The 57,671-nt window shown below is 36.3% G+C and carries 56 protein-coding genes and 7 pseudogenes (1 of these 63 running past the window's edge); 14 read left to right on the forward strand and 49 right to left on the reverse strand.

The window, feature by feature from the left end; translation table 11 throughout:
• The first annotated feature begins 145 nt into the window (after positions 1 to 145).
• The 3 genes from istA to ACSU6B_RS22360 are packed head-to-tail and all read left to right on the forward strand — an operon-like array spanning position 146 to position 2,422.
• Complete coding sequence (gene istA, locus ACSU6B_RS22350) at positions 146 to 1,666, forward strand: IS21 family transposase (RefSeq protein WP_410888490.1); 1,521 nt, start codon at positions 146 to 148, stop codon at positions 1,664 to 1,666.
• Complete coding sequence (locus ACSU6B_RS22355; protein ID WP_410888491.1) at positions 1,663 to 2,151, forward strand: ATP-binding protein; 489 nt, start codon at positions 1,663 to 1,665, stop codon at positions 2,149 to 2,151. Before istA ends, ACSU6B_RS22355 begins: the two co-directional genes overlap by 4 nt.
• The gene (locus tag ACSU6B_RS22360) at positions 2,120 to 2,422 is read left to right on the forward strand and encodes an ATP-binding protein (RefSeq protein WP_410888492.1); all 303 of its coding nucleotides are present in this window, start codon (positions 2,120 to 2,122) and stop codon (positions 2,420 to 2,422) included. The genes ACSU6B_RS22355 and ACSU6B_RS22360 overlap by 32 nt, the downstream gene beginning before the upstream one ends.
• 522 nt (positions 2,423 to 2,944) lie before the next feature.
• On the opposite strand, the gene pnuC is transcribed toward ACSU6B_RS22360, so the two are convergent.
• Positions 2,945 to 3,565, reverse strand: a complete 621-nt coding sequence (gene pnuC, locus ACSU6B_RS22365; protein WP_410888493.1) for a nicotinamide riboside transporter PnuC — start codon at positions 3,563 to 3,565, stop codon at positions 2,945 to 2,947.
• A 706-nt stretch (positions 3,566 to 4,271) separates the two neighbouring features.
• Between pnuC and ACSU6B_RS22370 the strand changes: the two genes are divergently transcribed.
• Positions 4,272 to 5,165, forward strand: a complete 894-nt coding sequence (locus ACSU6B_RS22370) for a LysR family transcriptional regulator (RefSeq protein WP_410888494.1) — start codon at positions 4,272 to 4,274, stop codon at positions 5,163 to 5,165.
• A gap of 71 nt (positions 5,166 to 5,236) precedes the next feature.
• Here ACSU6B_RS22370 and ACSU6B_RS22375 read toward each other — a convergent pair whose 3' ends face one another.
• The 8 genes and pseudogenes from ACSU6B_RS22375 to ACSU6B_RS22410 all read right to left on the reverse strand — a co-directional run bounded on the left by ACSU6B_RS22375 (position 5,237) and on the right by ACSU6B_RS22410 (position 11,159).
• On the reverse strand, positions 5,237 to 5,758 hold the full coding sequence (locus ACSU6B_RS22375) for an amidohydrolase family protein (RefSeq protein ID WP_410888495.1): 522 nt from the start codon (positions 5,756 to 5,758) through the stop codon (positions 5,237 to 5,239).
• 242 nt (positions 5,759 to 6,000) lie between these two features.
• Positions 6,001 to 6,234 (reverse strand): DUF2798 domain-containing protein, encoded by a 234-nt coding sequence (locus ACSU6B_RS22380; protein ID WP_269320627.1) that lies wholly within the window; start codon positions 6,232 to 6,234, stop codon positions 6,001 to 6,003.
• 217 nt (positions 6,235 to 6,451) lie between these two features.
• Complete coding sequence (locus tag ACSU6B_RS22385) at positions 6,452 to 7,486, reverse strand: amidohydrolase family protein (protein WP_410888496.1); 1,035 nt, start codon at positions 7,484 to 7,486, stop codon at positions 6,452 to 6,454.
• 34 nt (positions 7,487 to 7,520) lie between these two features.
• Entirely contained in the window at positions 7,521 to 8,435 is a 915-nt protein-coding gene (locus ACSU6B_RS22390) for a VOC family protein (RefSeq protein WP_168243911.1), read from the reverse strand.
• Positions 8,436 to 8,534: 99 nt separating this feature from the next.
• Positions 8,535 to 9,014, reverse strand: a complete 480-nt coding sequence (locus ACSU6B_RS22395; protein ID WP_410888497.1) for an aromatic-ring-hydroxylating dioxygenase subunit beta — start codon at positions 9,012 to 9,014, stop codon at positions 8,535 to 8,537.
• Positions 9,011 to 10,294 (reverse strand): aromatic ring-hydroxylating oxygenase subunit alpha, encoded by a 1,284-nt coding sequence (locus ACSU6B_RS22400; protein ID WP_410888498.1) that lies wholly within the window; start codon positions 10,292 to 10,294, stop codon positions 9,011 to 9,013. The genes ACSU6B_RS22395 and ACSU6B_RS22400 overlap by 4 nt, the downstream gene beginning before the upstream one ends.
• A gap of 68 nt (positions 10,295 to 10,362) precedes the next feature.
• Positions 10,363 to 11,043: pseudogene (locus ACSU6B_RS22405) on the reverse strand (SDR family NAD(P)-dependent oxidoreductase).
• Positions 11,013 to 11,159, reverse strand: coding sequence for a hypothetical protein (locus tag ACSU6B_RS22410; protein ID WP_335712199.1), 147 nt, complete (start codon positions 11,157 to 11,159; stop codon positions 11,013 to 11,015). The pseudogene ACSU6B_RS22405 and the gene ACSU6B_RS22410 overlap by 31 nt, the downstream one beginning before the upstream one ends.
• Before the next feature lie 593 nt (positions 11,160 to 11,752).
• On the opposite strand from ACSU6B_RS22410, the gene ACSU6B_RS22415 reads away from it, so the two are divergent.
• Positions 11,753 to 11,860 carry a sigma factor-like helix-turn-helix DNA-binding protein gene (locus ACSU6B_RS22415; protein ID WP_348982665.1) on the forward strand — a complete coding sequence of 36 codons (108 nt, stop codon included), beginning with the start codon at positions 11,753 to 11,755 and terminating at the stop codon, positions 11,858 to 11,860.
• A 273-nt stretch (positions 11,861 to 12,133) separates the two neighbouring features.
• Here ACSU6B_RS22415 and ACSU6B_RS22420 read toward each other — a convergent pair whose 3' ends face one another.
• From ACSU6B_RS22420 to ACSU6B_RS22450, 7 genes are all read right to left on the reverse strand, one after another.
• Positions 12,134 to 12,307 (reverse strand): hypothetical protein, encoded by a 174-nt coding sequence (locus ACSU6B_RS22420; RefSeq protein ID WP_168243908.1) that lies wholly within the window; start codon positions 12,305 to 12,307, stop codon positions 12,134 to 12,136.
• Positions 12,308 to 13,358: 1,051 nt separating this feature from the next.
• On the reverse strand, positions 13,359 to 13,547 hold the full coding sequence (locus ACSU6B_RS22425) for a 4-oxalocrotonate tautomerase (RefSeq protein ID WP_168243907.1): 189 nt from the start codon (positions 13,545 to 13,547) through the stop codon (positions 13,359 to 13,361).
• A 59-nt stretch (positions 13,548 to 13,606) separates the two neighbouring features.
• Positions 13,607 to 14,395, reverse strand: a complete 789-nt coding sequence (locus ACSU6B_RS22430) for a 2-keto-4-pentenoate hydratase (protein WP_410888499.1) — start codon at positions 14,393 to 14,395, stop codon at positions 13,607 to 13,609.
• A 44-nt stretch (positions 14,396 to 14,439) separates the two neighbouring features.
• Positions 14,440 to 15,219, reverse strand: a complete 780-nt coding sequence (locus ACSU6B_RS22435) for a 2-keto-4-pentenoate hydratase (protein WP_410888500.1) — start codon at positions 15,217 to 15,219, stop codon at positions 14,440 to 14,442.
• Between the two features lie 125 nt (positions 15,220 to 15,344).
• Positions 15,345 to 16,832 (reverse strand): aldehyde dehydrogenase, encoded by a 1,488-nt coding sequence (locus ACSU6B_RS22440; RefSeq protein WP_410888501.1) that lies wholly within the window; start codon positions 16,830 to 16,832, stop codon positions 15,345 to 15,347.
• 298 nt (positions 16,833 to 17,130) lie between these two features.
• Positions 17,131 to 17,280: a hypothetical protein gene (locus ACSU6B_RS22445; protein WP_410888502.1), complete on the reverse strand. Its 150-nt coding sequence runs from the start codon at positions 17,278 to 17,280 to the stop codon at positions 17,131 to 17,133.
• Positions 17,277 to 17,399: a hypothetical protein gene (locus ACSU6B_RS22450; RefSeq protein ID WP_410888503.1), complete on the reverse strand. Its 123-nt coding sequence runs from the start codon at positions 17,397 to 17,399 to the stop codon at positions 17,277 to 17,279. The genes ACSU6B_RS22445 and ACSU6B_RS22450 overlap by 4 nt, the downstream gene beginning before the upstream one ends.
• 599 nt (positions 17,400 to 17,998) lie before the next feature.
• Here ACSU6B_RS22450 and ACSU6B_RS22455 point away from each other — a divergent pair.
• Both ACSU6B_RS22455 and ACSU6B_RS22460 read left to right on the forward strand, forming a co-directional pair.
• On the forward strand, positions 17,999 to 18,217 hold the full coding sequence (locus ACSU6B_RS22455) for a hypothetical protein (RefSeq protein ID WP_410888504.1): 219 nt from the start codon (positions 17,999 to 18,001) through the stop codon (positions 18,215 to 18,217).
• A 203-nt stretch (positions 18,218 to 18,420) separates the two neighbouring features.
• The gene (locus tag ACSU6B_RS22460; RefSeq protein ID WP_410888505.1) at positions 18,421 to 18,669 is read left to right on the forward strand and encodes a hypothetical protein; all 249 of its coding nucleotides are present in this window, start codon (positions 18,421 to 18,423) and stop codon (positions 18,667 to 18,669) included.
• A gap of 583 nt (positions 18,670 to 19,252) precedes the next feature.
• Here ACSU6B_RS22460 and ACSU6B_RS22465 read toward each other — a convergent pair.
• From ACSU6B_RS22465 to ACSU6B_RS22475, 3 genes and pseudogenes are all read right to left on the reverse strand, one after another.
• Positions 19,253 to 19,516: pseudogene (locus tag ACSU6B_RS22465) on the reverse strand (transposase); the annotation flags it as partial.
• An 855-nt stretch (positions 19,517 to 20,371) separates the two neighbouring features.
• Positions 20,372 to 20,716, reverse strand: a complete 345-nt coding sequence (locus tag ACSU6B_RS22470) for an SDR family NAD(P)-dependent oxidoreductase (protein ID WP_410888506.1) — start codon at positions 20,714 to 20,716, stop codon at positions 20,372 to 20,374.
• Positions 20,717 to 20,853: 137 nt separating this feature from the next.
• Positions 20,854 to 21,090: an SDR family NAD(P)-dependent oxidoreductase gene (locus ACSU6B_RS22475; protein WP_410888507.1), complete on the reverse strand. Its 237-nt coding sequence runs from the start codon at positions 21,088 to 21,090 to the stop codon at positions 20,854 to 20,856.
• 613 nt (positions 21,091 to 21,703) lie between these two features.
• On the opposite strand from ACSU6B_RS22475, the pseudogene ACSU6B_RS22480 reads away from it, so the two are divergent.
• The 3 genes and pseudogenes from ACSU6B_RS22480 to ACSU6B_RS22490 form a co-directional block, all read left to right on the forward strand.
• Positions 21,704 to 21,856, forward strand: a pseudogene (locus tag ACSU6B_RS22480) (IS3 family transposase); the annotation flags it as partial.
• A 316-nt stretch (positions 21,857 to 22,172) separates the two neighbouring features.
• A pseudogene (locus ACSU6B_RS22485) lies at positions 22,173 to 23,424 on the forward strand (GntT/GntP/DsdX family permease).
• A 164-nt stretch (positions 23,425 to 23,588) separates the two neighbouring features.
• A complete protein-coding gene (locus ACSU6B_RS22490; protein ID WP_410888508.1) occupies positions 23,589 to 24,554 on the forward strand; it encodes a 3-hydroxyacyl-CoA dehydrogenase family protein in 966 nt (321 codons plus the stop codon).
• A gap of 793 nt (positions 24,555 to 25,347) precedes the next feature.
• Here ACSU6B_RS22490 and ACSU6B_RS22495 read toward each other — a convergent pair.
• Entirely contained in the window at positions 25,348 to 26,019 is a 672-nt protein-coding gene (locus ACSU6B_RS22495; RefSeq protein WP_410888509.1) for a nitrilase-related carbon-nitrogen hydrolase, read from the reverse strand.
• A gap of 516 nt (positions 26,020 to 26,535) precedes the next feature.
• Here ACSU6B_RS22495 and ACSU6B_RS22500 point away from each other — a divergent pair.
• The gene (locus tag ACSU6B_RS22500) at positions 26,536 to 26,685 is read left to right on the forward strand and encodes a hypothetical protein (RefSeq protein ID WP_410888510.1); all 150 of its coding nucleotides are present in this window, start codon (positions 26,536 to 26,538) and stop codon (positions 26,683 to 26,685) included.
• Positions 26,686 to 27,436: 751 nt separating this feature from the next.
• Here the strand turns inward: ACSU6B_RS22500 and ACSU6B_RS22505 are convergent.
• The 13 genes and pseudogenes from ACSU6B_RS22505 to ACSU6B_RS22565 form a co-directional block, all read right to left on the reverse strand.
• Positions 27,437 to 28,627: an MFS transporter gene (locus ACSU6B_RS22505; RefSeq protein ID WP_410888511.1), complete on the reverse strand. Its 1,191-nt coding sequence runs from the start codon at positions 28,625 to 28,627 to the stop codon at positions 27,437 to 27,439.
• 127 nt (positions 28,628 to 28,754) lie between these two features.
• Entirely contained in the window at positions 28,755 to 29,849 is a 1,095-nt protein-coding gene (locus ACSU6B_RS22510) for an alkene reductase (RefSeq protein WP_410888512.1), read from the reverse strand.
• Between the two features lie 80 nt (positions 29,850 to 29,929).
• Complete coding sequence (locus ACSU6B_RS22515; RefSeq protein ID WP_168243889.1) at positions 29,930 to 30,193, reverse strand: ArsR/SmtB family transcription factor; 264 nt, start codon at positions 30,191 to 30,193, stop codon at positions 29,930 to 29,932.
• An 830-nt stretch (positions 30,194 to 31,023) separates the two neighbouring features.
• A pseudogene (locus tag ACSU6B_RS22520) lies at positions 31,024 to 31,218 on the reverse strand (IS3 family transposase); the annotation flags it as partial.
• Positions 31,205 to 32,121 (reverse strand): annotated as a pseudogene (mnmA, locus tag ACSU6B_RS22525) (tRNA 2-thiouridine(34) synthase MnmA); the annotation flags it as partial. The pseudogenes ACSU6B_RS22520 and mnmA, both read right to left, overlap by 14 nt.
• A gap of 107 nt (positions 32,122 to 32,228) precedes the next feature.
• Positions 32,229 to 33,107: an Hsp33 family molecular chaperone HslO gene (hslO, locus tag ACSU6B_RS22530; protein ID WP_410888513.1), complete on the reverse strand. Its 879-nt coding sequence runs from the start codon at positions 33,105 to 33,107 to the stop codon at positions 32,229 to 32,231.
• A gap of 28 nt (positions 33,108 to 33,135) precedes the next feature.
• Positions 33,136 to 33,354 (reverse strand): DUF896 domain-containing protein, encoded by a 219-nt coding sequence (locus tag ACSU6B_RS22535; RefSeq protein ID WP_410888514.1) that lies wholly within the window; start codon positions 33,352 to 33,354, stop codon positions 33,136 to 33,138.
• 27 nt (positions 33,355 to 33,381) lie between these two features.
• On the reverse strand, positions 33,382 to 33,924 hold the full coding sequence (locus tag ACSU6B_RS22540; RefSeq protein ID WP_410888515.1) for a cysteine hydrolase family protein: 543 nt from the start codon (positions 33,922 to 33,924) through the stop codon (positions 33,382 to 33,384).
• A gap of 50 nt (positions 33,925 to 33,974) precedes the next feature.
• Complete coding sequence (locus ACSU6B_RS22545) at positions 33,975 to 34,154, reverse strand: aspartyl-phosphate phosphatase Spo0E family protein (protein WP_410888516.1); 180 nt, start codon at positions 34,152 to 34,154, stop codon at positions 33,975 to 33,977.
• Between the two features lie 156 nt (positions 34,155 to 34,310).
• On the reverse strand, positions 34,311 to 35,777 hold the full coding sequence (locus ACSU6B_RS22550; protein ID WP_410888517.1) for a nicotinate phosphoribosyltransferase: 1,467 nt from the start codon (positions 35,775 to 35,777) through the stop codon (positions 34,311 to 34,313).
• 50 nt (positions 35,778 to 35,827) lie between these two features.
• Positions 35,828 to 36,415, reverse strand: a complete 588-nt coding sequence (locus ACSU6B_RS22555) for an HD domain-containing protein (protein WP_410888518.1) — start codon at positions 36,413 to 36,415, stop codon at positions 35,828 to 35,830.
• 26 nt (positions 36,416 to 36,441) lie between these two features.
• On the reverse strand, positions 36,442 to 37,302 hold the full coding sequence (locus ACSU6B_RS22560; RefSeq protein ID WP_410888519.1) for a hypothetical protein: 861 nt from the start codon (positions 37,300 to 37,302) through the stop codon (positions 36,442 to 36,444).
• Positions 37,303 to 37,387: 85 nt separating this feature from the next.
• Positions 37,388 to 38,257, reverse strand: a complete 870-nt coding sequence (locus ACSU6B_RS22565; protein WP_410888520.1) for an NAD-dependent protein deacetylase — start codon at positions 38,255 to 38,257, stop codon at positions 37,388 to 37,390.
• 179 nt (positions 38,258 to 38,436) lie between these two features.
• Between ACSU6B_RS22565 and ACSU6B_RS22570 the strand changes: the two genes are divergently transcribed.
• The gene (locus tag ACSU6B_RS22570; RefSeq protein ID WP_410888521.1) at positions 38,437 to 38,796 is read left to right on the forward strand and encodes a winged helix-turn-helix transcriptional regulator; all 360 of its coding nucleotides are present in this window, start codon (positions 38,437 to 38,439) and stop codon (positions 38,794 to 38,796) included.
• Positions 38,797 to 38,914: 118 nt separating this feature from the next.
• Here ACSU6B_RS22570 and ACSU6B_RS22575 read toward each other — a convergent pair whose 3' ends face one another.
• The 5 genes from ACSU6B_RS22575 to licT all read right to left on the reverse strand — a co-directional run bounded on the left by ACSU6B_RS22575 (position 38,915) and on the right by licT (position 45,346).
• Entirely contained in the window at positions 38,915 to 39,307 is a 393-nt protein-coding gene (locus tag ACSU6B_RS22575) for a YidH family protein (RefSeq protein ID WP_410888522.1), read from the reverse strand.
• Positions 39,308 to 39,466: 159 nt separating this feature from the next.
• Positions 39,467 to 40,837: an MFS transporter gene (locus tag ACSU6B_RS22580; RefSeq protein ID WP_410888523.1), complete on the reverse strand. Its 1,371-nt coding sequence runs from the start codon at positions 40,835 to 40,837 to the stop codon at positions 39,467 to 39,469.
• A 72-nt stretch (positions 40,838 to 40,909) separates the two neighbouring features.
• Complete coding sequence (locus ACSU6B_RS22585) at positions 40,910 to 42,307, reverse strand: glycoside hydrolase family 1 protein (protein WP_410888524.1); 1,398 nt, start codon at positions 42,305 to 42,307, stop codon at positions 40,910 to 40,912.
• A 67-nt stretch (positions 42,308 to 42,374) separates the two neighbouring features.
• Entirely contained in the window at positions 42,375 to 44,240 is a 1,866-nt protein-coding gene (locus tag ACSU6B_RS22590) for a beta-glucoside-specific PTS transporter subunit IIABC (protein WP_410888525.1), read from the reverse strand.
• 266 nt (positions 44,241 to 44,506) lie between these two features.
• Positions 44,507 to 45,346, reverse strand: a complete 840-nt coding sequence (gene licT / locus ACSU6B_RS22595; RefSeq protein ID WP_410888526.1) for a BglG family transcription antiterminator LicT — start codon at positions 45,344 to 45,346, stop codon at positions 44,507 to 44,509.
• Between the two features lie 276 nt (positions 45,347 to 45,622).
• Between licT and ACSU6B_RS22600 the strand changes: the two genes are divergently transcribed.
• Positions 45,623 to 45,979, forward strand: coding sequence for an isochorismatase family protein (locus ACSU6B_RS22600; protein ID WP_410888527.1), 357 nt, complete (start codon positions 45,623 to 45,625; stop codon positions 45,977 to 45,979).
• Here ACSU6B_RS22600 and ACSU6B_RS22605 read toward each other — a convergent pair.
• The 3 genes from ACSU6B_RS22605 to ACSU6B_RS22615 all read right to left on the reverse strand — a co-directional run bounded on the left by ACSU6B_RS22605 (position 45,903) and on the right by ACSU6B_RS22615 (position 50,120).
• Positions 45,903 to 47,138 carry an MFS transporter gene (locus ACSU6B_RS22605; protein ID WP_410888528.1) on the reverse strand — a complete coding sequence of 412 codons (1,236 nt, stop codon included), beginning with the start codon at positions 47,136 to 47,138 and terminating at the stop codon, positions 45,903 to 45,905. The genes ACSU6B_RS22600 and ACSU6B_RS22605 overlap by 77 nt on opposite strands.
• A 446-nt stretch (positions 47,139 to 47,584) precedes the next feature.
• A complete protein-coding gene (locus tag ACSU6B_RS22610) occupies positions 47,585 to 48,898 on the reverse strand; it encodes an MFS transporter (RefSeq protein WP_410888529.1) in 1,314 nt (437 codons plus the stop codon).
• 460 nt (positions 48,899 to 49,358) lie between these two features.
• Complete coding sequence (locus tag ACSU6B_RS22615) at positions 49,359 to 50,120, reverse strand: MBL fold metallo-hydrolase (RefSeq protein ID WP_410888530.1); 762 nt, start codon at positions 50,118 to 50,120, stop codon at positions 49,359 to 49,361.
• Positions 50,121 to 50,254: 134 nt separating this feature from the next.
• On the opposite strand from ACSU6B_RS22615, the pseudogene ACSU6B_RS22620 reads away from it, so the two are divergent.
• A pseudogene (locus ACSU6B_RS22620) lies at positions 50,255 to 50,720 on the forward strand (NADH:flavin oxidoreductase); the annotation flags it as partial.
• A 121-nt stretch (positions 50,721 to 50,841) separates the two neighbouring features.
• Here the strand turns inward: ACSU6B_RS22620 and ACSU6B_RS22625 are convergent.
• From ACSU6B_RS22625 to ACSU6B_RS22660, 8 genes are all read right to left on the reverse strand, one after another.
• On the reverse strand, positions 50,842 to 52,053 hold the full coding sequence (locus ACSU6B_RS22625; RefSeq protein ID WP_410888531.1) for a translocation protein TolB: 1,212 nt from the start codon (positions 52,051 to 52,053) through the stop codon (positions 50,842 to 50,844).
• Between the two features lie 73 nt (positions 52,054 to 52,126).
• The gene (locus ACSU6B_RS22630; protein WP_410888532.1) at positions 52,127 to 52,981 is read right to left on the reverse strand and encodes a hypothetical protein; all 855 of its coding nucleotides are present in this window, start codon (positions 52,979 to 52,981) and stop codon (positions 52,127 to 52,129) included.
• Between the two features lie 366 nt (positions 52,982 to 53,347).
• A complete protein-coding gene (locus ACSU6B_RS22635; protein ID WP_410888533.1) occupies positions 53,348 to 54,127 on the reverse strand; it encodes a PhzF family phenazine biosynthesis protein in 780 nt (259 codons plus the stop codon).
• Between the two features lie 40 nt (positions 54,128 to 54,167).
• Positions 54,168 to 54,791: a LysE family translocator gene (locus tag ACSU6B_RS22640; RefSeq protein WP_410888534.1), complete on the reverse strand. Its 624-nt coding sequence runs from the start codon at positions 54,789 to 54,791 to the stop codon at positions 54,168 to 54,170.
• A gap of 12 nt (positions 54,792 to 54,803) precedes the next feature.
• Complete coding sequence (locus ACSU6B_RS22645) at positions 54,804 to 55,613, reverse strand: TrmB family transcriptional regulator (RefSeq protein WP_410888535.1); 810 nt, start codon at positions 55,611 to 55,613, stop codon at positions 54,804 to 54,806.
• Positions 55,614 to 55,913: 300 nt separating this feature from the next.
• Positions 55,914 to 56,243 (reverse strand): hypothetical protein, encoded by a 330-nt coding sequence (locus ACSU6B_RS22650; RefSeq protein WP_410888536.1) that lies wholly within the window; start codon positions 56,241 to 56,243, stop codon positions 55,914 to 55,916.
• A gap of 480 nt (positions 56,244 to 56,723) precedes the next feature.
• Entirely contained in the window at positions 56,724 to 57,329 is a 606-nt protein-coding gene (locus ACSU6B_RS22655) for a hypothetical protein (protein ID WP_410888537.1), read from the reverse strand.
• A 171-nt stretch (positions 57,330 to 57,500) separates the two neighbouring features.
• On the reverse strand, positions 57,501 to 57,671 hold the 3' portion of the coding sequence (locus ACSU6B_RS22660) for a DUF3916 domain-containing protein (protein WP_410888538.1). 378 nt of this gene lie beyond the right edge of the window; only the last 171 of its 549 coding nucleotides appear in the window; its start codon lies off the right edge, out of view; it ends in the stop codon at positions 57,501 to 57,503.

A 57,671-nucleotide genomic window follows, 5' to 3' on the forward strand; every position in this document is an offset into this window, starting at 1 on the left:
TTTTTGATAATCTAGATTTGAGCCACTTTTAAACGTTTTGATCACATAAAAAATGAGCCACATGATTTCCAATTATATTAACCTCTCTTATGATAGGAAGTGACCAAACTTACTTCATTGAGAGAGGACGAAAAGGATGATCGAAATGGCTCAATTACATAATATCAAATTCTTAAAAGGGGTTGAAGGATTATCGCAAAGGCAAATTGCGACAAAACTTGGAATTTCCCGTAACACCGTGAGTAAATACCTAAAAAATAATACAGCACCAACAACAGTTTTACGAAAATACGTGTATGGAACAAAGGAATATTCTCCAGAAACAAAACGGGTAATTCCAATCATTGATCAATGGTTAGAAGATGACCTAAAGAGCTGGAAAAAGCAAAAGCATACAGCTATCAAAATTTTTAAGAGATTACAAGATGAATATGATTTTAAAGGCTCTGCCTCAAACATTCGCAAAATCGTAGCCAAACGCAGGCAACAAATTCAGGAAGTATTTATACCACTTGATTTTCAACTCGGCCACCAATTCCAATTCGACTGGGGAGAGGCGGATATTATTCTACAGGGTCGAACACAACGGGTTTACCTCTTCTGCGTCCAACTTTCCGCAAGTCGTATGCGGTTTGTGAGAGCATATCTTCATGCAAAACAGGAAGCATTCCTGGATGGCTTCGTTCATGCGTTTGAGTTCTTAGGAGGAGTTCCGACAGAAGGTCTACTTGATAATCTAAAAACGGCTGTAATAAAAATTCTTCAAGGCAGAGATCGGCTAGAACAAGAGGCTTTTATTGGTCTCCAGGCTCATTATGTATTTAAAGCTGAGTTCTGTAATCCTGCAAGTGGAAACGAAAAAGGTCGTATCGAAGGCACTGTTGGATATGTAAGAAGGAATGCTTTGGTGCCTCTACCTGAGGTTCAATCTATTAATGAACTGAACGAGTATCTCCAAGATTGGTGTTTAAAGGAAGCTGGAAGGACTCACGTCCCTAATAAATCAAAGACTGTCCTAGAAATGTGGGAGAAAGAAAAAGAGAGTCTCCATCCTCTTCCTACTAATAGTTTTGAAGCTTGTAAACTTCTATCGTGCAAAGTTAATAAAACTTCCCTTATTACAGTGGAAACCAATCGTTATTCTGTACCCTGTAGCTATGCTGGTCAAGCTGTATGGGCAAAAATTTTTGTCGATCGAGTAATCGTAGTGGCTCAAAACCGTGTGATCGCAGAACACCCTCGTTCCTATGAACGCAATCAGGTGATTACGGTTCTTGATCATTATCTGGAAGTCTTGCTTAAAAAACCCCGAGCAATCCGAGACGCTCACGCATTCCAATCCACTGAAATCCCTGATGTATTCAATCGATTCCATTTGAAAATGCGTGAGCAGGAAGGATCTGAAGGTGATAGGAAGTTCATTCGACTTCTCCTCCTCCATCGTGACATTGGTATGGAAAATTTAACAAAAGCCTTATTGGAAGCAGAGAAAACGCAAGTTTTCCGATATGAGAAAGTCCATGAAATTATACAAAGGCTTACACACCAAAACATACCAATCAGTACTCTTCCAACTGATAAAACACCAGTCAATCTTCTAGATTACAAAGTGAATAAATCCAGTATAGAACAGTACGGTCAATTAACAGGAGGCACTAGGAAATGACAACCGAACTACTTTTAGATCACCTTACTAAACAACTACGGATTCCGACTATTTCAGCACAGTACCGTTCTCTCGCAAGAGAGGCTGAGAATCGTAACTTGAGTTATGAGGAGTTTCTTTTGGCCTTATTAGAAGCAGAATCAGAGTCTAGAGAAGAAAATCAAAGACAAAGAAGGCTTAAACAAGCTGCTTTTCCTGTCCAAAAAACACTAGATAGCTATGATTTTAGTTTGATGCCAAGTCTGAACCGAAATCGTTTTCTGACTCTATCAAAGGGAGATTTTGTGGAGAAGAAGGAAAACATAATATTCTTAGGAAATAGTGGGACTGGAAAGTCACATTTGGCTACGGGGATCGGAATTGAAATGATTAAAAATGGCTATAAGGTTAAGTTTATCTCGGCTGCAGAACTAGTAGAAGAACTCCTTTTGGCTAATGAAGAACACAAGCTAGGTGCATTGGAAAAGAGGTGGTTCAAAATTTGATTTGATCATTATTGATGAGCTGGGCTACGTGCCGTTCACGAAAATTGGGTCAGAGCTCTTGTTCCAATTCTTTGCCGGTCGCTACGAACGAGCTAGCGTGATGATTACTACGAATCTAGAATTTACGGAATGGACCTCCATTTTTGGAGATGAAAAAATGACCGCAGCTCTACTAGACCGACTAACCCATAAGGCTCATATCCTCCTCCTTAATGGAGAATCGTATCGATTTAGACAAAGTATGAAACAAAGGGATGAGAGCGACAAATAGGCCAGGCTCGCGAGGAGTTTAGGGTATCTTGACCCTCGGGGCAAGATACCCTAAACTCCAAGTCCTCCCCCAAATATGGAAATAACTCAGAATGAAGTGGCTCACTTTTGAAGTGATCACACTGGCTCAAATTAATATTGACAAATACATCCATAAGGCACCTCCATTTCAATCCTAATAAAAACCAATATTTTATTATTTAAATTCTATATCCTTGTTGAACTAACCTGCTTACGTTAGCTCAATAAGAAAAGGGCTACATCAGCAAGCCCTCTTTATTGTAGTAAAGCACCCGTTAGCCATCCATGCAGCATAAAATCAGTGCAGCACACAGAGAATGAAAATGGTTAGGAAGTGTCAATACTGATACTGACCTTAATCCAGTCAACCCTAATCCATAGACTTATTAATTAACGCTCTCCTCTTTTTTTTAAACGATTGGGCAGGGTCTTTTTTAAATATTGTCATTTTTCTTTTCTTGAAGAAACTTATTTTCATAGTAGTTGAATAAGGATAAAGCCTTTAGTTATATTGTTTCTTCCATTCAAATACACCTAAGATACAAATAATTAAAAATACAAAATATGTAAAACTAATCGTATAAAGACCTTTGTATGCATACAAACTAACCGATAAAATATCCACTAATATCCATAAGTACCAATTTTCAAATTTTTTAGTAGAAAACAGAACTTGGGCAACCACGCTGGTAGTCGCAATAAATGCATCTAGAAAAGGTACACTCGCATCGGTAAATTTATTTAATAGATAACCCGAACCGTAAGATAAAATGGGTGTTATAAAAATTATTAAAACCCAACCGTCTAATGTGAGTTTTGTTGTTTGACAAATTGGCTTCTCTCTGCGATTTCGTAACCAAAACACCCAGCCATATAAACTAAACACGAAAAAAATTCCTTGAAGAATCATATCTGCATATAGTTTTGCATGGTAGAAAATCAGTGATAATAAAATAATGTTTACAATACCAGTTGGAAAGTTCCATATACTTTCTTTTGCTGCTAGGTAAACACATAATAGTCCGAAAAAACTTGCTAATACTTCAATAAAAGTTGAATCTTTATAATATCCTACTGCTAAAAATAACACCAATATAACATAATTTATCCATTTGGTTTTCAACCTCTTCCCTCATTCCCAATCAAAAAAGTAGAAATGATTCCTCTAAATATACATTATTAAATACAAATTTAAATAATTCCTTCTTCAACTCCCTCAGTTTAATACGATTTTCTCTCGAATGCTCGCTTATTCGCAGGATTTCACACCCCTTTAATTAGGGTTAAAGGTTACTCGAAATGAGTTCAGATCATTTTGGCTTCGTGAAGGCATAGTGAAATAAAGGAGTGAATTCATACTCCATATTTTACCATATGATGTACATTCTCCACGCCGCCCCTGGAGGCTTTCCCTCCCATGTCTCAACGGGTCAATCGCCCTATCATTCCTTCGTCATGCCTATCCAAGGGGTGGAGGCCAGTTTTGCTAAACTGATGGGTCTGTGCCCTTATGTTGAAGAAATCTGGTACTCCGTACATATTTGAAATCCTACGAATAAGCCAACATTCGGTTTATACAAGTCTGCTAATGAATGATTATGCACAATTTATTGAACCTCGGTATTATAAAAAAAATTTTGAATTTTAGCCGTAAAAAGAAGATTTTATTGATTAGAATTTAACATTATTAAAATATATAATTAGTTTAAATTATTGGTAAGTTGTAATTTTTACATAAAAATGAAAGCGCATTAATTCAGCCACACGGAATGTTTTTATTGATATCATAATATAAAAGGAGCTCATTTTTTTTATAAGGAAGTGATGTTTTGGATGATGAACAACTTTTAACCTTCATTACTGTTTTTGAGTTAAATAATTATTCGCGTACCGCAGACCACTTGAATTTAACACAGCCCGCGGTAACGGCAAGAATTCAAAAATTAGAAAATGAACTGGACTGTAAATTATTTTACCGCGACGGAAAAAAAATCCTATTGACTAAGGAAGGAACTGCCCTGCTTCCATATGCACGTAAAATATTAAACAATGTAAAAGAAGTAAGACAGGTGATTAAAGGTATTAAAACTCCAACGATTACCATTGGATTATCACCTGCCATCGCTGTTTCGATTGTCTTAGAGGTTTTATCACTACTGCGCAAAACAAGTGAGTTTTCGTTTGAATTAGTGGAAGCAGCGGACTCTGTAGAAGTTTCTAAAATGATTGAAGATGGGTCAATCGATATAGGGCTGGTAAGAGATGTAATCCCATTTATAAATCTGCAATCTGAATATATTTTTCATGAAAAGCTTGTTTTTATTGTTGGAAAAGACCATCCATTAGGTGAAAAAGCTGAAATTTTCAAAGAAGATCTTATTGACCATACGATGATTTGCTATCGTAGGGAAACAGCCTTATGGAGAAAAATTGATGAAAAATTAATCGGAATAAGAAATCTAAAACGAATTGAAGTTGGCGGATTCGAAATGGTAATATCGATGATTAAAAATAACTGGGGTTTTAGTGTCGTACCAGAACTAATTCTAGCTAATCACACAAATACACACAATAAAGATTTATGTACCGTCCCTTTTGCTGAATTTAAAGATCTCACTTATAATGTTGCTGGAATATATAAAAAGGAATCTCCAAAGTTAGAAAGGCTTCTTCTGTTTCTTCATACTTTTGAAACTACTTTAAAAAATTTAAAATCTATTTAAATATGTATACACTATGGATCAGCAATAACAAAGGACATTCCATTTAAACAGAAATGTCCTTTGTTATAAATCTATACCGTTTCTTTAATAAAACTTGCTTTATTTAACCCTAGAAACTCGATAGCATTTTCTCCAAGCATTTTTATCTTTTCCTCATCCAACACGTTTTCTAGCATTTCGACTACATTTCCTGACGGTGCTTCTCGCAGCAGAAATGGATAGTCAGTACCCATGATTATGATGTGATCAGCCCCAAATTTTTCAAGCATAAATTGAAGGTTGTGTTGGTCATAGACTAGTGTACCGTAATAAATTTTCTTCGCATAATTGCTTGGCGGCTGGTCCGTTGTACGGATATGCGGACATACTTCCCAAGCTTGATCGATCCTTGGTAATAAATAGGGCAGGGTTCCTCCGCCATGGGCAAAACAGATTTTTATATCTGGATACTTATCAAAAATGCCTCTGAAGATTAAGCTCCCTGCAGCAAGCGCTGTCTCCGAAGGCATCCCTATTGAGTACATAAAATTATGTTTAGGCATTCTCTCTTCGCCAACTGTCGCCCAAGGATGGACTAAAATCGGAAAATCCATTTTCGCCGCTGCTGATTTCTAATCGAAATAATCTTTGTTTTTGCGCCTTAATTCAAGATTTTAGTTATATTCATAAGATTATTAAATGTTACACAAACTTATAAAAAATCAAAAGACCGTCAGATATATCTCGACGGTCTTAACATTTAAATTATTTGTTTGAGTTAGTTCGTTTTCAATCTTCTTTGTTATGCTTTTTCCATAATGACTTTGGACTCTGTACTTTGCTTTAAATTATATTATTAATCGTTTTGTTCTCTCACTAAAATATCATTCTCAATTATTAATGGTTTTTCTACAAAATTAATCTTTTTCATTATTTTTTGTATTACTTTCGGAAAAAAGTAAGCTCCAAAAAAAGCGCAAATAAAAGCCTGTGACCAAGTTTTTAACCATGCATGTAAAAATGTTCCATCGTAACCCCTATTTATTAAGATTAATATTAATGAAATAAAAAAGGACATACTAAAAGCCATTAAAAATGCAAAAATGATATTTTTATATTTAATATTAATATTTATTATTACTCATCTCCTCATCATTTAATTTAACTACATTTTTATCTTACGAATACCTTCATACATATTGTTTCAAGTAAGAACAGAACAAATAACAGATATTTCCTGATCTATAGATCCTATAGGTCAAGATAAAAGAACATTCCTATCAAAATGGAATGTTCTTTTATTTGGCCTATTCTGATTCTTTAATAAAACTCTCTTTATTTAATCCCAGGAACTTAATCGCATTTTCTCCAAGCATTTGTTTCTTTTCCACATCCGAAACATTTTCCAACATTTCAACTATTTTCCCCGGCGGTGCTTCCCGCAACATGAATGGATAATCTGTACCCATGATAATATGATCAGCACCAAATTTTTCAAGCATAAATTGGAGATTACACGGATCGTAAACGAGCGTATCGTAATAGAGTTTCTTCGCATAAAAGCTCGGCGGCCGTTCAGTTGTGCGGATATGCGGCCATACTTCCCAGGCTTGGTCGATTCGCGGTAATAAATACGGCAGGGAACCTCCGCCATGGGCAAAGCAGATTTTTAATTTTGGAAATTTATCAAGAATACCGCTAAAGATTAGGCTTCCTGCCGCAAGAGCTGTTTCGGACGGCATTCCGATTGAATACATAAAGTTATGGTTTGGCATTCTCTCCACTCCGACCGTGGCCCATGGATGAACTAAAATGGGTACATCCATTTTTGCCGCTGCTTCAAGAAATCTTTGAATCTCCGGATCATCGAGGGTTTTTCCATTTGCGTTGCTACCGATTTCAATCCCGATCAGCCCCAGCTCGTTAACTGCTCTTTCCATTTCTGCAATCGCTAAATCCGAATTCTGCAATGGTACCGTTCCAAGGCCGACAAAACGATCAGGATATTGGGCTACTACCGAAGCTATAAAATCATTTTGTGCTTTCGACAGCTCTAAACACTTTTCTACATCTGCCCAATATGTAAACGTAACCGGAATCGGAGATAAAACTTGGACATTGACACCTTCTGCATCCATTTCAGCGATGCGTTTTGCAGGATTCCAGGCATTCTCGTCAACTTTTCGGAATGACTTTCCATCCTTGTAAATTTCAGCTCCACAGCTGCACGTATGCTTTAAAATCGGAAAACGATCATCCGCATATTTTTCCGCAAAATCAGGAAAATTCTCAGGAATAATATGGGTGTGAAAGTCAACACGGAAATTCTCACCTTTTGACACGATGCTGCCTCCTTAAATGATAATTGTTGATTGATTATTGATTAACTTTTTCCAGGTCTTCCTTTATCAATTTACCAACTTTTCCCCATCCAGGTTTAGGTCTTCCTCCCCATTCATCAAGTGTATGCATGGTTGGTTCTAGACGGCGAGGCTCTCTTGGATTTTCCTCCGGAAATTCTTCCATTCCTTGACTATACTCAATCGTTAAGCCGTCAGGATCCGCAAAATATAGGAAAATGCTGCCCGATGGGTGATGTTTTCCTGGCCCAAATAGAATCGGAACATTGTTATCCTTTAATCTATTAACTTGAATCCCCACATCATCTACACGTTGAGCTTGATATGCAAGGTGATTCAATTTATTTTCTTTTCCTTTTGTCAGGGCAAAATTATGGTGAAATGGAGTTCCAGCTGCCCTTAACCAGGCCCATCCCGTTTCCCTTCCTTGGATATCTGAAATGTTGAAGTTCAAAACTTTCGTAAAGAAATCAAATAATTCGTCAAATTTATTAGTTTCATAAACGACATGAAGAAGTCTCGTAATTCTGGCCTTCTTAGGAACAAATGGTGTACCCATTTGCATAATTTGCACATAGAATTCATACGTTACCCCTAAATATGGATCTTTAAAACGTAATGTTCTACCTTGGGCCAAATTTTGGCACTCCTCTGCGCTTAATTCGACAGGATTTACACCTTGTTTCGTTAAATGGTCAAACACTGCTTGAAATTGGTCTGCCTTTTCAAGCTCAAATGCTACTCTTTTTAACCCAGGTTCTTCTCCTTGTTCAAGGATTAAATTGTGATGGTCCCCGCTGCATCGAAGGTATGCCGCATCAAGAACCCGTTCAACAAATTCCATACCAACAATATTTTCATAAAAATCTACCGATTTATTAAGATCAGTCACGCTTAACACAACATATCCCAACTTTTTATAACGAATCATTCAAAAACCTCCTATATTATACTAGAGGGTCTGACCCTCATAGCTTAACCGCGTTAATGTGTTAATTCGTATGAACCCCAATCAAAATCTGACTTCATATTATAAAATGATACTTACTTTTCCGTGCGGGCGGAGACTGTCCAATTTGAGAATGACTTTCTTGGATTGAATCTTTAATTCTCCATTTTCTTTTACCAAGATGTATTCGTTGACCCCGACATAATTGTCCAGTACTTCACGTTTCGTACGGTAGGTAGAGAAATTGCATCTGACTTTTACGGCATCCTCTTCATTATTAACGATTCTTACATTCGTCACATTGTGAAGAGTAGTGGAGTGGGGGTATTCTACATGGGCTTCTCTTTTCAGTAATCGTAACGCCCGCTGTTCTAAACGGGCACGATCATCATGAACAAAGAAAAGCGATTTTTTAAAATCCGCATCAGGATTTCCGATGGGTGGAATCACATACGTTCCATTGCTTGCGAATAATGCTGCCCACTCCTTTAACTTAAACTCATCAAGAAGCTCCGCCTCATGGAATAAAAAATCTTCAATTTCCTGACGTGTTATGTTCATACTTCCACCTTCCCAGCTTCTTCTTTTTTGCTTTCCGCTGCTGTCATCCGTTTATCCCATTCACGCCAAAAGGCACGCATTTGTTCTTCATCCGTCGCTTGGGGAATTTCCCTGTTCATTCCTTTGGAAATATCATTCCATCCGACTTCTTTAGTATTTAAAAAGCCTTCCTGGCATAGTTCAAGTGCTTCATTATCATCCGGAGTCGCAAAACCGCCTGGCCCTAAAAACTCTAAGTAGCTGTCATTCCGTACCTCTCTGAAACCGTCTGTTTCATTTATAGGAGATAAAGCATAGGCGGATACTTGCATATAACCCGTTTCAATCGGATAAAAGGTCCTGATTGCAATCGCCATGATATCATTGATGACCAGGTTAGGGAAAATTAAAATATTACGGTTCTTTTTCGAAATGCGGTGGGCTCTTTCTTCGCCAAATTTTTCTACTAAGCGGGCATTGATTTTATCGATAATTTCTTTCGCTTCTTCACCGTAACCTTCAATCCATTTTCCGATTGGTCTTGGCCACGGGGCATAATATTCCATTACGGCATGTCCATTCCCTAGAGCGCGCGCTTCCCCTGCAAGACTGTCTTTTTCCATTATTCCGCCGCGGGTCGCAACAATATCAAAATAGGTTTTATGGGTTGGTACCCCGTGGTATAAATCAAAACTATTTTCACAAAGTAATTTCCAGTTCGCTCGTACGCTATATTCTTGGGGATCCTGCAAAACTTCCATTCCAACTTCTGTTTGATCTGCTACCAAGTCGAGATACTCTTTGGCACCTGCCAGGTATTCCTCTAATGATATGGCGTTGTCATCAAAGTTAACGAATACGAAACCGCGGTAACTTTCAAGTCGTTTGACAGCCAGCATATTTTTGGAGCCATCGCAGTTATGGTCTTCCAAGAAACCAAATTTATCAGGTAATCCGACTAATTCCCCTTGCGTATTAAAGCTCCACGCATGATAGAAGCAGCGGAATACTTTTGAGTTTCCTTTTCCTTCACGGCATACGAGCGCTCCCCGGTGTGGACAGGAGTTATATAATGCCCTTATTACCCCATCACTACCGCGGGTAAATAAAAGGTTTCGTCCACCAACTTTTCTTCTATGAAAATCGCCTTTATTCGGTACTTCTGATTCATGCCCGATATATAACCAGCTTTTATCAAATATTTCATTGCGTTCGCTTTCTAAAATTTCCGGATTAATAAAAACTTCACGATTTACTTTGAATAAACACTTCTGTTGATCATCCTTAAGATAATTGCTCATTGGCTCTCCCCCTAAATAAGTTTTTTTAGTAAACCTGCTCATGATCTGTGTCAGTTCTGAAAGAGGTTTTAGAAAACCTTAAAATCATTTTTATTGCATCGTGCTTCCGCATTTACACTTATCACTTGGACCGTAATAAAAGTCGCCTTATCGGAAGCAAGGAATACGACGGCATCCGCCACCTCTTCCGGATACGCCCCTCTTCCTTTTGGAATGATGTTAATATAGCAATCTACCAACCCCGTATCTCTCTTTCTGATCTCATCCAGCAGTTCCCCCTCTACTGCCGGGGGAGCGATGACATTCGCGGTAATATTATTTTTGGCGAATTCTCTTCCTGATCCGGAAACAATGGCATGGCCCCCGCCCTTTGCAGCATTATAGGCTGCATGGTCCCATAAACCATTGCGGACAGAATCTGCTCCTATGTTAATAATCCGTCCGTAATTTTGTTTCACCATATGCGGCAACACGCTGTAACATGACCACAGCATGGTCCAGGGGTTACGGTCGATTGTTGTTTTTAAGGTTTACGGTGTTTGTTCAAGGAACGGGAGAATCACGCCTCCGCCGGCATTATTGACAAGAATGTCGATTTTGTCCCATTTATGTATGGCTTTTTCAACCATCTGGATAACGTTTTCATCTTTTGATAGATCAACATTAAAGTAGTCTGTTTCCCGCCCTGTTAATTGGTCCACTTCCTCGGAGACTTTCTTCAAACGTTCGGGATTGGTTCCTGTAACCAATACAGTCGCACCTGCTTGTGATAAACCAATTGCAACCGCTTTCTAAATTCCTGTGAAGAACCTGTTACAACGGCTACTCTCCCTTCCAATAGATAGGCTTGTGATTGAATCGACAAGCTAAAATCTCCTCCTTTCCTTGTAAAAATGGTCTGTTTCCTTTTTGTCGTGCAACTGTCCATTGCACAAAAACTAACATCGATCCGGATACCTCAGCTAAATGTAATCGCATCCAAAACTTAACACAGTGTGCTTAGGTAAACAGCGTTTAATGCATTTTTCCAGATAATATCTGAACATATTGACATTTAAAATATCAGAATATTATCTTAATTGATTTAATTTTAAATCTTTTTTTTGTGAAAATCTAATCGAAATATTCTTACTTTTAGCGCCTAAATTCAAGATTATATTTATATATAATCATTATGAATACGCTTTTAATTCGCGTGCAAAGAGATGATTTAAGAGGAATAATTAAAAGATTTCGTTTGTCCTGAGTAAATTCTAAAGACATTTAATGGGCATGACATAATAAAAAAAGGGTAAGGGGTGCTCGAAATTAAAAAAGAATAAACTAAAAGAATCTTTATATTTGTTTTTATAATCTAGATTTGAGGCACTTTTATACGATTTAATTACATAAAAAATGAGCCATATGATTTCATATGAGAGGACGAATAGGATGATCGAAATGGCTTAATTTCAAAATATCAAATTCTTAAAAGAGGTTGAAGGTTTATCGCAAAGACAAATTGCGGCAAAACTTGGGATTTCACGTAACACTGTTAGCAAATATCTTAAAAATGATACGTTATGATAACTACGAATCTAGAATTTACGGAATAGACGTCTATATTTGGAGATAAAAAAATGACCGCAGCCCTTCTAGATCGATTAACCAACTCTGATACAATCTATTTACTTAAATCACTTGAAAACTTTACCATATTAAAAACCCCCTTAAGTTGGATTATTAGTCCAACTTAAGGGGGTAACTTCATTAAGTTACCTTTTTCTAATGCTAAAATATTGTTTATTACAGTGTTATTTACTGCTAAAAAAGTTACCTTCCCTTCGAAAAGAGAACCCGTTACTTTTCCTCCTGGCTCCTTTTTGCTGAAACTGGATGAATTACATAATAGAATCCTAAAATACTTTCAATTTCTCGTATGTCTAAATATTCATCTGATGAATCTTTAAGCACTATCTGTGCATCTTGAATATCCAATTTCTCTAGTTTTTCAATGAGTTCAGATACTGTCATTTTTTATTTTCCTCCATATTTATTTTATAAAATAAAATTACCACAGACCCTATTTATCGTATAAATTACCCTTAGAAATCAAACAGGAGTCTGCAGCTTTTATTATGTTGGGACAATTTATTGCATAACAAGGTAATCAAGTTCATCGTCAATTTAGTGCTACAAATGCAAAACCTATTTTTCCTAATTATGATAGTTTAAGATAAAACATCTCTCAAATTAGAATATATATCCCATACAGTCAATATGTTATTCCCTTTTAAATTTAGGAAATATATAATCTTAGATCTGATAAAATAGTCCATTGTAAATTATACGAAATTTTACTCTTTTCTTCTATGAAATACTCCATATTGATATATTTGAATATCTTCCTAATCAACGCCAAGCACTCCAACTACGTCAGCAAATGCCACTAGCTCAATTTCACCTGGTTTCACTTAAAAGCGGAACCCCCATCCGGAACTCCCGGCAGGGTTGATAATAACTTGAGTTCCAATCATGCTAGAAACCCCAATTGTCAGCAAATTTCTAAAGGAATCTTTTCATTTTTTGTAAATTTTCTCTTAGTGCGAAACTAATTAAGCAATTTACCTTTGGTTCACTTCATATTTGTAAAATCTTTTAAAGAAACCTTCACCAATGTCTGCAATGTTTTTATAATGAGTTTGTACCTGGAAGATAGACCTGAAAACAATGGATTATCATATTAAAAAAATTCGTTAATGAAATGATTAAATCAGACAGATATAAAAAATACCTATTCAACAAGATGAATGGGTATGCCTTTAAATCTATTTCTACTATGACTAATCATAAAGATATGCGTGAATAACAAGAAGAGGTGTAGAACCTCCCTTAGGGGATGTTAGTACCTCAGGTATATCGACAAACCCGAATATTTCGAATTTGTCGACAGTCTGAACTCCCTTTCAAAAAATATAGGAAGTTTTAATTTTTTATTTCTAAGGTTGTGAAAAATTACCTTATAAAAACAACAAGTAGTTTGTCAATTTTCTAGAATACAGTTACTAGACTCATGCTTATTCGTTTATTTTCTTTCAGAAACCGGTACACCGGCAACTCCCCAATGTGTTTTTGGCATTTCATTTACCAATACTCGAACGCTAGTTTTTGGTACAACTAATGTTTCAACAACAGTATCAGTAATATTTTCAATTAATGCTTTTATTTTTTCAGGTGGTCTGCCTTCCATAATATTTACTTGAATAAGTGGCATGATAATTCCCCCTTCATAAATTATATTTTCCTATTGTAATATGTTTTAAAATTGCTCATTTATTCACCAACAGAGAAAGTTACTTCGCCCAGGCCATCAAATTTACCTGAAACAACGTCGCCAACTTTTAACAATATTGCACTTGTTAAGGCTCCCGATAAAATGATTTCGCCTTTTTTAATTTTATCTCCTTTTCTGGCGAGCATGTTTGCCAATACTGCAATGGCATTGGCAGGATGTCCTAAAACGGCAGCGCCAGCGCCCAATTCTTTAATTTGGCCATTAATCGATAAAGTTGCCCCTACTAATTCAAGTTCAAAGTCATTTGGTTTTCGAAGTGTATTACCGAATACGACCCTTGATGTAGATGCATTATCAGCAATTACATCTGTGTGAGTAAAGTTAAAATTTTCATAACGGCTGTCAATAATTTCAAGTGCAGGTAAAATATACTCTGTTTTAGCTAACACTTGTGAGCCGGTAATTCCAGGTCCTTCAATATCTTCACCAATCAAAAACGCAATTTCTGCTTCCACTTTTGGATGGATCAGATCAGAAAATGGAAGAACACCACCGTTATCGATCAACATATAATCAAACACAAATCCGTAAATTGGCTCAGAAACGCCCATTTGTTCCCACTTCGCCTTACTTGTTAATCCCATCTTAGGGCCAATGATTCTTCGGCCCTCGTCTAATTTTTTTTGAACAAGCAGTTCCTGTACCTGATAAGCTTCCTCAACTGTTAAATCAGGTTTAAACGTCTTAGTTACCTTTACAACTTCACGTTTTTCTACTTCCGCAGCAACTAAGTAATCAGCAATTTGTTTAATAATATCACTTGCCATTCCTTTTCCTCCTTTAATCCGGATTCAGTATCTATTTAAGCCAATTATTTAAAGTTAACGCTTACTTGACCAAGATGAGCAAATCTTGCTGTAAAATTGTCGCCCGGATTAACGACAACCATGCCGGAAAGTGCACCCGAAAGGATTACTTCACCTGCTTTAAGAGTAATATCATAATCTGCTAAACGATTCGCCAGCCATGCAACACAAGTTGCCGGATTTCCTAGTGCAGCGGCTCCAACACCAGTATTCGCAACTTCACCATTTTGCAAAAGTACCATGCCCATTAATTCCAAATTAATATCTTTAATTTTTGTAGGCTTGCCACCCAATACAAATAATCCGGATGAAGCATTATCAGCGACCGTGTCTGGTAGCTTAATTTTCCAATCTTGTATCCGACTATCAACAATTTCTAAAGCAGGAACAACATAATCTGTTGCTTGCAGCACATCAAGAACAGTCACATTCGGACCTTTTAAATCTTTCTTTAAAATAAATGCAATTTCACCTTCTACTTTCGGCTGAAGCATGGTTTCACAAAAAATAGTACCTCCATTTTCAACGACCATGCTGTCTAATAGATGTCCATAGTCAGGCTCATCAACACCCAACATTTTTTGTACGGCAACAGAGGTTAATCCAATTTTTTTGCCAACAATTTTCTGTCCTACAGCTACCTTCTTTTTAATATTTTCCAATTGAATATAATATGCCTCATCGACAGTAATTTCTGGATCTACCACAGTTAGCGGATTAATTCCAACGCGTTTTTTTTCAGCTTCTAATAATTTAGCAGCAAACTTTTCAATTTTACTAGTCAATTGAATATATCCTTTCTATTATAAATGTATTTTGACACTGTTTAGTATAAGCTGAGAAACATTCAAAAAAGTTGCACGGTATATCTTATTTAAACCGTGCAACATATCCATGTTAAAAACTAAAATTAAAGTTTAACACAAATATTAGTTATTTCAGTGTAGAATTCCCAACTGTGACTACCGCCAACACGACCTAGTCCACTGTCTTTCGTACCTCCGAATGGAGTTCTAAGATCACGTACAAACCAGCAGTTGATGTAAGATAAACCTGATACAATTTTTTGGGCTACACGGTGTGCACGACGGATATCGTTAGTCCAGATTGTGTTACTTAAGCCCATCCGAGTATCGTTTGCTGCCGCAATCACTTCTTCTTCTGAGTCAAATGGAATAACTGTAACAACCGGTCCAAAGATTTCTTCACGAACACAACGAGATTTGTCATCTAGGCCAGTAATGATGGTTGGTTCTATGAAATATCCTTTATCCAAACCATCAGGGCGCTTACCGCCTGTAACGAAAGTACCGCCTTCTTCTTCAGCAATTTTCAGGTAGCTCATTACTTTATCATAGTGTACTTTGGCGACTAATGCGCCTTGATCATTGCTCATATCAAATGGATCGCCAACTTTTAATTCTCTTGTTTTAGATGCAAATCTTTCTACGAATTCATCAAAAATTTGGCGTTCAACATAGATTCTTGAACCACAGACACAAACTTCCCCTTGATTTGTAAAACTTGATCTAATGGTTGTTGCCACTACTTCATCAATATCTACATCTGCAAATATAATGTTAGGGTTTTTACCGCCTAATTCGAAAGAAAGCTTTTTTAGTGTAGGCGCAGCTTCTGCCATGATTTTAGCACCTGTAGATACTTGCCCGATAAAACCGATACCTGCAATGTCAGTGTGTTTGTTGATTGCACTTCCAGCACCAGGTCCAAAACCGTGAACCAAGTTTACAACTCCATCCGGAACACCAGCTTCTTTAAGAATTTCCATTAATCTTGTTGCAGTCATTGGGGTTAATTCAGATGGCTTAATCACTACTGTACATCCTGCAGCCAAAGCTGGAGCTAATTTCCATGTTAATAAGAATAATGGAAGATTCCATGGCTGGATTAATCCTACTACTCCAATCGGGCGGCGATATCCGTAGTTAAGCGCATTGTGAGTTTCATCTTGGTATGCCTCTGTTCCTATAGAAATCATGTAATCAGCAAAAAAATGGAAGTTTGCTGCTGCACGAGGAGCATCAACATGACGTGAGAATTTAAGGTGCTTACCAGTATCTAATGATTCTAATTGTGCGATTTCTTCTTGTCTTGCTTCAAGAATGTCACCAACTTTGCGGATAATTCTTGAACGTTCATTTACAGCCATTTTTCCCCATGGGCCTTCTTCAAAAGCACGTTTAGCAGCTTTAACAGCTAAATCAATATCTGCCGCGCTTCCTTCTGCAACTGTACCATAAACTTCCTCAGTTACAGGATTCACGTTATTAAACGATTTTCCATCTACAGATTCAACAAATTTACCGTCGATATAATGTAAACAATCAAATGGTTTTACGATAGGTTCAACTACTGTTTTAGTTTCGACTTGCACCATTCATAATTCCTCCTTGGTTTTGATTTTAATATTTTCTAAATATAGCGTTAATGCTTACATGTTTTATGTTAATGCTAATTTGTTAATGGAACTTTCCACTTCACTTAAAAGAGTTAAAAAAGTGTGCGTCTGACCCAACCTAAATTATAAGATAATGCTTACTTTTCCGTGCGGCGATTCTTACATTCGTGATATTGTGAAGAGTGGTTGAGTGCTGATATTCTACATGGGCCTCTTTTTTCAATAATCGTAACGCCCCTGTTTTAGACGGGCTCGATTATCATGAACGAAGAAATTTTTAAAAGTCCGCATCAGAATTTCCGATGGTCGGAATCACATACGTTCCATTGCTTGCGAATAATGTAGCCCACTCCTTTAGCTTAAACTCATCAAGAGGTTCCCCCTCATGGACTAAAAGATCCTCAATTTCCTGACGTGTTATGTTCATACTTTCACCTTCCCAGCTTCTTCATTTTTGCTTTCCGCTGCTGTCCTCCGTTTATCCCATTCACGCCAAAAGGAACGCATTTGTTCTTCATCCGTCGCTTGGAGAATTTCCCTGTTCATTCCTTCTTGTCGTGACTATCAAATGCACGAAAACTAGCATCGAACCCGGGCACCTCAGCCAAATGTAATCGCATCCAAAAGTTAAGCCAATGTGCTGAGGTAATCAGCGTCTAATGTATATTTCAGATAATATCAATATCTAAAAATGTTAATATTTAAATATATCGGAATATTATCTTTATTAATTTAATTTTAAATCTTTTGACCATGTAATTCTAATCGAAATTATCTTTCTTTTAGCGCCCGAATTCAAGATTTTATTTATATATAAACACAATGAATACGCTGTTAATAGTATAACCATTGTTTCTTCTAGTTACATTTAGATTAAATGGGATTAAACATACCATTCAATATAATTTTTGTATCAATCCGTTTTGCAAGTGGTTCGGAAAGCCACAAACACGATTTACTGTGGTCAAGAATAAACCTTATCGGTACAAGCTCATCGGGAAAGCGGGACACAATTCAATCTAACTTGTGACGCTATATATCCTAATCAAGGTATGACATTCGATTGCACCACCACACCCAATTCTAATTAGAGCATCGCACAGGAAGTAGAACACTGAATCCGTATTAATTCTGTGAAGGATGTTGTGTCTGAATACCAATTTCATAAGGAAACGTATGTAAATTCAGATAAGAATCCAGTTGAACATCCTGTCTCTATTTCTACAAAAGAGAAAAAGGCAAAACTTGCACGCAGCGATGGCAGTGTAAAGAGTGTGGGAAATATGATGCCGACCAGAAGAAAGCATCCACCTTTAACCAAAAATGAAATGGCATCCAGCCGTTATTCATCAAGCTATTGGTAAATAAAATGCCAGTTTCAAAAACTATTGATGTTCTAGGTATTGGGGTAAAAACTTATTATAGTAAATTGGAATGGGTTTATCGCAGATACTTAGAATTTTTGAACGACACGAACAGAAGCCATTACAAAACAAATCTTTTGGAACGGTCTGGATTAATACCGATAAAATGATTTACTGCTTGAACAACGTTCGTAAAAAAAGGAATGGGCGGAGCGAGATATGATGATGTGGAAGATATCCAATTCCCAACTCATATTATTGTTTCTGCTGATGTATTTTCTCGATATGTTTTTCGGTCAGATGTTGCTTATGATTTGGACATAGGGCTTGAAGATAAAATGCTGGAAACCGTTTTATATAAAGAAGACCACCTACACGATTTTGCCCGAAAACATACAAGATTAAGGCTAATTATTATCCGCAAGAGCCAACTGAAAACGATACTCAAATAATGAGTCAATATAAAGATAAGCTCGATAAATTCAACCGCAGAGATAACTATATTGAAGGCTTGCATACAAATTCAACCTATAAATATCGCTCATTATGGGCTTAGTAAAGATTTGTTAAAACACAAAACTGGCGTTTTGTAACCGACAATGATAGTTCGTTACTTTCCGTACTATATCGTATTTTTATGAGGATTTTAGGTCATTTTCAGCTCACCACTTTTTATGTCTGACTGACCGTGAAAAATCAAGAAAACAGGCTTATCAGGAGTATCAAGAGGCAAATAAGGACTTGTTTAGTTGGGGGCTGGCTAGGGAAATAGATAATCGTTCTACTTACACGATTGCTTAGCATTATCTTTTGGATTTATTTAAATATCGTGGTCACACATTGCTGAAGAGAGATTGTCTTACCGACACATAGTTTCCTGGTAAAAGATAATAATCCAATTATTCATCCCCTCGTCGTAAGAGCCACAAATGGGCTTATTAGCTCATTTGTTAATATTAATTTCAAAATTGGAGGGAACAAGAACAAGTTCTTCCTCTATTGTTTCTCTTATCCATCACGTTACGAATAAGGAAGCAATGTGGGTGTTCCAATAATTTGTGTGTAAACAGGATCTTTAGTTAATTGATCTGCAGCGTCATCTTCGGAATACCCAGCAATGATTTGATAAATCTTTTGGCATTTAAGGGTTTCATCTGAATGAAGTTAATAGGCCCTTGAATCATTCAGTTTTATGTGCTCTCCTAAAGTCTTCGAAAATCCGATTTTTCATCGAATTCTCTAAAGAGAAATTCACCTGTATCGGGAGGAAAGAGATCCTTAATCACTTGACAATTTAATTTTCCGGTTGAAATCAAGAGTTACTTGCGTTAAATTATCCTTTCTGTGTGGTTTTTGTGTGGTTACTTAAACTCTAATAGAAGTGGATTCTTTTTTCACTTTTTTAGCGCAAACCAAATTGGGTGAGAAAGTTTATATACAAGGCTATAAGCTTAGATCTTAAATTACTATGAATGAATCAGGTTAAATGATATTTTGTCTCTAACGCTAAGAAGAAGAAATAATTTTATTTCCGCCTGTTTGCCACAAAAGGAACATGTTTTTTTTGTTTGGGCAGGCATTTTTTTTACATGTGGAACAGGAAGTAATTCCAATCCTTTTGTGAGATGTTCTTTACAAACCATTACCATAATAAATGCTCCCTTCTAATTAGACTCTACTCGAGCAAAATAAGTAAATAGGTTGGTACTCCCCCACCTGATGAAACAGTTGTTTTAATCCTCCTAGGAAAATTCTGTAATTTGACTTGGAATAGGATAGGCAAAACCCGTATTTCTTCTGACGAGGCGACAGGATTCACTTTAGGTTACAACCTGTCTGTTAATTTGCTAGCACTCTCAAAGAGTAACTTTGTCACAGGGATTCAACCTTAGCCACCAGTTACCTGTCAGCTACCGAGAAGTCTTGGCTGTTGGACTTAAACCAACTAGCAATTAACGGCTTGCTGGGCACCAAATAAGGAAGAAGTGAGAAGACCTTAGGCTCCCTTACCCCATAAAGAATTATGAAATTAAACTAATTTCCACTGTTATTTTTCTGTTGCGAGGCTCTTGGCTTTTGCAATTTCTGCAGCCATACTCAAATCATGTCTTCTTGACCGCCAACAAACCTATGTTTTCCTAATCTGACGATTTATTAAGATCCGTCACGCTTAGTACGGTAGGTAGAGAAATTGCATTTAACTTTTACGGCATCCTCTTCATTATTAACGATTCTTACATTCGTCACATTGTGAAGAGTAGTGGAGTGCGGGTATTCTACATGGGCTTCTCTTTTCAGTAATCGTAACGCCCGCTGTTCTAAATTTTTGGCGAATTCTCTTCCTAATCCGGAAACAATGGCATAGACCCCGCCCTTTGCAGCATTATAGGCTGCATGGTCCCATAAACCATTGCGAACAGAATCTGCCCCTATGTTAATAATCCGTCCGTAATTTTGTTTCACCATATGCGGCAACACTCTGTAACATGACCACAGCATAGTCCAGGGGTTGCGGTCAATTGTGTTTTTTTTAAGGTTTCCGGTGTTTGTTCAAGGAACGGGAGAATCACGCCTCCGCCGGCATTATTGACAAGAATGTCGATTTTATCCCATTTATGTATGGCTTTTTCAACCATCTAGATAACGTTTTCATCTTTTGATAGATCACCAATAAAGTAGTCTGTTTCCCGCCCTGTTAATTGGGCCACTTCCTCGGTGACTTTCTTCGTACGTTCCGGATTGGTTCCTGTAACCAATACAGTCGCACCTGCTTGTGATGAACCAATTTCAACCGCTTTCCCAATTCCTTGTGAAGAACCTGTTACAACGACTACTCTCCCTTCCAAAAAATAGTCTTGTGATTGACTCGACATGCGAAAATCTCCTCTTTTCTCTGTAATCTCTTTTTTGGTTTGTAAAGAAAAAGGTCTGTTTCCTTTTTGTCGTGCAACTATCAAATGCACAAAAACTAGCATTGATCCGTATACCTCAGCCAAATGTAATCGCATCCAAAACTTAACACAGTGTGCTATGGTCTAAAATTGTTAATATTAAAGTATATCGGAATATTATCTTGATTAATTTAATTTTAAATCTTTTGCCCATGTAATTCTAATCGAAATAATCTTTCTTCTAGAGCCAAAATTCAAGATTTTATTAATATTTAAACACAATGAATACATTGTTAATTCTAGTGCAAGGAAAAGTTTTAATAGGAATAATGACTAGACTTCGTTGTCCTGAGTGAGTTCTAAAAAACATTTAATTAAAAAAGGGTAAGGGGAGTTGGAAATCAAAATTAAAACCACGAATAAACAAAAAGACATCTTTCTATTTAAATCCTTCCAAAATTTTTTTTCCCAAAAAAAAGCCGTTCTCCCTATAAAATTTACCCTAATAGAACTTAAAAAAAGTCTACCTAGTGGGTACATTTTTGTATAATAAAGAAATACAACTCAGCGAACTAAACATGGAGACGGAGTAATTATGAGTAAAAAGATCTTCACAGAGAAAGAGATCAAGTTGCAATCAGCTAATAATTACGTTAAATCTGTAAGTTCAAAAGGAATCACCTATACTGATCAATTTAAGCATATATTTATTGTGGAAAAAGAGAAGGGCAAATTCGCAAGAGAAATTTTGTTGCTGTTTTTACCATCTTGTTTTCTCCTCCTAATATGGCTCTGATTTTCTAAATAAGAATTATTAATCAATACTGTAATATTTTCTCCTTATAGATCCCGTTATTGACTTACAACTATAAAAAATAGTTTTAAAAAACCGCCTTTTTATAAATTATATTCTATTAGATATTTCAATAGCTTTTTACTATACTATAAACATTCAGAAAATTCCCATATCTATAAAATATTTATTTTCTGAATGTTTAAGATAAAGGGGATTCTATAAGTTAATGGAAGATTTAGGGTAATATAAAAAGAGGGGGACAATGAAAATACCATTATTAATGGTTGCACTTGGAGTTATTCTATTAATTATTTTAATCACGGTCTTCAAATTAAACGCTTTCATCTCATTGATTATTTCCTCGTTTGTTGTGGCGCTGGCGTTAGGGATGCCGCTAGGTGACATAGTCACTTGAGTAGAAGCTGGATTAGGAGGTACTTTAGGACATATAGCGCTAATCTTAGGTTTCGGAGCGATGATTGGTCGTTTGATCGCTGATGCAGGTGGAGCCTATCGAATTTCAATGACATTAATCGATAAGTTTGGAAGAAGGAATGTGCAATGGGCAATTGCTGCTTCTTCCTTTATCGTAGGAATTGCTTTATTCTGGGACGTTGCCTTTATTCTATTAGTTCCAATCATCTATATGATTTCTAAGGAACTAAAGATTTCCATTACACACTTTGGCCTTACGTTAGCAGGTGCTTTAGTTGTCGCAAACAGCTTCTTGCCACCTCATCCAGGAATCACTGCCGTTACACAGGAGTACGGTGCAGACCTCGCCATGATATTAATATACGGAATCATTATTGGGATACCAACAATTGTAGTTGCGGGAGTTTGGTTCCCTAAAATCAACAAAAAGTGAACCCCAAGTGCTTTTGAAAAAACAGGCAATGCGGAAGCAATAGGAGATCAAAAACAATGGGAATTGCCAGGAAAACTCCAATTAAAGACTTAACGTCCTCTGCAGGGGCATCCATCAACGCGATTGGTTTGCTAATCTTAATTACTGGTGGTGGTGGTGCATTCAAACAAGTTATTATAGATGGCGGAGTTGGGGAATATATTGCTAGTCTGTTTACTGATGTTTCCATTTCTCCAGTTCTTCTTTCGTGGATTATTGCCGTAATTTTCCGTATTTGTTTAGGTTCAGGAACTGTTGCAGCATTATCAACTGCCGGATTGGTGCTTCCAATGCTAGAATCATATCCTGAGGCAAACTTAGCACTTGTTGCTCTTGCTACTGGAGCGGAACAGCTTTTGCTTCACACGTAAATGATCCTGGCTTCTGGATGGTAAAAGAATTTTTTGGCTTATCAATTTAAGAAACATTTGCGACATATACGATTCTTTCATCAGTAGCATCAATTGTTGGAATTATTCTTGTCCTCTTAATGGATACTTCTGTCATATTAGCTGGTGTAACCATTGCAGCTATCCTAGTTGCTGCAGTTGTTATTCACACGATTGAAGAGGCTGGAAACAAGAAGAAGCAAATTAAAAATATTTCTGTTTAATCTTTATATATTAACATAACACCAAGAGAATGCTATCTGATAAATCCCTTTCACAATGAAGTTACTATTATAAAAATAAATAGTAAGATGCTTCCTATTTTTAATAGACTTTCTATTCTAATTATGAAAAATGAAGAAAACATAGTACGAAATGAGGTTTTTAAATGAAGATCATCACAGTACTCGGAGCAGGTATTATGGGTCATGGCGTTGCTCAATTACTTGCACAAGCAGGATATATTGTACGTATTCAAGCTAGACGCGAGACATCATTGGAAACAGCAAAAAAAATGATTACGAACAGCTTGAAAATTATGGTTGATAAAGGCATGCTGTCACAAGAAAAAATGGAGCAGACTTTGGATAATATTAAATATACAACAGATTTACTTGAAGCGATCCAGGATACTGATTTTATTCTAGAATCTATTCCAGAAGTGCTTGAGACAAAATTAGATACTTACGAGATTATTGAAAGCATTGTCTCTGAAAAAACGATTATTGCATCTAATACATCTACTTTCCCGTTAAAAGAATTAACACAAAGAGCAAAACATCCGGGAAGATTTATCATTACACACTACTTTAACCCTCCACAACTTGTACCAATTGTAGAAATTGCTAAATTTGAGCAGACAGATGAAAATGTCGTAAAAGTAACTTATGACCTAATGAAAGAAATCGGTAAAACTCCAGTAGTACTGAAAAAAGAGATTACCGGCTTTATCGTTAACCGCATACAAGTAGCCTTTCTACGGGAATGCTTCAACTTAATTGAATTGGGAGTATGTACGGCAGAAGATATTGATATCGCTGTCAGAGGAAGCATGGGCTTTAAATGGGCTTTCTGCGGACCAATGGAAAGTCAGGATTTAGCAGGCCTGCAAACAACACAAGCTATGGTATACAACATCGAGCAGGATTTATCAAATACAAGAGAAGTTCCTAAATTCTTAAAAGAAATGGTCGAAAAAAGTGAACATGGTATTCGTTCAAATAAAGGTTTCTATGAATACGATGATAATGGAGCAAAAGCAATTTATACACGTGATGATAATTTCCTAGATCTTCTAAAATTAATTCAAGACAAAGAAGCAAAGAAGGAAAAAACAGCATCATCAGTTAAATAAGCAATGTGACAGTTTAAAAATAGTGAGAAAGAAGTTGGTTTAGCCGGCTTCTTTTTTTTTGCTCCGTACAGCGTCTCCGATTCTGGGATAGAAAAAGCTTTTGTTGATTAACTTAGATTTACCCTTGGACCCAAGAAACACTTATTTTAAGTTCAACTCTCCTGTTACTTGAAGAAGAAAAAGGCTACTGAAGAAACATTTCCTTCAAAGGAGAATTCCCTTCTTAGTTCAAAAGCTATTTATTGTTTAGCGCTTTCTTTAGTCCTTCTAGTTCTGCCAATGCACCTGTTGCTGAATAAAATGTCATCTTATTTTCTAATATCTCTTTTTCCTCTTCTAAACTTAATTCCTCCACTGTATTAGTTACTCCCTTTAACGATTTTAGAATTTCTGATTAATATACTGTTAGTTCTTCTATTCTTTTATTAACAAATTCATACAAATTAAGAGTTTTTTTTCACCCTTTTTATTGAAAATTATACCATATAACCTGCATTTCGATGAATTTACTAAGCATCCCTGTTTTTTGTTCATCCTCTGGGATACTGTTGTTATTAGAACTACTTAAATTCCTTACCCTTAATAGTGCCGTATAAACATCAGAAACGGCATTTCCTATAACGACCTGATATTGGCCACCACTTCTCTTAACAGTAACTACGCATCTAAATCCTGAATTTCATTTTTAGATATAACCAAGTGAAATAACCACTAGGAACGATTTTTGCATTAATAGATAAAAGGATGGATCATTGTTTAAAAAATCTTTAAACAATAACCCATCCTATCAAATTTAAATTCTACTAACCTCAGCTTCTTGTAGGAACTCAAAAGGATAAGATTTTTGTGGCTGATCACCTATTTTTTTTACAGCCTGCTGTGGTTCACGATTAAAGTTCAAGCTAAGAACACTTGGCTTTGAGTAATGCCCCGCTGAATCATATGCATATTTACAAAAAACAATTAATTCAAGGTCTATTTCAGCATATGCAATTCCCTCTTCATCTTTTGGCACTACATTGCTAATAGTTTCTCCCTCTGGTGAAATAATTTGTGTACATCCTCCACCAAGTTGAAACATCTCCCTTTGTTCATCATTAATGCAAAGTCGGTCAGCCATTTCTTGCGTAATAATTTGGCTGGTCATTAATGTGAATGTCTGGGTTGCCGTTGCATAATATTGTGATGCTATTCGATTTGGATCTTCCAAAAACAACTTTCCTATGTTACAGCTAAATGCCGGCCATGAGGAAACATGGACCTGTTCATTTAATGAACTCATTGCTGTAACATTTAACGGTATCATATGCTCAGCACACATTAATCCCCCAAGACGTCCTATTAAAGTATCAAATACCTGCATCATACTGCCGTCTCCCTCACCCCAAATGTATCGCTCGGGACCCGTTGGCTTTAACTTTCGGTGCTTACCGATAAGATTACCTTTTACCGGTCCTACGTCCATCAAAAGCAACTACCTTGTAGTGTTTGCTAAAAGAGATGCGACAAATGTCCAGTTTCGTACATCAGCACCACTAGTGAGGAGAACCACAGGATGACCATTACCATTAACTTCGTAATACAAATCCATTGAAATCCCTACACTTATTACAATTTAATATTATTTTTCTGCTTAACTTAAAATTCAAGAAGCACCTTTTAATTTCCTTCTTTAATTCTAGAATATGGACCTTTAATAAATCGAGTAGGAGGGGGTGACTAACCCCCGACCTCTCACACCACTAATCGAATATGAATTTATTCTTATAAAGTTAAAATCTTGGTATATATTGAAATAAATTGCCGTCGAAACTTGAATATTGGAAATCTTTGAAAATGAAAGCGCTTTCTGGTATGATCAAATCAGGTGAATGGCATAAGTTTCTATCATTATATTTAGCGAAGGCAGGCTAGTACATTAAAATTAAATTAATTACCGTACTGCAAAATCCATAGAAATATTAATTAAGGGGAGAGAAAATTGAAAAAAAATCAAATTCTGTTCAGTGAATTTGTTAAGGAAGATAGATTTGCAATTAATGAGTATCTAATAAGTTTATTTAATCAAATTAGAGAATACTTTCCAATACAATGCACAACAGAACAGCAAGAAAATGGAATAAAAAATTAGTAAAATGCTCCTTCATTAAGGAGAGAATTTATTTATAAAACAGGCATAACGATGTTATGCCTGTTTTATGTGTATTTAGAAAGTAAAAATGCAGTTTATGTTTATGGCAGTATGTTTTATGAATTTAAAAAGACAAAATACCTCATAAAGTATTCTAATATTATCAAGGTTATTTTTCCTAAATGGCCCGACGGCGATTTAAATAGAAATCAAAACAAACATCCCTATCATGAGCGCTTCTTCCAAATCACAATGTTTTCATCTTTCCTTAATAAATAAGGAGCAAATTTTGTAGTTTAATACAATTATCTGACAATTAGTCAGTAGCGCAAATTAGGTGGGTAGTTGTACATAAAAGAAAAGATAATTTCGTTTAAATGCAAATCTCGAACACACTGAAAATCCGGAAATTATAAGTTTTTTAAAATGCTGCTTGCATTGTTTTTATAACGTAGACCTGCCTGAACATATCGATCAACCATTTCCCTAGTTTTATGACCTGTTTGTTTCATAATACTATTTCTGTCATTCCCATCATTGCTGCGCTTGTTGATAATCCACTTCTTAAACTATGTGCTGCAAAGTCGTTTGCATCCATCCCAAGTTCTCCGATATATTTCTTTATAATGAGCTACGGATTTTTCACTTAGCCTTTCCTTGATACTTCCATGCCGATCAATTGAACGAAACAACGCTCCAGTAGTGATTTTACTTATTTGTGCAGGAGTAAGTTCATTTATTCGAAATTAGATTACGCTCTTTTATGAGCTCTAAAATTTTGATTAACTACATTTTCACGAATCAAGTAACGTGATAAGCCAAAGGTTGTAACTAGAGCAAACACAACTCCTAAAGCTCCAAACCAAGTGATCGATGATACTGATAATTGCCCAACTACTAGCCCTCCTAGACCTGCCCCAACTGCAAATCCTAATTGCATCATTGACTGATTCAGACCTAGTAAGACATCAGAAGATTCTGGATGAATTGTTGCTAAATTATATTGTTGTGTAGCACCTGAAGACCACCCTGCAAATGACCAAATGATAAGAATCATAAAAACTGCGATTAAAGAACTTGATGCGAATGAAAGCAAGATCATCGAAATGATATTAAGTACTAATCCTCTTTTTAAGGTAGTCACTATACCCCATCTATCTGCACTGAAGCCTCCGAATTTAGATCCAAATAAGCTAGCGATTCCAAGAACAAGTAAAGCTATACTTAAAAGGTGATCACTCATTCCAACAGTATTGATAAGATAAGGAGATAAATAAGTAAATACAACTCCATAACCTGCCATTAAGAAGAACGTTATTGATAAACCTAGTGTAATCTTGGGTTTTTTCAACATTACAATTTGTTTAGTTAAAGGAATTGGTTCATCCCCCATTATTCGTGGGATTGAATGTAAAATGATAAATATTGCAATAAACACTAATAGAGCAACACCAAGAAAGACAAATTTCCACCCATAAGCAGATGTAATAAATCTACCAATAGGTACACCTATTATTAACGAAGTTGTAAATCCCATAACAACAGTTGCAATTGAACTCGCTTTTTTATCTGCAGGTGCAATTTTTGCTGCTAAACCTAAAACAGTAACAACTGCTACCCCTGTACTTAAAGCCATAATAATTCGAGCAATCATAAACAAGCCATAACCAGGCATGATTACTGAGAGTATATTCCCTAGTATAAAGAAACTCAAAGAATAAATAAGTAACCTACGTCTTTCCATTTTAGCCAATAATGCCATTAGAATAGGTGTACCTATGGCATAAGCTAGCGAATAAACGGTAATAAGCTGACCAGCAGCTTCAATAGAAATGCTTAAAGCATCTGCCATTTTATCTAAAATACCTGTAATGATATATTGGGATGTACCGACTAAAAAACTAATCATTGCTAAAATATAAATTTTCCCGTTATTTGACATGTATAATTTCCCTCTCCATTTTTTTACACTAATTTAATATTTCTATAAATACAGAAATACCAAATTGATAAAAAGAAGCTCAATCAAAAGCTTCCTTTATTTTTCCATTTTCATATGGATTCACTATTTATACTAAAATATTTAGATGTTTCTTTGCATCGTATTCTTCTAATTCTTCACCATTTTTCAAACGATGAAGAAAGTTCGGATTTGAAATTAATGGACGTCCAAATGCTGCAACGTCAATTGTCCCTACTTCTAAAGCTTGTTCAGCCATTTCTGGATCTAGACTGCCAACCCCAACAATCACTCCATCCCAATATTTGCGTACTAATTGATGCATTGTTTTTCCATCAGCAAGTACTCTATTAAATTGCATGATTGATGGATGTAGTAAAGTAGCGCCAACTTCATTAAATGCTTCAACAAATGTACGAATGGCCGTTTCTGGATCTTCCCACATATACTTTGGAACATCAGCTTTATGAGCAGAAAATCGAATCATCGTTCTCTCAGTACCAATGGCATCTATAACTGCTCTTATTACTTCTTTCATGAATGTTAATCTTAGTGCTAGAATACCTCCATATTGATCAGTGCGATGATTCGTTATGTCTGAATTAAATTGATCGATTAAATATCCGTGTGCAGCATGAATTTCTACCCCATCAAATCCAGCTTCGATTGCATTTTTTGCCGCCTGCGCATATTGACTTACAACTTCCCTTATATCCGCAATTGTCATCTCTTCAGGGATATCATATGGCTTACGAAAACGAGATACTAATCCTTCAGCAGGAATGGCCGATGGGGCTTGCGGTGGCAAGTTTCCTGTAAGTTCATGATGTGATAAGCGTCCTACATGCCAAATTTGTGCAATTATCGTACCGCCTTCTTTATGCACAGCATCAGTTACTTTTTTCCACCCTTTAATTTGTTCCTCAGAATAAATTCCAGGAATTCCAGGATAGCCTTTTCCTCTAGGACTAATTACTGTTCCTTCTGAAATAATTAATCCGATTCCGTCAGCAGCACGTTTTCGATAATATTCCACCACATCATCTCCAACTACGCCAGTTTGATCATCAGCAAAACATCTTGTTAAAGGAGCCATCGCCGTACGAGAGCGTAAATTCCATGCTCCCATTTTTATAGGTTCAAAAAGTTTACTTTCTAAACCATTTTTCAGATTCCAATTATGATCTTTGCTTAGTTGACTCATATGATTTTCCCCCATTCAATTCTATTATTCTGTATTTCTATAAATACTGAAATAAAGATTAAAAATATTCCGCTTTCTGTTTAAAGTAAAGCGGGAGCGTATTGTTCAAGGACTTCTCGTTGTAAACTATAATATCGGAAGGTACCTTCTTTGCGAACGGAAAGCAATCCACAATCGAGTAATGGTTTTAAATGATGTGTCAAAGTTGAATTGGCCGACACTTTTATTTGATTTTTCATTTCATGGCAAGCTAATTCCGGTTGTTTTGCTAAAACTTTAACTATTTGTAAACGTGTTGTTTCACCCAGTGCCTTATAGACTTTTACTGCAATATCATCATTCACCAAGGATGACCCCCTTCCAAAAAATATAAATACATATTTCAGTATTTATAGAAATATTGTATTTAAATAGAAATCCCATGTCAAGAAAAATAATTTTTTTGGTTGACCACTTAAAATTCTTGAATTAGTGCCCCTTTGTTTTATGTATATATTTGAGTAAACATTTAATGAACCCCTCATCCAACCGGAAAGTTCCCTACAAAGGATACTTAACGAGTGAAGGTGTTGGTTACTTTTTTTCCTTGAAAGGTAGATTTATCATTTTTTCCAACTTCCGAAAGTTAGGTTTATGTAAACTAGGTTTGTATATGATGTAAAATAAAGTTAATTGTTAACCAAAAAGAAAATAAGGTTTACATATATAAGGGATATTCCTATAATTAATTATTAAAGAAAGAGGATTAAAAAGGGGGAGTATCTGCTTGTTAGAGAAATTAGAAAATGGATCCGTTGTATTATATGAAGGAGAACTATATAAAATAATGTACACATATAGCTCCGGTTACTGTGAAATTGTAAACCAGGACTCAAAAAAGGTCGAACTAGTTAAATCAAAAGAATTACAAACTTTTAATCAAACTAAACCTCTTCAGTTGCTAGAGATTTAATTAAATAATTTACGCGTTATGGAAATAGTAAAAAAGAGTTTACAACGACAGTAAGCGACCTTGTTTATCCTCTTAGGAATCACAAAGTCGCTTACACTATTTCTTCATTTATTATAACGAGAAACCCTTTCATTTATTTTTATCACGTATTCGAAACGAGGGAGATTAGTAGTGAAAGCACCTCCTTAAGCCAAAGCCTGTTTCTAGTATGTCAACACTAAACTAGACAATTTTTTTAAGGTGTTCTTTTTTATATTCCATAGGGCTTAAATATCCAAGTGTCCCGTGGATTCTGATGTGATTAAACCAATGAACATAATCATCTAATTCCAATTTTAACCGTTCTAAATTTTCAAAATATATACCTTTTACAAACTCTGTCTTGATAATTTTAAAGGTGGCTTTTTGAAGTACATTCAAATGTATTAGGCATAGCTTCTTTTGAAATCCAGCTTACATTATTTGCTATGATACTGTCTGAATATAGGAATTCATGGTGGAAGCCTTGTTCAACATATAGTACATTCCTTTCTAGATCCTTTCCGACTACAAACCAAGGATCTCCATCTCCCCCAATCCCCAATCCACGCCTCTGTCCGATTGTATAATACATTAATCCATCATGATGTCCAATCACTTTTCTGTCCAATGTTTCTATAATCCCTTTTTGAGCAGGCAAATAACCACTTAAGAACTCTTTGAAATTTCGTTCACCAATAAAGCAAATACCTGTACTATCTTTTTTGGATGCTGTCGCCAAATTAGCTTTGGCAGCTAATTCCCTTACTTTTGGTTTTTCCATATCGCCTATCGGGAATAATACCTTACTTAACTGCTCCTCCTTTAATTGATTAAGGAAATAAGTCTGATCCTTATTTTCATTTTTCCCTCTTAACATGTGAACTTTCCCGTTTTCTCTGACCAATCGTGCATAATGTCCTGTAGCCACATAATCGGCTCCAAGGCTCATGCATAATCTAAGAATGCCTTAAATTTGATTTCCTTATTGCATATCACATCAGGATTCGGCGTTCTACCAGCCTTATATTCTTCCAGGAAGTAGGTAAATACATTGTCCCAATACTGCTTTTCAAAATTTACGGAATAATAGGGAACATCCAGTTGATTACAGACGCGGATAACGTCCACGTAGTCTTTTTTAGCCGTACAAACACCAAATTCGTCCGTATCGTCCTAGTTCTTCATGAATATTCCTATTACGTCATAGCCTTGCTCTTTTAGGAGCAGTGCTGCAACGGAAGAATCAACCCCGCCTGACATTCCTACAACTACACGTGTGTCTTTTGGTGCTTTCTCCATTTGTTTATCTCCTGTCTTTCTATAATACTTTCTATCATAAATAATAATCCCTAATGCCAAGGGAAGGAAAAGACTATAATATGGTTTACATTTCCTTTTTATTCTATTTAAATGCACACTTTTAATAATTTTTCTAAATCATCTTTACTATAATAGTAGCTTTCATTACAAAAATGGCATTGTGCTTCAGCATGTCCATCCGTATTTATCATATCTTGGATTTCCTCGCTTCCTAGACTTAAAATACCGTTTGAGATTCTATCTCTAGAGCATTCACATTGAAATTCAACTGGCATTGTTTCAAGAACGCTGACATTTTCTTCACCAAGTATTTGTTGAAGTATTTGTTCTGGTGTTATACCTTGCCCAATCATCGAAGAAATGGAAGGCATCGTTTGTAAACGTTCTTCTATGAAACCAATGGTCTCTTCTTCTGTATTTGGCATCAGCTGAATAATAAAACCTCCAGCTGCTTGAATGGTAAAGTCCGGGTTCACTAGGACACCAACGCCAACAGAGGAAGTGACTTGTTCTGAATGCAGTAGATAAGAAGCAAAATCCTCACCGATTTCACCCGAAGCAATGGGAACCTGGCCAATGAACGGGTGATACAAGCCAATATCTTTGGTAACGGAAAGGATTCCATTTGTGCCCACCGCTGATTTAATATCAAGTAAACCCTGCTGACTCTCCACTAAGTAGGAATGAGGATTTGAAACATACCCTCTCACTTCACCCTTGGCATTTGCATCAACAAGGATGGTCCCAATTGGGCCGCCGCCATTCATTTTTATGGTTAGTTTTTCTTCTCCTTTTAGCATAGCACCAAGTATGACTCCTGCTGTCATTGAACGTCCCAAAACCACGGAAGAGACTGCTAGCATATCATGGCGGCGTCTTGCTTCCTCGATCGTTTCAGTTGTAATAGCGGCATATGCACGCACTTGTTTATTGTGAGCAATGGCTTTTACTAAATAATCTTTCACTTTAATCTCCCATTCTTTATATATGCTTTTATTCTTTTGTATTTATATTTCGGACTTTTTCGGGTGTTACATCATTCCCAAGTGGATCCAATACCTTCATCTTTGAGAAAGTATTGAGCACTTGTCCACGTATTGCACGTAAATAATCTTCTCGAAGCACCTGTTGCTCGACTTTTTCAGCATTAGTTAAACCTTCTTCACGCTGCTTTTTCGCTAGTTCATTAATTCGTTGTAAAAAATCAATCATGTATTTCACCAACCTATTTGGTTTCGTTTAATCAATAATTTCAGTATGGAAGCAAAGTTTCATATGGTTTACCATTGTTTCTCCAAGGTCCGTAAATGCTGCTACACCTTGTTTATGAATGGCTGTTTTGAATCCTTCTGCGTCTGCTCCTGCAACTGTTAAAAATTCACAAATATCTGTACATACTCCAACAGTATGAACCTTATCTACTCCGAAATTTCTCAAAGTTTCAGCCAAATCTGTTTTAAAGAATGCATTATAGTTCGTTTTAGGCGTATACATTACACTCTCATTATCTTTATTTTTTTGAAACCAATCATATAATTCTCCGTACAATTGTTGCCCTTCTGTTCCTACAATATTATGTGGTGTCCATAATTCAAAGTGTGGGTCATTTAGTTGGTGTGCATCCATTGTTACTACAACTACATTTCCCTCAGCTAAAAATCTTGTTACCAAATCCTTAATATAAGGCACTACTTCTTGTGCTGGCTTACCAACAGTTAAAGTTCCATGATCTGCTACAAAATCATTACTCATATCAACAATTATTAAGGCTTCTTTTGACATTTAATCCAACCCCAAAATTAATTATTTTAATATTGCAATCCTTCTATACTTTATTTGTTCAGATACATTTCAATTTGTAAATTATTTCGCCCTTTTTTTAAGATTGATTGATTGATTAATTTATCTAAAGTTTGAGATACTGCTACAGTTTCTGGTGCAGATAAACCAAACCTCTGCCCATATCCATACATTAACTCACGTAAAATTTGAATCCTATCATTTACAATCACGAACAGGTATACCTCCTATTTCCTAGTGGGGGTGGGCAAAAAACAACAACGAAAAACCATTAATCTAAATTTCATACAAATTAACCTATTTCAAGTTGAAATGTTCACCCTCGCCCAAACACATAATCGAAAGAAGAGAGTAAAAAAATACTAATTTCAGCTGTTTTGTAGAGATAATCGTTTATGTTTTTTTGCTTCCTCTATGTTTTTAATTTTGTTGTCCCAACAAGCTTGACTTAGAACCACAGGATATTCGGCTGGATTTAAAGTACGTTTATACTCATCCCATAAAAGGTCAAGTTGTTGTTGTGCAAAGGATTGAATTTCTTGGACCCGTAGGTATTCGTACACAAGTGTGCCATGGTCGAAAATAACTTCGTGTAAGTCCTTGACCGTAAAATTAGTGACGAATTTTCCAATATACGTGTGTACAGGATGAAACATGTGAAGTTTTGCTTCTTTTTCTGGTTGTTCGTTGGCTAAGGTGATATAATCTCCTTCTGATTTATTCGTCAGATTATTGATAATACGGTATACCTTTTTTAATCCTGGTATTGTGACTTTTTCAGGGCTTGAAGAAATTTTGATCGTATCGGTCATCTTACCGTTGTCATCTTCAATGGAGACCAATTTGTACACGGCACCTAATGCCGGTTGATCAAAGGCGGTTATGGCTTTAGTACCGATTCCATATGCATCAATTTTGGCTCCTTGCGCGTTTAAGTTCATAATGGTATATTCGTCGAGATCGTTCGAAGCATATATTTTTGTATCAACAAATCCTGCTTGATCTAATAACTTTCTTGCTTCTTTGGAAAGGTAAGCCAAATCCCCACTATCTAACCGAATGCCTGCAAAATTTATGGTGTTCCCCAGTTCATTGGCTACTTTGATTGCCGTAGGAACACCTGATTTTAGCGTGTCATAGGTATCCACTAAGAAGACACAATTTTTGTGCCGTTTTGCATATTTATGGAAAGCAGTGTATTCATCCCCATAAGCTTGAACAAAGGAATGGGCATGTGTTCCGGAGACAGGAAGTCCGAATCGTTTTCCTGCTCGAACATTACTTGTGCTAGAGAATCCTCCAATATAAGCAGCTCTTGTACCCCATAATGCAGCATCGAATTCATGTGCGCGTCTTGTTCCAAACTCTGAGACGGGTTGATCACCTGCGACTTGTTTGATTCGAGAAGCTTTGGTTGCGATGAGTGTTTGATAGTTTACAATATTCAACAATGCCGTCTCGATGAGTTGCGCTTCGATTAACGGTGCTTCGATACGAAGAATGGGTTCGTTGCCAAATACAACTTCCCCTTCTTTCATGGCACGAATATTTCCTGTAAAACGTACGGTTCGCAAAAAATCAACATATTCTTCTTGATAGCCAAGGTCTTTTAAATAATCCAAATCACTTTCAGAAAAATGAAAAGTTTGAAGATATTCAATGATTCGTTCCAGTCCGGCAAAGATCGCATATCCGTTTCCAAATGGTAATTTTCGAAAATACAATTCGAATACAGCTTTTTTCGTATGAATGTTGTCTTCCCAATAGGCTTCTGCCATATTGATTTGGTACAAGTCCGTATGAAGGGCGAAGCTATCATCGATATACTTGTGCATACTACTTTCCTCCTAAACTAACAAAATACGGTCGGACTTGCTCACGATAATTAGTTTTTTCTCTCTATATTTTCACTACTTTTCTGTATGAGATCTTTAGCAAAGTCAACAAGTCGATGTGCTTCTTCGGTCCGAAGAAAATTTACATTCAACACATCAGGACCCAGACGGAAACGATCCAGTGCGTCAGCATCCTTGAATATCTGATACAGCAGCACCCCTCGTTCACTAAGAGTAGGTAACTTTGCAATCTCTGCCAAACCAAGCGAATCATCTTGGTCATGATAATAGGTGATGTAGTAGGTTTTAGCATCAAAGTGCAAATCGTACTCACGGCAAAAATCTTTGTAATACTCTGCCGCACGACTACCATGTCCTTTATCAATCCCATCATCAAGGCGGCGGGAATCATGGAAAACAGCCGCCATCCCCAGTGCGTCCTTTTCCTCCTCACTCAGACCTTTTTGATGTCCGATGAGGAGCGCCAGTAACAGTACGCGAGCGCAATGGGTTTTCGTATGCCATTCACTATCCGGCAGCCAAAACACTACGTTTTGCTCCATGAATTTATACCATCGTTCATAAGGCTTTTTGATTGGTTGGCAGATAGGATTATTCAGAGTATTTACTAGAAACACCTTTCCATTCCTCCTCTGTTTTCTTATTAGCTAAAATTAGCTAATTTGAACTGAACTAATTGCTCTAACACTTCCGTAATATCACCGTCGATACCAATAGATTTTGAAGCAATTACATCTGGAATATAAAGCTCGGATCCTTTATTAAAAGTAATGTAGGTCGCATTTTCCTCAAGACTCGTTAAATTCATAAACGGGGCTTTAATCATTTGATTTCTAGCACCTACGCCTAATTCCAGCAGGACTAATTTTTTGCCATGAGCATTATCGATAAAATCCTGATAAGCTTGAAAGCTTGCTTGCCATGCCTCACCCCTTAGAAAACTCTGATCGATTTCGACATGGACTTGCATTGAGCCGCCACACTCTGGACACTTAGGAATAAGATCCAGAGGGACTTTTCCATTCTCTTGGTGTTGGGCCATTTTACTCAATATTTCGTCACCTGGATAAATTCGAATATGGCAACCATGAGAACATTGCAAATACCGACTATTGCCTTCTATTTCGAAAAGGCGTTCCTTTTGAAATCCTGCCAGTGTAAAATGAGAATCTGTATTAGAGGTAACCACAAAATAATTTTTATCCTTCACCAGTTCATAAAGGTTCTTCATAACAGGACTAGCTTCCTTGTTGTTTAAAAAGTAGGCGTACATACGGCTGAAAAATGCCCACATTTCTTCCTCGGAAGGATATGGATAAAAAGATCCCTGTAGGATACTACGAAAACCATACTTTTTACGAAAATCGCCAAAATGTTCCAGAAAGGACAAATCCTCTGCAAAAATATTAAAACCTTCCGAAATGGCGAGTCCGTTACTTGCGCCGATTACAATACTGTCAGCCTCCTTGATTTTGCTTAAAACTTCTTGATACTTCTCTTCCATATGATCCTCCATTTTTATAAAATTTTGTTGAATCTGTGTATGAATTCGTGTATTCCTTACATATGCGAGCTGGATTGCTCAGTACTTATCCAATATCCGTATCTCTTTTTGCTTTCTCGTTCAAAGCATCTTGTAATACCACGGCAGTATCTTCATGAATGGCGAGTCCCTTACCCTTCAGTTCCCTTGGCAACAATGCGTCCTTTGGATTGATGGTAATATAGAATGCGTCTGGCCAACTGTAAGTCATGTTCCAGAATGGCTCTTTGATGAACATCGGTGTCATGGTTCCTACACCTAATTCCAGAAAGAGAACCTTTTTATCTTTATTTTTTATAAGATACTCATTGTATTTCATTAATTCCCTTCTGTAAGAGCTACCCTCCAGAAACACATAAGAGCGCACCCATGGTTCCATTTCCTGCCCGCACTTTGGACAAAACGGAATTAACTCTGTTGGAATTCTGGTTCCATCTATGTTTGCATACATGTTCTCAACTTGCTCTTTATTAAAATAAACCTGATCATGGCAACGGGAGCCGCATTGAAAATAACGCATATCCCCTTGAATTGGGGAAACTTTTTCTTCAGGGAAAGTCTTGGAAAACTGTGAGTCTTGATTCGTCGTAACAATGAAATAATTTTTGCCTTGAAGTAGTTGCAATAAATCAAGGTATGGGCGACCGGCTTCGGCATCATATAAAAATTTGATTTCAGTTGCAAGATAAGCCCACCGTTCTTCTCTTGTAGAAAAACGGTAATAAAATCCCTCAAAAAGGTTTTTAATACCATATTTATCTGCAAATTTTCCAAAATGCTTCAGAAAATTTTCATCAGTATGATAAAAACTGTGTCCAATAGCCTCAGACATCCCAGCAGCGCCACCAACCACAATCGCCTCAGCTTCTTGGATTTTCTTTAGTAATGTGTTGTCTTGATATTGTTGTGATAACATAATTAACTTGTCCTCCTAATGATTTTTTTCATAGTTGAAAATATTGATTTATATAGCACTCTCTCAAAAACAAATATTTGAATCCTCCTTTACTAGGACTCGAATGTATTATATAGTCATTATATATTCGTAAACAAGTATGTACTTTAATGACGCATACTATCTAGGAGGATAGTGTAATGATAAAAAGATCCAAGGTTAATGTTGCTGATATCAACGAGAAAATTTCTGAAAGCCAAGAACCTTTTTTTGGCTATACACTCTCCATTATCAACGGTAAATGGAAACTGCTAATTATTTACCATTTATCAAAAAACGGTACAGTCCGCTATAATGAACTTCAGCGTATGCTAGGGAAGATAACCTATAAAACACTCAGTTCTACATTAAAGGAAATGCAGAACGATGGTTTAGTTCATCGTAAGGAATATCCACAAATTCCTCCAAAGGTCGAATACAGCCTTACTGAAAAAGGGCAAAGTCTTTGGCCTATTATCCAAGAAATGTGCCAGTGGGGGGAGAATAATAAAGAAAAATAAAAGAGAAAAAAGCAGATATGCTGCATTGATGAGTTGATACTGAAAGGACCCTATGATTCTAAGCAAAAAAAAGGTATAGTACCTCAGTATTTGAGGAATATACCTTTTTTGTGTGTTTTTAGGTTTTAAACAATAAGAAAGTAAGATACATAAAAATCAAAAAAAACAAAAGTGAAGATAAAATAGAAATAAATATGATTGAATAGTTAGACGGAATAAATATGCCTTCTTGGATTTCCCTCCTTTTCCTTGTGTAATCGATAGTTGACAAAACAGCTGTTATAAAGCCAACAACACAAGCGAAAATCCCTAGAAATATCGCCAAATTATTAATAGCAGAATTGGAACTGATTTTAATAGTAAAATGTAAAGAAGTTGTTAAGAAACCAACACCTGTTATAGATATAGCAGTCCGAATCCAAGCCAGATAAGTTCTTTCATTTGCTAAATGCTGCTGAGCATATTTTACACTGTGTTCTGTTCTTTCTTTGATTATTTTTAAAGCTTCCATATATAGCAAATCCTCCTTCGCATGAGACTATCAAAAATCCTAATCTTTTCGAAGAAAAGCTTTTAGTTTAAACATAAAGGAAAAATATAGCTACTAGCTTTGCCCTTACAAATAGCTACTGGAATAAAAAACCATTTAAAAATTAGCAGTTTTACTTAGCTAGGAAGTTCCTTTTACACCTTTGTTTTTTGTTGTGAAGAGTATTCCTGATAATAGAATAACAGACACAACAATTAAGATGACTGTCATCCAATTTAGATTGGTATCAGTGACTCCAGTTGCAAACATTACCCCAAATACACTGGAAGCAAGGATATTACCTATAAATCTTGACATCAAAAATAGACCTGAAGCTGTACCGGTTTCTGATTTAGATACAAATGAATAGAGTAGGGTTTGCAAACCGATATTTAACATACCATTGCTAAATCCGATGATGGATAACACGATAAAAATCCAGTAAAGTGGAGAGCTATGGTCTATTGTCATTAAAAGGACAATACCTACGACTCCGATAATGACTCCTGTAAGTAAAGGGATTTTATATCCTGACTTTTCGATCCAGCGGGTGGCAAGTGGTGTACTAATGATAGAAAAGATTGACAGTGAGAGCATAATAATCCCCGTTAACTTATAGCTCAGCAAGAATACAGATTGTAAATACATCGGTATAGAAAGCAGCATGGCAAAGAAAATCAATGTTGCAAAAATGTATTGAATATATAGGAGTGAAATGTTGAGATTTTTCTTTAAGAACAGTACATCTATAAAAGGCTCTACCTTCCTTTTTTCAAAGTAATAGAATAAAAATGTTAACGCAATCGAACCTATTAAAGCCCATACGCTTAAACCACTTTTTAATGTTTGTAAAAAGTAAATCCATAAAGAAATCATACAACTGAAAACAATGATTCCAATTCCGTCCCACTTGAATGTTTTGGCAGGTCCCTTTTCATCTTGAGGAATAAAAAACAAACCCAAGACGGCAGAAATAATGATAATCGGGAAATTAACATAAAATATAACATGCCATCCGCCCTGCTGAATTAACAGTCCGCTGATTGTTGGTCCAAATGCTGCCGAGGTGGTAGCACAGACCGTTAGTGAACCAATCACTCTATTTTGGTTTTTTTCAATATAAGAACGAACAATTCCCATTCCGGCAGGATATAAAGCCGAAGTTCCAATTGCTTGTATGGCTCGCATTCCTAACAGAAACGGCATATTTTGAGATAATGGAGCAGCAAAGGAAGAAATACTGACCAGCAGTAGTCCTGACAGAAATATTTTTTTTCTTCCATATAAATCGCTCATTTTACCAATAAGCGGTAAGAAAATCGCACAAACAATAAAATATGAAGCGATTAACCATGTAATGTCTTTTGATGTAAGTAAAAACTCATTTTTTATCTCTGGCAATGCGACGGTAATCATCGATGTATTTAATGGGTTTAATATAATTCCAAACGCAATAGCTGCGATTAATAAATTTTGATTTTTAACGAATGAAACATTTTTTGCAAGTGACAAGAATCATACATCTCCTTTTGAGATGAACACTATTTATTAAAAAGTATCTCAATCTCTTTTAGCACCAAAAACCTATAAAACTTCCCCATTTGATTCAATCACCTTTTTATACCAATAAAAGGAGTCTTTTTTTATACGTTTAAATGTGCCGTTTCCGTTATCATCTACATCTACATAAATAAAGCCATATCTTTTCTTCATTTCACCTGTACTAGCAGCAATGATATCGATTGGTCCCCACATGGTGTATCCCATCAAAGGAATACCATCAATTTCAATCGCTTTTTTCATTTCTTTAATGTGATCTCTTAAATACTCAATACGATATGAATCATGGATACTGCCGTCTTCTTCAACTTTATCAGCTGCTCCTAAACCATTCTCTACAATCATTAAAGGTATTTGATAACGATCATATAGAAGATTTAATAAGTAACGGAGACCCATCGGATCTATTCCCCAGCCCCATTCACTTATTTGTAGATGAGGATTTTTGTAACCTGTTTTAACACCATTTAATCCGTTAAAAACTAAAGGAGAATTTTTTCCTACAACATGAGTCATGTAATAACTAAAAGATAAGAAATCAACCGTACCATTCTTCAAATCTTCTAAATCACCATCTTGAACAGGTAAAACGATTCCTTCACGTTCAAATTCCTTTAATTTATAAGCTGGATAATAGCCGCGACATTGAACATCACTATAAAAAAGCATCTTATGCATAAAATCATTCGTTCTTTGTAGGTCTTCAGGATCACAGCTTGCTGGATAAGCAACGTGTCCATTGTACATCATTCCCACTTTATTAACTGGATCAATTCTGTGAGCCATTTGCACAGCTTTGGCACTGGCTAAAAATTGATGATAGGCAGCCGTCATACGTACTTGCTCATCATTAGAGTTGACTCCGGCAGCCATCCAAGGTTTGGTTGACATGACATTGATTTCGTTAAATGTAAGCCAATATTTCACTTTTCCTTTATAACGATTAAAAAGTGTTTCGCAATACCGCAAATAAAAATCGATTACTTTACGATTTTCCCATGAGCCATAATTTAGTAATCCAAGTGGTGTCTCAAAATGAGATATTGTTACTAAGGGTTCAATTCCATATTGATGGCAAGTATCAAAGACATCATCATAATGCTTTAAACCCTCTTCATTGGGTACTTCTTCATCCCCATTTGGGAAGATTCTTGCCCAAGCAATGGACATGCGATAACATTTGAACCCCATTTCAGCAAATAATGCGATATCTTCCTTATAACGATGATAATGATCGACAGCATTGTGACTAGGATAATATCTTCCTTCCTCAACACCGTTTGTTATTTCTCTAGGAACACCATGAGCCGCTGCTGTCATCACATCTGCAGTGCTTAATCCTTTGCCGTCCGTTGAATACGCGCCTTCACATTGATTTGCAGCAGTTGCACCGCCCCATAAAAAGTCTTTTGGAAAACCCATTACTCTAACTTCCTCTCTTTTTATATTGGGATTGGGTGCCCTTTCGAGCAGCCAATCCCCACCATTATTAAGCTAATTTAAGTAAAGCTTCTCCTGGTTGTACATCTTTTCCTGTGATACTTAAAATATCTGCATAATCGGCTGAGTTTGTTACAATAAATGGAGTAATGACTTGATAACCTTCCTTTTTAATTGCATCAATATCAAATTCTAATAATAAGTCACCTTTTTTTACTATTTGTCCTTTTGCCACTTTTGGCGTATAATGGCGACCTCCTAATTTGACTGTATCAATTCCGACGTGAATGAGAATTTCTGATCCATTTTCACCTGTAATGCCAACTGCATGATGTGTATCAAAGAAGGCTGTTACTGTTCCATCAATAGGTGCAAAAACCTTTCCTTCTTCCGGAATAATCGCTACACCTTTCCCTAAAATTCCCTCTGAGAATACAGCATCATCTACTTCTTTAAGTTCAACTGCTTTCCCTCTGAGAGGTGAATAGATTACATTATCCAAAGTAATATCTTTTTTGGTTTCAGATTTGTTCTCCATGGATTCTTCAACTGGATCTTCAATGCCAAGGATATATGAAACAATAAATGCTGTAACAAACGATATGCCACAACCAATAGATGCATAAATTAAATTTGAAAAACCATCCGGTCCAATATAACTAGGCAATGAAAATAGACCTGGAGCAACTTGAGCATATCTTCCAACACCCATAATTCCTATAAACAGACCTCCAACCCCGCCACCAATCATCGTAGCAATTAATGGTCTTTTGAATCTTAAACTAATACCATACATGGCAGGTTCTGTAATACCAATAACCGCTGTAATCCCAGCGGAAGAAGCCAGTTGTTTAATATCTTTATTCTTTGTACGAAGTGCTACAGCTAATGATGCTGCACCTTCAGCAATATTTGAAACCATCATTCCTGGACCTGCAACTGTATCAATGCCTCTTGTTGCAAGCATATTCATACCGATAGGAATAATGCCGTAATGCATACCTGTCATGACCAAAAACGGCGTAAATGTACCTACCAACATTGGAACTAACCAGCTCACATAAGTGTTGAGAAAATTAATAACTGCTCCAAGTCCTAGACCAAGATTATTTCCTAATGGTCCAATCACAATCAAAGTCACTGGGGCTACAACAATTAAAGTTAACAATGGAGCAATCATTAGCTTCATAGAATTTGGCACAATCTTATCAAAAAAGGGTTCTACATAAGACATTAACCAGACTGCCAAAATGATTGGTATAACGGATGTTGCATATGAAACTAGAGGAACCGAAATACCGAGGAAATGTAATCCTGTACCAGCCTCTTTGGCCGCACCCACCATTGAAATAAACATAGGATGCACTAAAATTCCGCCAATTCCCATTGCCATATATTGATTAACATTAAACTTTTTTGCAGCTGAGACTGCTAACAGTAATGGTAAGAAATAAAATGCTGCATCCGCAATAAAACTCATAAACCGATAACTTTCAGATTCAACGGTTATCCACTTAAGTGCTATTAATAATGCCAGTAATGCTTTTAACATACCAGCTCCGGCGAGAGCTGGAATAATAGGGAAGAAGCACCCAGCAATGGTGTCTAATACTTTTGCAACAACACCTTTTTTCTCCCTGTCTTTTGTATCACTGCTACTTGCATCACTAAGATTTCCTAACTTGACTAGCTGTTTATATACATTGGAAACATCATTTCCAATAATGACTTGATATTGTCCTCCTTTGTTGACCACACCAACAACACCCTTTGTGTTTTTTATTGCTTCGGTGTCTGCCTTCTTGTCATCATTTAAATTAAACCGTAGACGTGTTGCACAGTGCCCTACTGATGAAACATTTTCTTTTCCGCCAACTTTTTCTAAAATAGTAGCTGCTAGATTTTTAAAATCCATATAACTTCCCCCTTTTTAAATTCCTGATAGATTTTTCAAAAATAAAACCCACCAGCAAAGGAAAGAAATCAACATATGATTCCTTTCGTTTACTGGTGGGTATAGCCTTTCGTAACAATCCCACGAAGCAAATTCACTATTTATTATTTTACTTTTTTCAAAAATAAAACCCACCAGCTTTAGAAGGAAATCAACTTAGGATCTCATTCTTTAACTGGTGGGTATAGCCTTTCGTAACAATCCCACATAGCAAAACCTGTTTATTGTTATGCACTTTCTCCTATCACTCTTCTAATGTGGATAGCAAGATAAATAAGTTCATCTTCTGTCAATTCACAATTGAATTCTTTTTGAACATATTCTTCAATTCGTTTCGCACATTTATATTCATTCGGATACTTGTTTTTAATTACACCTAAAAATCCTAGGTCTTCTTTGATACTTTCTTTTCCTTTAGATAATCTTCTAACAAAGTATTTAATATGTGTCCAAAACCTGTCAAAGTGTATTGAACTTTCATTAAGTTCTAAACCGTAATGGTATTTAACTATATCTATTATTTTCTTTTGTCTACGAATCATTTCCATCGTTTCTTGGATCTTTACGTTATCATCCATTTGCGCATTGACTAAATGTAATGCGATAAATCCAGCCTCTGAATCATTAAGTTTTACACCATGTCGCTTTTCAATAATTTTCAATGCTTCCTTACCGATTAGATATTCATGATTATAAAACCTGCTAATTTCCCATAATAAAACATTTCTTACTATTTTCCCTTTTTTAGCACGATCAATCGCATGGTATATATGATCGGTTAGACCTAACCAAATCGTATCATCTAACTTTTTATCTAAGGAATTGATTGCATATTTAACGATTTCATTTGTAGTTTGAACATATGTGTAAGGAATATTAGACAGTAATACTTCTAGATAATTACTATTTTCTTCTCCTTCAATGACATAAATTCTTTCTATTAACGTTTCATCAATGAAATCATCTTTCTGCTTTTTAAAACCAAGACCTTTCCCCATCACAAGGGTTTCTTTACCATCTTTATATGAGCGAACTAAATTATTGTTAATAACCTTATCTATATTCATAATTTCATTTGCCTCCAAGGTTATACAATAAAACATGAAACCATTCTAGCAACAAAAATCAGTATAGCCTGCCTGACAGTAACTATCCAATTATTTTGATAGTGTTATTGTATCTTCGTATGAAAACGATGTCAACTACTTATTTTTTCAATTTCAGTAAATGTTTTAATCATCTGACAGTCAAAGGATTTTGTTGATTAGTCTCTTGTATGGATAGATACAAAGTGTAGTTTCCATAATCGAGAATTTTATTAAGAAATTTTTCCAAATGGAAAGATGGAGTTAAGCAATCCTGATAAAGCAGCCGCTAACGCTGCTAAAGTTCTTGATTGGTTTAGACAAAATAACAAAGATAATATTTTTCATGTTCAGCATATCGCAAGTAGTCCTGAATTAGGCTTCTTTCTTCCAAATACAGAGGGAGTTGAACTACCTGAAACTGTTCTGCCATTAGAACACGAAAATATTATCGTAAAAAATTTCCCTAACAGCTTTTTAAAGACTGATTTAGAAAGCAAATTAAAAGCAAAAGGTGTAACCAAGGTAGTGGTTGTAGTTATTGTTCCAAAGGTGCCTCGTGCTTTTCTATTTTTTTCGCTAAGCTTTCTCCCAATTGGTTTTCTTTCCACATAACTGTAATACCGAATCCAATGACCATAATGACAGCAGCGAAAAGATAAGGATAGTGGATGTTTACGTCAAATAATATTCCACCCATCGCAGGCCCACCGATATTACCTAAGCTCGTATAGGTTGAGTTCATTCCTGCAACAAATCCTTGCTCTTTCCCGGCAGCTATTGATAAAAAAGTCGTCAATGCCGGGCGAAGCAAGTCAAATGCGAGGAAGATGAAGCAAGTTACCGCCAGCACTGCCAAAAAGCTAAAGATTACAGTGGACGCCACCGCCAATACTGCACCTATAATTAAACATAATTGGATCAGTTTCTTTTCACCAAGTATATCTACCATTTTTCCAAACATAAATACTTGCATAACAACTCCGAAGATTGAGCTGATTGTAATAATAGCTGCAATCTCCTTCGGCGTGAAGCCAAATTTATGATCAGAAAATAGGCTGAAAACTGTTTCATATGCTGATAAACCGAAAGCAAGTACAAATACAATGATAAAGGCAGTAAAGTAACGCGGATTAAGTGATCTTTTGAAATCGCCTATAAAGTTTGTTTGCATTGTATTAGCAGAAATTTCTGCAAGCTGTTCCTTTGTTAGAGGCTCTTTTAAGATATATATTGATGAAATGCATGCTAAAAAGGCAATGCCTGCCGCAAAGAAGAAGGGCATACGTATACCGTATTCTGCAATAAAGCCACCGATGCCAGGTCCGATAATAAAGCCAGTACTAATGGCGGCAGAAATATAGCCTATCGCTTTTGACCGTTCCTGAACAGATGTAATATCTGCAACATATGCAGTAACACCTGGCATAATAAAGGCGGCACTAATTCCCCCTAGAATCCTTGATATATAAAGCACTGATACATTCGTGCCTAGACCAAAGATAAGTTCTGAAACACCAAAAAGAAACAAGCCTATTATGATGATTTTCTTTCTGCCATAATGGTCAACCCATCGTCCTGCGAGCGGTGATATAAGTAGTTGTGCCACCGCAAGTACGGCGACAAGATAGCCCATCGTTTTTCCCGATAAATGCATGTTATTCATAAAAGATGGCATAACGGGGACGATGAGACCTATACCTAGAAATGCAATGAATATATTGCTTAAAAGAATAATTAATACCAACTTTTGTTCTTTAATTGTTTTCTTCATATTTAAACACCTCTTTCTGTATAATCATTGATGTGAAATACCTCTCCACAATACTGTCCAAGAGGCTCTAATTTATCCTTCAGCCGTTTTTCATCATTACTACCGTATACAAGCTCTAGCATAATGGAACCGACTACACCTAAGAAGGCGAAGGTCGGAGTTTTTGCTACATCTCCGCTTTTTACCTTAGCATCAATCCAATCCAGAAATTACTTTCCAATATCGCCTGCACCTTCACTTATAATTGGTACCTTGATTTTACTACAGTTAAAATTGTTCAAATAGGATTTACCCTGTTTGAACACGGGACGAAGAAATATGATAAAGGCAGCTTTCAACTTCCTACCGAAAGCTGCCTTTATTTATTAGAATATAATCGTATCTTGCTCGATAAAACTCTGTATTGATAGTCTAACTAATCAAAAGCTAATGCAAGTAGAAAAATTTTATATCAATTCTTTGCTTGGAGTCTTACGAGACCAAACAACTACAGGAATAAGCAACAGTGACAGAATTGCTCCAGAAAGCGATAGTATCGCATAACTATAATGAGCGACTACCAATCCTGATAACGCACCGCCGGTGGCACCTGATAATGCAAGCAAGACATCAGCAGATCCCTGTGTTTTTGCACGAATAGATGGATGTGTTGCATCTACAATGAGAGCCGTTCCGCTTATTAAGCCAAAGTTCCAGCCAACACCAAGTAGTACTAACGCACAGATAAGTAGTACCATTGAATCTGCAGGGGCAAAAGCTGCCAGCATACCAGAGGCCAGAAGCGTGGCACCAGAAGCAACAGCCATTGAAGTACGACCAACTTTATCTACAAGCATCCCTGTAAGAGGCGAAGGCAAGTACATGGCGCCTATATGAAAACCTATGACCAACCCCACTTCTCCCAAACGATGACCATAATGTCCCATATGGACCGGTGTCATGGTCATAATGGCCGCCATGACAAATTGAGTCAAAACCATTACTATAACGCCCACGACAATTCCTCTCTTGTTTATTATAGAGCTTTCGGAATTTGGTTCTGCCTGCACAGTGCGGTTTTCCCCCTGGGCATTCGCTATGGCTGTAGATACAATCAAAGGGTCTGGACGAAGAAAAATTAAGAGAACCAATCCGGCAAGGATAAAAGCCGCAGCCGCTAAGATAAAGGGGCCAGCCAAAGTTGGAGCACCAATAGAATCCGCAAATTTTCCCATCACATCGACCAAGTTAGGACCCGCTACAGCACCAAAGGTAGTAGAAACCATGGCCATGCTCACAGCAGTTGCCCGCTGTTTAGCTGTCGCCAGATCTGTACCGGCATAGCGCGCTTGCATATTTGCGGCGGTACCAGCTCCATAAATAAGCAGGGAAGTGAATAAAAGCACGACGCTGTTGATTAAGGCAGCAATTATAACGCCGACCGCACCCAGTCCACCAGCAAGAAAACCGGCTGCAAGTCCTGGTCCACGGCCAAAACGCTGTGAAAGTCGGCCTACAAGCAGTGCGGCCCCTGCAGATCCTAAAGTGAGTAAGGCAACTGGAATCCCTGCTGCACTTTCCGTCCCTAGCATATCTTGTGCGAGAAGTGCGCCAACCGTTATACCAGCTGCAAGTCCTGCCCCTCCAAAGATTTGTGATAGGATCAAAATTCTTAATGTTTTTTTATAGAGCTGTTTTTGTTTGTCTGTTGAATCAAGATAACCTTGCAACCAAACAGGATGCTGTTTTGACCTACTTGTATCCCATGTTTTAGTTACCATAAAACTACACTTCCTAACAAAATAATTTTTTTGCACTTTCTTGTCCATCCTCTTTTAGAAGGTTTCGTTCAATAAATAATTAAGGAGCTCATGATTATCAACTACATAATCATGAGCTCCTTGTATACTACAGAACAAATAAATGCTTAGAAACTGCACAAAATAAAATTAACATTCACAATTAATCTGAGTTTCTATTCAAGATCAGAACTTTATCCAACAAAAGGATGCTTTACCACAAATCGGATGCCAACAAATCTTCACTGACAATGCTAGTGGAGACAAATCATAAAGAACCGGACTAGACGATGCTTTTGATTTTTAAGAGAGGAAGACACATTGGTTGTTTGGAAAAGTGCTTTATAAAAACGACGAACTAATTCTTAATTGGTTTCAACTGACATGATTGTCTTTCCACTCATATAAAATTAAAACTACAATTTCTGTCTGCTCTGATTCTTTAAAATGAATATGATTCTCCATCATCAGGTACTAAAACATTCGAGGAGATTCCTTTTTCATTAATAAAGCTTTTTAATTCTTCTTTTGATAGTGTCCAATGATTAACAGCTTCCATATGGACAGAAATGATTTTTGCATCTGGAGCTGCTTTATAAACTTCATAAATGTCATCTTTCCCCATAATTAGAGAACCACCTTCAGAAAGTTGAACATCCCCACCGTTGACAACAATGATATCTGGTTTGTGTGTTTCAATTACTTCCTGAACAGCTTCATACCAAACAGTATCTCCAGCTACATATAAAGTTTTCTCAGTTGAGTGTTTGAAGACAACGCCGCACACTAGACCAGTAGCCTTTAGGATTTCTCCTCTTCCATGCTCGCCTTTTGTTTTAATTAATTGGATTCCTTCAATGACTGTATTCTCTTGTAAAACCTCTACATTTTGGAAGCCTTCATTTCGAATTTCAGTCGCATCTTCTTCATTTTGGGAAAATATTTTAATCTCTTTGGGCAGCGCTTCTTTAGCAGCATCATCCCAGTGGTCATAATGTAGATGAGTGACAATAACAGCATCAACATTATGAATGATATCGTCAATGGATATTGGTAAACTAACTAAAGGATTATTTGAGTTGTTTTTTCTTAATGAAGGGAAAGGCGGGTAAGTCCCTTTTTCTGATAACATTGGATCGATTAAAAACTTCTTTCCCGCATATTCAACGACAATTGTTGCATTACGAATTTGATGTATATTCATATTTATTAACTCCTTTATCTTTTGAAATTTCCTCTGAACAATGTATAGTTTAAACTATGGACACATGACGGGTACATAGATTAAGTAAAGTCTTTTGGCGGTTTGACTTTATTTATGAAAGGAGTTAAATAAATGGCAACAAAGCACTGCCATCTTTAACTCCAAATGGTGAGGTGGTTAGTTCCAGTGCTGTAGAGACTGAAGCTACTGCATTTGCTCCTTCAGTATTACCTAGAGAACTTTCACATGATGAATAATAGAAGTGATTCATGCTTTTGGAGACACAACCAGACGAGCTAATGAAGCTGGTTTTGATGGTGTTAAATTCATGGTGCACACGGATTTTTACTTCAAAACTTCTTCTCTCCTTTCTTCAATAGACGTGAGGATGAATGGGGTGGCTCTCTAGAAAATCGCTTGCGTTTCCCATTGGCAGTCATTCAGGAAATGAAAAATGTGATTAAGAATCACGCAACAAAGCCGTTTATTTTAGGGTATAGAATATCACCCGAAGAAAATGGCGGTTATGGGATGGAAGATGCCTATGAATTAATTGACCGTCTGGTTGAACAGGGTTTGGATTACATCCATGTTTCACTTGATGATGTATCTTCAAAACCATATACTGCTTACGTTACTTCAATAAGAAAAGCCGCCGAAAAGGGCAGCCAGTTACATATAAGCAAAAGAATTGTATTACTATTTTTAAAGACGCTTCACTTCAGTGTAAAAAAAGTGGTGCAAAATCAACATTTTTAAGCCATATATACTCCTGACCATTTAAACCATCCTTCACCCAAACATCACCTTTAAACTCCTTGCCCTTCTTGCGAAACCAAGTAAGATACGACCCAACAACTTGAGGATTTACGTCAAGTTCATTCTTCTTTGGAAAGGTGATTTGTTTTTGTTCTTCGGTTTTAATATTGATAACGTAAAGGGTTGTGAACATAATTGGAACAGGCCCTTCATGCCATTCTTTGTTTTCTTTTGCACGGGCCACAACCACTTTATCTGGTGAGAACCATTCTAAATCAAGGTCTACATAACCCTTGGGTGTGTATTCCTTTTGCTGCTTAGTGGTCGGCATGTCTGCAATTGTAGTTTTCTTGTTTTCAACAAAAAATCTTCCTTCTCCCGAAATATAGGCTAGGTGATTTGCTGATGGAGACCACTTTATCCAGTCCTCGTTCAACAGCATTTTTCCTACCGCCTGAAATTGTTTTCCTTCTGATGACAAAACACATAACGTATTACTATCCATCGACCAGGAGGCAGTAGGAACCAATAGAAAACTAACCCATTTACCATCATAACTCCAGTTAAAAGAATTAGTATCAGTCCCAAACAAATCAGGTTCTTTAGTTTGAATCTTGTAAAAAGGCATCATTTTTTTCGCATCCATATTTGCATCAACTGGGACTCTAAAAAGCGGTATTGGCCCCCAGCCTGTAGGAAGCATACAGGATTGAGAAGAAACTAGTAATTCTATCCCGTTAGGAAACCATTCAAAGTAACTCGCACCTAAAGAAACATTCTCAAAGCCTTGAGGACGACCATTCTTCATTTTTGTTACGTTCATTACACGTCCAGAAAGGTAAGCTAATTGATTTTTTATTGGAGACCATTTAAAGTATGATGTTTCCACCCTTACATAAGGCTGATAGCTTTCTTTTTCCTTGGTATCATAAATGAATAAATCCGTTTTTTCTCCCTTCTCGTCACCATCAATATAAGCAATAAAACGACCATCATAGGACCATTTCTGACCATAAACATATCGCCCCTTTGTGACTTGTATTTCTTTATCGCCTTTTTTGATCCATAGCTGATGGTCACGGATAAAGGCAGCAGTGAGCGGCACTTCCGCATCAACCATCACCGAAAAATGAAAACAGAAAAATATCAGTAATACTAATATCCGAAACACCATGTCATTCCCTCCTGCTTTGTAGGTTGTCCTGAACATTAAACGCAATTCTCAAAATATTCAATGAACAGATGCATTATTGAAATGAACTTTCTGTATTAAAATCTGGTCGTTTTTTTAGATATTCGATCTTTTTCGATTGGTACATATTATCCTGGAATTCATAGGTAATAAGAATTCCACCTTCTATTGGCGGAGAAATTTGACCACTCATATAAACCACAAGATTGTTTTTATATACCGAAAAAACAATCTCCTCATGTTTTAAATATTCATAAAAAGTAACGCTGGTTTTCGTCTTACCTATCGTTATCTCAACTTTGTCGTTAGATAACTTTTTTGTTTTTACATACTTGTTGATTACCGCTACTGGGTTATCAATTAACTTTTCCTGATATATATATCCAATGTTTGTCTTCGTTTTCTGTAGTACATGTGCTTCTGTAATATTTATTCCTGTGCCGTGTCCAGTTGTTAATATGATGACTAACTCTTCTTTTCCATCCTGGTTAATATCTTCGAAAAATAAACTTGGACCAAATGCAGGTGCAGAAGAACTTCTCCAATTTGGGAACCATCTTATTCCTCCATCTAGCTCCAACCTAAATTTTTCTAAATTTCCTTCTCTTTCTGTGGCATAAAGAGTCGCATTAGTTTTCTTTAACGTTGCCACAACTTTCGATTGAGGTTCTCTTTTATTAGAAATATGAAGGGTCTTGCTTTTCTCATCATATTCGACATCCAATTTAAGTTCGCTGCTGATTGCTTCAATTGAAACGAAAGGCGACCCATCTATGATTTTCACAATGGGAGGGATGCCAAATACTGGCTGCCCATTTACAAAAACCCTTAATGGTACCATAGCAGATGCCACTGGAACAATGGAAAGTAACAACACAACGAATACGGTTAAGAAATACTTTATTTTCATTTAATCAACAGCCTCTAGGGTATTTTAGTTAGCTTATTTTTCCCAGGCTGACCCTTTACTAGCAAAAATAATAATCTCTTATTGAATTAACCTGCTTCGTTAGTTGAAGAACAAAAAAGCCACCATTTATGGCAGCTGGTTCTTCAAGTAACGCACCCTTTACTTTAAGTACATTTCTTCACAAACTGACCCTACTATAAGAAGAGGAAATGCCGCAAGGGCTGTTGACAAACTAATTCTTTAAAAAAGAAGCCGATAAATCACTAATTTAAGTAGTGGTTTTTCGGCTTCTAGCATTCAATATATTGTACAAAACAACAATGGTAAGTTATTTGTCAACAAATCCAACAGCAACTTCAACAGCATTTATCCGATATTTATGTCGGCTATTGAATAGAGTGCCGCTTTTCCTGCCATCCTTACTCGTGTGTCTTCATGCTTACAATAAAGCGTACCACCTCTACTAGATAGCTGTCTTGCTACCATTTCACTCTTCTTTAGTCTCTCCGCCCAAAACGGTACTAAGCCACAGTGTGCCGAGCCACATACAGGATCCTCATTTACTTTTAACTTCGGGAAAAACGCTCTTGAAACAAAATCATATTTATTCCCTTTGGCAGTCACAATAACTCCAAGACCCTCTGGTAGCTGCTCCAGTTTTGAAAAGTCAGGATTTAGATTGTTCACTGTTTCTTCTGACTCTAAAACTAATAAAAAATCTCTATTCAGATAAACTTCTATCGGTGTGGTTCCTAGAGCATCCACCATCTGTTTAGTAACAGGGAATTCTTTTGAAACAACTGCAGGGAAATCCATTTCATACAGTTCATTTATTTTGTTTACGGTAAGCACTCCACTCATCGTATCGAATCGGACTGTCTCCAATTGAGTTTCAACATAATTCATAATGACATAAGCAGTAGCTAATGTTGCATGACCACATAGATTTATCTCTCCTCCAGGTGTAAACCATCTCAACCGATAGCCATCTTCTTCCTTCACAGCAAATGCTGTTTCTGAAAGGTTATTTTCAATAGCTATTTTTTGCATAGTGTCTTCTGGAAGCCACTCCTCCATGATACAGACTCCAGCTGGATTTCCTTCAAACACCTTGTCAGCAAATGCATCTACAACATAATATCTCATTATTGAGACCTCCTTGTTTTTTCATAATTAACACCTCCCATTAACTTGAAAACGTAGTTATCCCGATAGTAACCGCAAAAATAATTAAAATAATACCAAGTCCACGGTCAAACCAATGCATATACTGTTTATAGAGTTTTCTAAAATAGCTATTTGAAATAAGTATCGCTAGCGAGACAAACCAAAGACCAATAGCTAAAATGGTTTCTCCACCATAAACCCAACGCATCCAATCGGGAGTGTCGTGTCCGAGAAATTGAGAAAACACACTTAAAAAAAATAAAGGAGCCTTTGGATTTAAAAGGTTGCATAATAATCCCTCACGAAAACCCAGTCTTAAAGAGGGTTGCAAGTTCTGTTCAACGCTTATTTCATTTGAACTTTCAGGTTGTGCCTTCGAACGAATACCTTTATACCCTAACCATAGTAAATAGATAGCCCCAGTAAGTTTAATGATATTAAAAAGAATTGGAAATTTTTCTAATATGATTGAAAAACCCAAAATGGTGTAAGTAACATGAACAATTAACGCACTTGCAATACCTAATGCTGTAGCAATGCCATATTTTTTTCCTATTCCTAAACTATTTTTCATAACAACAACAAAATCAGGTCCAGGTGATAAAGCTGCTAAAATACCAATCAAAAATATTTCCGCATACATAAAAACTTCTCCTTATCTTTTCGTGTTGGAAATAATATAAGTAAATAAATCACTTCCTTGCCATAATGAATTAAAGTTGTCATTCCCTAATTTGTCTGTAACAACTTTCATCATCATATCGTGGCGAATATATTCCTTAGCTAAGAGAACTAACATTGGTTCAGTTGTTTGAATAGCCTGTGGAATTTGACCATCAACAAAAGCCGCAATCAGTACCTCTTGATTATCTTGTATAATAATTGTTAATCTTTGGCTCATTCTATTTTTTTCAACAGAAGCCGAATATTCACGATGATAAAACGCATTTCCAAAAGATGATGTTTCTACATTTGTAAAGAGTAGAGAATACATTGCAATTCCTTTTTTACCTTGTTCTTCGGCAGAACTACGCAAATCCCCCAGTTCCTCTTCCCAAGCAGAAAGCCAAATCTCCTCATTTGATGCCTTCATTAATTTTTGCATTGCATGAATGATTTGATTTCTTCCTTCAATATGCTTAATCACATTCACTTCTACAGGTTTTTCAATAACTTGCAGTTCTTTCTCTAAATAGGTAAGTGTCTCTTCAGTTTGCCTTTTTCGATTCATGACTAGTTCCTTTACTGGTACTGGAGTATAAGTCGGTGGTTCGGTTCGGAGCTCCATGATTGCTTCTTTCAATACTAATTTTGCAATGACCGAATAAACCATCGAGCGTGGCACACCACTCTTTTTACTTATTTCATAACCATTAATAGCAGGCTCCTTAAGTAATGTTATATAAACCTTTGCTTCATTTTTTGAAAATCCAATCTCTTCAAATTGCTCAATTAAATGTTCCATAATAACCTCCTCTATAGTTGTGATATGTATTACTACTACAAATAAAATAAAATTCCTTGTCAATAAAATAAAAAAAGTGAGAAAATTTCCTCACCACTAGAATTAAAATATTTAATACATCTTCTTCTACAAACCTGCCCTTTAGTTAAATAAGAGTAATGAAAAAGGACTGGTCAAAACAGTCCAGTTGTTGTCAAAATATAAATAATCCGTTGAAAAAAGGAAAGCGAGTAAATGAAGATCAATGAAGTATCTTCTCATTATTTTTTAAATTTACGGTTTCAGTTTTATCATTCCAAGTTAGGGTGCTGTTATTTTTTCATTTTCTTGGGTAATTGAACAACCACTGCAAGAATCTTCACCTGTTACCAATACCCCATTCTCGATAGAAGTTTCACCGCCCGTTTTTCCAGTAGCAGTTTCAACAGTATATTTTATCTTTTTAGGAACTGGCTTTTCCCCGATATATCTTATTGTAACTTTTGATGATTCACTTTTCTCGTCAAACACATTTACTGAATATTTAACTTGCCAATTTTTACTTACTCCAACGAAATTCATCAATTTATCCTCTGAACAAGCAGTTAATAAAACGGAAATAAGAGAAAACATTAAAAGCTTTTTTATCATACAAAACCCCCTCCCTGTTATTAATTATATATGAAGGAAATGGATTTTTCTTCCTTTTTCTTTTTCAACTAACCTGCCAGTTAGCACAATAAGAAAAAGGCTGCCGCAGCAACCTGATCTTAAAGTAAAGCACCCGTGAGCTTAAGTGAATTGGTTCACAATTGCCTAATCTATTCAATTATCTCGCCTGAATAAACTTTAAGTTTTTCTTTAGCAATTGCCAATGCACTGTTTATGTTGTCAGTAAGTGAAAATTCTGTGGACTTTTGTAGTCAAGTTTCCCATTCGCTATCCTAAAAATAAACGTCAATTTCTAAAAGCCCATCTTTCAAACGTTTATTAATTTCCACTTTATATGACTTACTAGGTGAGTATATTTCTTTAACAAGTTCAAGCATAATTCTACACTCTCCTATGAATATGTATCTAACCGTAACTTCTTGTTCAACTCTTGCCCTCCGTTATCTGAAGAAGAACAAGTTATTTAAGTGTTTGTAGTTCTGTTCGTGTGTCTGCTTTTGTTAGGATTTTATAATCGATTATAAACTTAGAATGAGGGAGGTAATGTATTACAAACCATCGTTCGGAAGATTCACCCTTAATTTTTTCTGGCATAGAGAAATTAACATCATCCACAATGACCTCCCAATGTCTTGGACCAGTCCGAGGCATATGAAACTCAAATTTAGTCGGAATTCCCTCAACAGTTTTATAATTATTTTTTAAATAGGAAGTTAAATCAACCCATTCTTGTGAGAGTAACATCATAAAAATGGTTATAGCCAGGTGGATAAAACGCTGTTTTCCGAACTCTTTACGAAACAAGATGATAATACAACACAACGCAAGTATTACAATTGGAAGCGTAATGATAAGGTACAGAGGTATGTGTATAGATAACAAAGAGGTTACAAATGAGATTATTAAGAAAACGAACCAAGTAACATTGAGAATTTTATCGAATGGACTAAATTTAGTATTTATGTCGAGTAGTTCTGGAAGTGGGGAATCTCCCCACATAAAGTTCCAAATGCGTTTTTGTAAGGAGTTTTTTTCATTTTCATCTTTATTTCTTGAATCCGTCATAATATATCCTTTCTATGATTAAGGTTGGTACTTAGTTTTATATACGTTTCCCTGCCGAATAAGTTTCAACCCTTGTTTAACTAACCTGCTTCGTTAGTTCAACAACTGCAAACGTAAAACAACCACCCTAATAACGAAAGGTTGTGACAAAACGGTGTTGTCAAAAGGTATTTAACTCAATATCCCTATTAACCATATTTCATCTGATGGATAATCATTATCTTCGCCGTCTGCTCTAAATCCTTTAACATCTACCCCATTGGGCAGGTGTAATCCCCACTCAATTTCAAGGTCTGGATTTAAAGAAATCAGTCGATGACCATCTGCCTCTTGACTAAACAA

The sequence above is a fragment of the Neobacillus sp. C211 genome (assembly GCF_051842875.1).
Classification (GTDB): Bacteria; Bacillota; Bacilli; order Bacillales; family Cytobacillaceae; genus Neobacillus.

Coding starts and splice junctions, on each gene's coding strand:
- istA (WP_410888490.1), top strand. CDS start 146: ATGGCTCAATTACATAATATCAAATTCTTAAAAGGGGTTGAAGGATTA.
- ACSU6B_RS22355 (WP_410888491.1), top strand. CDS start 1,663: ATGACAACCGAACTACTTTTAGATCACCTTACTAAACAACTACGGATT.
- ACSU6B_RS22375 (WP_410888495.1), bottom strand. CDS start 5,758: ATGGATTTTCCGATTTTAGTCCATCCTTGGGCGACAGTTGGCGAAGAG.
- ACSU6B_RS22380 (WP_269320627.1), bottom strand. CDS start 6,234: ATGGCTTTTAGTATGTCCTTTTTTATTTCATTAATATTAATCTTAATA.
- ACSU6B_RS22390 (WP_168243911.1), bottom strand. CDS start 8,435: ATGATTCGTTATAAAAAGTTGGGATATGTTGTGTTAAGCGTGACTGAT.
- ACSU6B_RS22395 (WP_410888497.1), bottom strand. CDS start 9,014: ATGAACATAACACGTCAGGAAATTGAAGATTTTTTATTCCATGAGGCG.
- ACSU6B_RS22400 (WP_410888498.1), bottom strand. CDS start 10,294: ATGAGCAATTATCTTAAGGATGATCAACAGAAGTGTTTATTCAAAGTA.
- ACSU6B_RS22420 (WP_168243908.1), bottom strand. CDS start 12,307: ATGACAGTATCTGAACTCATTGAAAAACTAGAGAAATTGGATATTCAA.
- ACSU6B_RS22425 (WP_168243907.1), bottom strand. CDS start 13,547: ATGCCACTTATTCAAGTAAATATTATGGAAGGCAGACCACCTGAAAAA.
- ACSU6B_RS22430 (WP_410888499.1), bottom strand. CDS start 14,395: ATGGCAAGTGATATTATTAAACAAATTGCTGATTACTTAGTTGCTGCG.
- ACSU6B_RS22440 (WP_410888501.1), bottom strand. CDS start 16,832: ATGGTGCAAGTCGAAACTAAAACAGTAGTTGAACCTATCGTAAAACCA.
- ACSU6B_RS22445 (WP_410888502.1), bottom strand. CDS start 17,280: ATGAACATAACACGTCAGGAAATTGAGGATCTTTTAGTCCATGAGGGG.
- ACSU6B_RS22450 (WP_410888503.1), bottom strand. CDS start 17,399: ATGAACAGGGAAATTCTCCAAGCGACGGATGAAGAACAAATGCGTTCC.
- ACSU6B_RS22460 (WP_410888505.1), top strand. CDS start 18,421: ATGGGCGGAGCGAGATATGATGATGTGGAAGATATCCAATTCCCAACT.
- ACSU6B_RS22470 (WP_410888506.1), bottom strand. CDS start 20,716: ATGCTGTGGTCATGTTACAGAGTGTTGCCGCATATGGTGAAACAAAAT.
- ACSU6B_RS22475 (WP_410888507.1), bottom strand. CDS start 21,090: ATGTCGAGTCAATCACAAGACTATTTTTTGGAAGGGAGAGTAGTCGTT.
- ACSU6B_RS22490 (WP_410888508.1), top strand. CDS start 23,589: ATGAAGATCATCACAGTACTCGGAGCAGGTATTATGGGTCATGGCGTT.
- ACSU6B_RS22495 (WP_410888509.1), bottom strand. CDS start 26,019: ATGGACGTAGGACCGGTAAAAGGTAATCTTATCGGTAAGCACCGAAAG.
- ACSU6B_RS22505 (WP_410888511.1), bottom strand. CDS start 28,627: ATGTCAAATAACGGGAAAATTTATATTTTAGCAATGATTAGTTTTTTA.
- ACSU6B_RS22510 (WP_410888512.1), bottom strand. CDS start 29,849: ATGAGTCAACTAAGCAAAGATCATAATTGGAATCTGAAAAATGGTTTA.
- ACSU6B_RS22535 (WP_410888514.1), bottom strand. CDS start 33,354: ATGATTGATTTTTTACAACGAATTAATGAACTAGCGAAAAAGCAGCGT.
- ACSU6B_RS22540 (WP_410888515.1), bottom strand. CDS start 33,924: ATGTCAAAAGAAGCCTTAATAATTGTTGATATGAGTAATGATTTTGTA.
- ACSU6B_RS22550 (WP_410888517.1), bottom strand. CDS start 35,777: ATGCACAAGTATATCGATGATAGCTTCGCCCTTCATACGGACTTGTAC.
- ACSU6B_RS22560 (WP_410888519.1), bottom strand. CDS start 37,302: ATGGAAGAGAAGTATCAAGAAGTTTTAAGCAAAATCAAGGAGGCTGAC.
- ACSU6B_RS22565 (WP_410888520.1), bottom strand. CDS start 38,257: ATGTTATCACAACAATATCAAGACAACACATTACTAAAGAAAATCCAA.
- ACSU6B_RS22570 (WP_410888521.1), top strand. CDS start 38,437: ATGATAAAAAGATCCAAGGTTAATGTTGCTGATATCAACGAGAAAATT.
- ACSU6B_RS22575 (WP_410888522.1), bottom strand. CDS start 39,307: ATGGAAGCTTTAAAAATAATCAAAGAAAGAACAGAACACAGTGTAAAA.
- ACSU6B_RS22585 (WP_410888524.1), bottom strand. CDS start 42,307: ATGGGTTTTCCAAAAGACTTTTTATGGGGCGGTGCAACTGCTGCAAAT.
- ACSU6B_RS22590 (WP_410888525.1), bottom strand. CDS start 44,240: ATGGATTTTAAAAATCTAGCAGCTACTATTTTAGAAAAAGTTGGCGGA.
- licT (WP_410888526.1), bottom strand. CDS start 45,346: ATGAATATAGATAAGGTTATTAACAATAATTTAGTTCGCTCATATAAA.
- ACSU6B_RS22600 (WP_410888527.1), top strand. CDS start 45,623: ATGGAGTTAAGCAATCCTGATAAAGCAGCCGCTAACGCTGCTAAAGTT.
- ACSU6B_RS22605 (WP_410888528.1), bottom strand. CDS start 47,138: ATGAAGAAAACAATTAAAGAACAAAAGTTGGTATTAATTATTCTTTTA.
- ACSU6B_RS22610 (WP_410888529.1), bottom strand. CDS start 48,898: ATGGTAACTAAAACATGGGATACAAGTAGGTCAAAACAGCATCCTGTT.
- ACSU6B_RS22615 (WP_410888530.1), bottom strand. CDS start 50,120: ATGAATATACATCAAATTCGTAATGCAACAATTGTCGTTGAATATGCG.
- ACSU6B_RS22625 (WP_410888531.1), bottom strand. CDS start 52,053: ATGGTGTTTCGGATATTAGTATTACTGATATTTTTCTGTTTTCATTTT.
- ACSU6B_RS22630 (WP_410888532.1), bottom strand. CDS start 52,981: ATGAAAATAAAGTATTTCTTAACCGTATTCGTTGTGTTGTTACTTTCC.
- ACSU6B_RS22635 (WP_410888533.1), bottom strand. CDS start 54,127: ATGAGATATTATGTTGTAGATGCATTTGCTGACAAGGTGTTTGAAGGA.
- ACSU6B_RS22640 (WP_410888534.1), bottom strand. CDS start 54,791: ATGTATGCGGAAATATTTTTGATTGGTATTTTAGCAGCTTTATCACCT.
- ACSU6B_RS22645 (WP_410888535.1), bottom strand. CDS start 55,613: ATGGAACATTTAATTGAGCAATTTGAAGAGATTGGATTTTCAAAAAAT.
- ACSU6B_RS22650 (WP_410888536.1), bottom strand. CDS start 56,243: ATGATAAAAAAGCTTTTAATGTTTTCTCTTATTTCCGTTTTATTAACT.
- ACSU6B_RS22655 (WP_410888537.1), bottom strand. CDS start 57,329: ATGACGGATTCAAGAAATAAAGATGAAAATGAAAAAAACTCCTTACAA.